This is a genomic window from Nonomuraea sp. NPDC052265 (assembly GCF_044547985.1).
Classification (GTDB): Bacteria; Actinomycetota; Actinomycetes; order Streptosporangiales; family Streptosporangiaceae; genus Nonomuraea.
Genome location: NZ_JBIUBJ010000024.1, coordinates 56,977 through 113,968, shown reverse-complemented (window position 1 = coordinate 113,968; position 56,992 = coordinate 56,977). Strand labels below are relative to the sequence as shown.

Sequence of the window (56,992 nt, the reverse complement as noted above, 5' to 3'; positions counted from 1 at the left end):
GGCGTCGAGCGCGGACGACACGTCGTCCACCACGAGCAGGTCGGGGGCGCGGACCAGGGCTCGGGCGGCGGTGGCGCGCTGCACCTGGCCGCCGGACAGGCGCACGCCCCGGGGGCCGACGACGGTCTCCGGGCCGTCCGGCATGGCGGCCAGGTCGTCCTCGAAGGCGGCCAGCTCCAGGGCGCGGGCCAGCTCGGCGTCGCCGGCGGGCATGCCGAGGAGCAGGTTCTCGCGCAGGGTCCCCGAGAACAGGCGGGGGATCTGGCTCGCGTAGGCCGCCCGGCCGGGCACCAGGAACGAGCCGGGGTCGGGCACCGGGCGGCCGTTCCAGGTGATCGTACCGGCGTCGAGGGGCAGCAGGCCGAGCAGGGCGCGCACGAGCGTGGTCTTGCCCGCGCCGACGGCCCCGGTGACGACGGTGAACGTGCCGCGCGGGAGCGTCAGGTCCACGCCGCGCACGCCGCGCCCGCCGGGGTGGCGCACGGTCAGCCCGCGCGCCTCCAGCACCTCCAGCGCCTCGCCGCCCGATGGCGTCTCCGCCGGAGCCGGAGGCGGGGTTCGGCGGAGGTGGAGGGTGCGGTCGCGGGTCAGGTCGGCGGTGTCCTGGTGGGGGGCGAGCAGCGCGGTCAGCCGCTCGGCCGAGACCTCCGCCCTGGGCAGGCGGTACAGGACGGACCCGATCGTGCGCGGCAGCGCGGTCAGCCAGCCGACGTAGCTGGTGAACAGCGCGAGGTCGCCCACGGTGAACTCGCCCCGCCGCATCGCCCCGGCGGCCAGCAGCAGCACGATGCCGACGCCCAGCTCGACCGTGGTGCCCGTGGCGGCCTCCAGCAGGTCGGTGGCAAGGCGGCTGCGTACGGCGGCGTCGCGGCGGCCCGCGTTGAGCGCGCGCAGCCGTTCCAGCGCCGCCCGCTCGGCCCCGGCCGACTTGATCGCGAGCACGCCGCCGAACAGCTCGCCGACGAAGGCCGTCACGCCCGCGCCCAGCTCCGCGGCCCGCTGGTGCCGCCGCCTGATCAGCCGTCCCATGAGCCTGCTCAGCACGCCGATCGCGAGCATCGGCACGACCAGCGTCACGGTGACGACGGGGTCGATCGAGACCATGACCGCCAGCGCCGCCCCGCCGAACAGCACGCCTCCGGCCAGGGGGACGGACTCGTCGGCGAGCTCCACCAGCTCGGCCACGTCGTCGCGCAGCCGGGCCAGCGACTCGCCCGAGGAGCGCGGCAGGCGGGCGGCGACCGGGCCGGGCGCGGTCAGCACCGAGCCCAGCACGTTGGCGCGCAGCAGGGTGGCCGCCGCGTCCCACCAGTAGGAGCCGTAGGACCAGGCGAAGGCCAGGACGAGGCCGCGGAGCAGCTCGACGCCCGCGAACGCCGCGCACAGCCACAACGACTGCGCAAGCGTCGCCGGGCTGTGCCCGCTGATCTGGTCGAAGAGCTGCCGCAGCACGAGCCCGCCGCCGAGCGGGATCAGGTGGACCGGCAGCCACAGCAGGATCTGCAGCACGTACAGGCGCACGTCGAAGCCGATCAGGCGGGCCGTCACGCCCAGGGCCCGGCGCGGGCTCACCGGCTCACCCCCGCGGCGTCCAGGAGCCTGCCGAACCTGCTGCCGGGGTCGGCGGCCAGGTCGGCGCGGCGGCCGTACTCGACGAGCTTGCCGCGTTCCAGCACGGCGATCTTGTCCACGTGGGCCAGGGAGGAGAGCCGGTGGGCGATGAGCACGGCGGTCCGGCCGTCCAGCAGCCGCCGTACGCCGTCCTCGACGTGCCGTTCGGTGGCCGGGTCGAGCCTGCTGGACGCCTCGTCCAGGACGACCAGGCCGGGGTCGGCGAGGAAGGCCCGGGCGAGCGCGAGCAGCTGGGCCTCGCCCGCGGACAGGCCGCCCGGCTCGCCGTCGAGCCCGCCGGGCAGCTCGGCCAGCCGATCGCCCAGGCCCACGCCGGCCAGCACGGCGCGCAGGCGGTCGTCGTCGTGGGGGGCGTTCTCTGTGCCGCCCAGGGCGCCGAACAGGGTGAGGTTGTCGCGGACGCTGCCGGCGAACAGCCGTACGTCCTGGGTGACCACGCCGACCCGGCGGCGCAGCGACTCCGGGCCGGCCTCGCGCAGGTCGAGGCCGCCGATCTCGACCGTGCCGCCGGTCGGGTCGTACAGGCGCAGCAGCAGCTTGGCCAGGGTGGTCTTGCCGCTGCCGGTGCGCCCCACCAGGCCCAGGCGTTCGCCGGGGGCCAGGGTGAGGGTGATGCCCGACAGCGCGGTCTCGCCGTCGTCGGGGTAGGCGAAGCTCACGTCGTCCAGGCGCAGGCCGAGCGCGCCGGAGGCGGGCAGCGGCCGGGGCGCGGCGGGCGCGGGCAGCGCGGGCCGCTCGGCCAGCAGGGAGCCGATGCGGGCGAACCCGGCCAGCGCCCCCTGGAACTGCCTGAGCTGGTCGATGAGCCGCTCGAACGGCGTGCGGATCATCATCGTGTACTGGAAGAGCAGCACGGCGGTGCCGACCGTGAGCGCTCCGGCGTCCAGGAGCCAGGCGGCCAGCGCGAGCATCAGCGCGGTCCCGGCCGCGAACGCCACGTTCGTGGCCGCGAGCAGGACGCCCGCGACGCGGGAGCCGTGCCACTCGGCGCGGAACCAGGCCCCGGCGACCTGGTGGAAGCGGCCGAGCGCGTACCGGCCGGCGCCGTTGGCCCGCAGGTCCTCGGCCCCGGCCAGCCGCTCTTCGAGGTGGCCGTAGAGCGCGGCGCTCGCCTCCCGCGACCGGGTCGCCGACGGTACGGCGAGCCGCTGCGCCCCGGCCATCCCGAGCCCGGCCGCCAGGCAGTACGCCAGCAGCGCAGCGCCCAGCCGCCGGTCGACGGTGAACACGACGGCGAGCACGCCGGCCAGCAGCAGCAGCCCGGCCACGACGTCGAGCACGAAGGCGACGACGAAGTCGGCCACGGCGGACACGTCGCCGTCCACGCGTTCGATCAGCTCGCCGGGCGAGTGGCGGGCGTGGAAGGCCAGGTCGAGGCCGAGCGCGTGGCCGGCCAGGTGTTCGCGCAAGCGGTTGGTGCCGTCCCAGGCCAGGCGGCCGGCGAGCCAAGCGGTGGCCATGCGGGCGGCCTGACCGGCGGCGGCCAGGCCGAGGTAGCCGAGCGCGACGAGGATCAGGTGGCGTGGCCCGGCGCCGCCGACGGCGTCGTCGACGAAGCGGCGGGTGATCTGGGGCGCGGCCAGCGGCAGCGCCGTGGCCGCGGCGGTGGCGGTGGCCAGCGCGAGCGCGGTGCGCGGGGCGGGGCGCAGGTGGCGCAGCGCCTGCCGGGCGGGTCTATCTACATGCGGAAACGTTCTGGTGAGCGGGGATCTCAAGAAGCGTCATGCCCTCTGGGTAGGTGGGGTTCCTGTGCTGGGAGGTCATGAACGTTGTCCTCATCGGTCCGCTCCTTCGGCCGGCGACTGGTGCCGCCGGGAAGTACAACAGCCGCCCGCGCCGCGCCGCAACGGGTTTTCGGCCGCCTACGGGATCTATACGCCGCCTATACAGCCGCTGCTCACGCTGAGCACCGAACAGCCTTACACCCCCCGCGGAGGTTGGACGGTGTTGAAGAAACCCAGGCGGCTGACTCCCTTACCGCCGATCCTCGTCCTGTTGCTGACGTCCACGGCCCTCGCGCCGCTCCCCGCGCGGGCCGCCCCGCCCGCGCCCGCCAAGGCCCAGGCGGCCGTGGCCTGCCCGGACGAGATGCCCACCGAGATCTCCGCCCGGCTGGCCGCCGCGGTCTGCGGCAAGCGGATCAAGGCGGCCTCGCTGACCACCGAGACCGACGAGTTCTTCGTCAACCCGGCCGGCACGGTCACCCGGGAACACCGCTACCGCCCGGTCCGGGTCAGGCAGGGCGAGGCGTGGGTCCCCGCCGACCCGACGCTCTCCCTGGACCAGGACGGCACGGTGGCGCCGAAGGCCGCCGCGGTCTCCTACCGCTTCTCCGGCGGCGGCGACGGCCCGCTGGTGACGGCCACCGAGCGGGGCACGCGGCTGAGCCTCGGCACGCCGCTCGGCGCGCTGCCCAAGCCGGTGCTCGACGGCGCCACCGCCACCTACCCCGAGGTGCTGCCGGGCGTGGACCTGGTGCTGACCGCGGACGTGGACGGCTTCGCCGAGAAGCTCGTCGTCAAGACCCGGCAGGCCGCGGCGAACCCGGCGCTGAAGGAGCTGACGTTCGCCACGTCGGTGCGGAAGGGCGAGGCCAGGACCGACAGGCACGGCAACGTCTCGATCCTCGACGCCAAGGGCGAGCCGGTGTTCGGCTCGGCCGCCCCGGAGATGTGGGACGCCGCCACCGAGTCGGCCATGACCCGCAACCCGGCCACCCCGGCGCTGGCCGCCCAGCCGGGCCGGCGGGCCAGGATGGGCGTGCGGCTGTCGGGCCGCGAGCTGCGCGTCACCCCCGACGCCGCCCTGCTGGCCGACCCCGCCACGGTCTTCCCGGTGACGATCGACCCGAGCTTCACCTCGGCCAGGTCCGGCTGGACGTACGTGGACTCGGCCTATCCCACCAGCGCGTACTGGAACTCGACGAACGACGCGACGGCCGGCACCAGCAACGGCGGCGGCTACAAGCGGCGCTCGTTCTTCAACATGGGCCTGTCGGGCCTGGCCGGCAAGCACATCACGGCGGCCACGTTCAACATCAAGGAGACGTGGGCCTGGTCCTGCTCGGCGCGGAACGTCGAGCTGCACAGGACCGCCGCCGTCGGCTCGGGCACGACGTGGAACAACCAGCCCGCCTCGAACCTGAACATCGGCGCCAAGAACGTCGCCTACGGCTGGTCGTCGGCCGGTCAGGGCGGCGCGTCGAGCTGCCCGGCGGCCTGGGTCGGCTGGGACGTCACCAGCGCCGTCCAGAGCGTGGTGAGCGCGAACGGCACGTCGGTCACCTTCATGGTCAAGGCCGGCAGCGAGACCGACAACTACTACTGGAAGCGCTTCGCCAACAACCCGAACATCGCGATCACCTACAACTCGCTGCCGGGCACGCCGTCGGCCCTGGCCGTCGCGCCCTGCTCGGTGTGCGCCAGCCCGGCCATGGTGGGCGCGGCGCAGCCGACGCTGTCGGCCAAGGTGAGCGACGCCGACGGTCAGGCGCAGCGGGCCGACTTCGAGGTCTGGACGGCCGACCACGCGTCCAAGGTGACCGGCGGCTCGGCCGCGAACGTCGCGAACGGCGCCACCGCGTCCTGGAAGGTCGGCACGGCCCTGGCCGGCACGTCCTACGCCTGGCGGGTGCGCTCCCACGACGGCACCGACTACGGCCCCTGGTCGGCCTGGTTCGCCTTCACGGTGGACGCCGCCCCGCCGCCCGCCCCCGAGGTGTCCTCCGGCGACTACCCCGAGGACGCGTGGGCCAAGGGCGCCGGTCAGACCGGCCAGTTCACCGTCACGCCGGCCTCGTCCGACGTGTCCTCGGTGCTGTGGTCCTTCGACGGCGGCACCCAGCAGTCGGCCGCGAACACCGGCTCCCCGCACACGGTGAGCTGGACGCCGCCCGCCGACGGCCCGCACACGCTCAAGGCGTGGGTCAAGGACAAGGCGGGCAACCTGTCGGAGGCGACGACGTACGCGTTCAACGCGGGCGGCTCGGCGGTCACCTCGCCCAAGGACGGGCAGTCCACCGCCCGCCGGACGGTCCTGGCGGCCACGGGCAGCGCGGGGCTGAGCGCGGTCACCTTCTCCTACCGGCGCGGCGAGGCCGACTCCTGGCACCAGGTGCCGGCGGCCGACGTGCGCAGGAAGGCCGACGGGTCGGCGGTCACCTGGCCGGTGGCGATGAGCGCGGGCGCCTCGCCCGAGCTGGTCTGGGACACCACGCACACGCTGACCGAGGACGGCTCGATCGAGATCAGGGCCGAGTTCACCACCTCCTCGGGCACGGCCGCCTCCCAGCCGGTGGACCTGGTCGTGGACCGGGACGGCGAGGGCGCCTCCACCCAGCCGGTCGGCCCCGGCTCGGTCAACACGCTCACCGGCGACTTCAGGATGGCCGCGACCGACGCCAACGTGTACGGCATCGGCCTGATGCGCTCGTTCTCCTCGCGTGACCCGCGCAAGGGCTCGGCGCTGCCGGGCGTGGCGGCGATCTTCGGCACCGAGTGGACGCCGACCGGGCTCGCCCAGTCGGGTCAGGGCACGTTCGCCCAGCTCCGGGCCACCTCCTCCACCTCGGTGGAGCTGAGCGGCGAGGGCTCGGCGCTGGCCTTCACCAAGAACGCCGACGGCTCCTACGAGCCGCAGCAGGACGCGGCGAGCCTGAAGCTGACCTTCGACGCCGCGGCCGACCGCTACACCCTGTCGGACACGAACTCGGCCGAGCGCACGGTGTTCGCCAAGGTGGACGCCGCGGCGCCGATCTACCTGGTGCGGGCGGTCTACCCGGCCAGCGGCAAGGGCAGCACGGCGTTCGTGTGGCAGTCGGTGACCGGCTCCGACGGCAAGGCGCTGGCCCGGCCGGTCAAGATCATCGCTCCGTCGTACACGCAGGCCGACTGCGACGTGGACACGCTGGCGAGCCTGCCGCAGGGCTGCCGGTTGATCAAGCTGGACTACGCCACGACCACGACCGCGGGCGCGCAGCTCGGCGACGTGGCCGGGCAGGTCAAGGCGATCAGCCTGTGGGAGGGCGGCGCGAGCGCGCCGCTGGGCCTGTCGGAGTACCGCTACGACGACCTGGGCCGCCTGCGCGAGCAGTGGAACCCGGCCGCCCCCGACATCAGGACGCGCTACGACTACGACCTCGGCGGCCGGGTGAACCGCTACACCCCGCCCGGCGAGCTGCCGTGGACGTTCACCTACGGCAAGGCGGGCAACACCGACACCGCCGCGGACGGCATGCTGCTGGCCGTCTCCCGGCCGACGCTGCGGCCCGGCACGCCGGGCGAGACGAACGGCACCGCGGTCACGTCGGTGGTCTACGACGTGCCGATCAGCGGGACCGGGGCGCCGTACGGGCTGGGCGAGACGGCCACGGCCGCCTGGGGGCAGAGCGACTCCCCGGTGGACGCGACCGCGATCTTCCCGGCCGACCAGGTGCCGGCCAACCACACCGGGCGGGGCGGCCTGGCCGCCTCCGACTACGGCCGCGCCACGATCACCTACCTGAACGCCTCCGGCCAGACGGTCAACCGGGTGGAGCCCGGCGGCGCGGTCTCGACCAGCCAGTACGACGCGCAGGGCAACACGGTGCTGTCGCTGTCGGCGGGCAACAGGGCGCTCGCCCTCGGGCAGACGCCGAACGCCGGGACCGAGCTGACCCGGCTCGGGCTGCTCAACGCCTCGACCGCCGACCGGGCGCGGCTGCTGGCCGAGGAGTCCGCCTACAGCTCCGACGGGCAGCGGATGGTCTCCGAGCTGGGCCCGCTGCACCTGGTCACGCTGAACGGCGCGCAGGTCGCGGCCAGGAAGCACACGGTCAACACCTTCGACGAGGGCCGGCCGGCCGACGCCAAGGTGTCGAACCTGGCCACGACGGTCGCGGTGGGCGCGTACGTGCCCGGCGCGGCCTCCGACGCCGACGTGCGGACGAGCCGGACGTTCTACGACTGGGACACCGGCAGGAGCGTCAAGACCGTGGAGGACCCCGGCGGTCTGGCGATCATCAAGACGACCGCGTACGACTCCGACGGCCGGGTGGTCGCCACCACGATGCCGAAGTCGTCGGGCGACGACGCGGGCACCACGACCAGCGAGTACTACACCGCCGACGGCACCGGCGCGTGCGGCGGCAAGGCCGAGTGGGCCGGGCAGCTGTGCCGGACGAAGTCGAAGACGGGCGTCGGCGACAACGGCACCCGTCCGGCCGAGCTGGTCACCAAGGTGTACGCCTACGAGCCCGGCGGGCGCGTGTCGTCGGTGACCGAGACGGCCAACGGGGTGACCAGGACCACGACGACCACGTACAACCCGGCGGGCGACATCGTGAAGACCGTCGTCGTCGGCGGGGCCGGCACGGCGGTGCCCGAGGTGAGCACCACCTACGACGCGGCCGGGCGAGCCGTCAGGACCACGGCCTCCAACGGGACCGTGATCACCCGCGAGTACGACGCGCTGGGCCGCCAGACGGCCTACACCGACGCCGACGGCGGCGTGACCAGGGTCGAGTACGACGCCCTCGACCGCATCACCAAGAAGACCGACGGCGCCCCCTCGACGGTCACCTACGCCTACGACGACGTGCGCGGCGCGCTGGCCACCATGACCGACTCGGTGGCCGGGACGTTCACCGCCACGTACACCGTCGACGGCTCGATCAGCCACGAGAACCTGCCGGGAGGCATCTCCTACGACCTCACCCGCGACCCGTCGGGCGCGCCCGCCTCACGGGTCTACCAGACCGCGGCCGGGGCGCGGCTGCTGGACGACTCGGTGACCTGGTCGATCCACGGCCAGCAGGTCACGCACAACGGGCTGTCCGCGCAGAGGATCGGCTACGACAAGCTGGGCAGGATCGCCTCGGTGGACGACACCGTGAGCGGCGCCTGCTCGCGCCGGGCCTACGGCTACGACGCCAACTCCAACAGGACCGGGCTGACCACGAGCGCCTGCGACGGCTCGGGGGCGGTCACCGAGAACCACGCCTACGACGGCGGCGACCGGCTGGCCGACGCCGGCTACGAGTACGACGCCTACGGCCGCACCACGGCCACGCCGGCCGGGCTGAAGGCGGAGTACTACACCACCGACCTGGTCAGGCAGATGACGTCGGGGGCGGTACGGCAGTCGTACACGCTGGACCCGGAGCTGCGCCGCAACACCACCACGCTGGAGCAGTTGTCCGGCGGCACGTGGAGCGCGGCCGGCAAGCGGGTCGAGCACTTCGACGCCGACGACGACACGCCCGCCTGGGTCGTGGAGGGCGGCGCCGTCACCAGGAACGTGCACTCCATCTCCGGCGGGCTGGCCGCGGTCACCTCGGCGACCGGGGACGTGCGGCTGCAGCTGACGAACCTGCACGACGACATCAACGTGGTCTACGCCGGCGGCGTGCCGCTGGCGCTGGACTTCGACGAGTTCGGCAACCCGCGCGCCGGCCAGCCGGCGATGCGGTACGGCTGGCACGGCGCGGCCGAGCGGGCCGCCGACACCCCCGACGGCACGATCCTCATGGGCGTCCGGCTCTACCAGCCCAAGCTGGGGCGGTTCCTGCAGACCGACCCGGTCGAGGGCGGCAGCGCCAACGCCTACGACTACGCCAACCAGTCGCCGACCTCCAACGCCGACCTGGACGGCAAGAAGTGGTACTGGTGCACCAACTTCTGGCACTTCGCCTTCAACCACTGCGGCGTCAGCTACGCCTACTACCACGGGAGCTGGCGTTACGTGCAGTGGAAGAAGACGCCGGCCGGCTGGTGGGTGCGCGGCGTGTACTACGACTACTGCACCAAGTCCCCCGACAAGCCGCTCGGCTACGACTTCCGCCAGGCGTGCATGATGCACGACTACGGGTACGCCCTGCGCAACATGGGGTACGTCCATAGCAAGTACCAGGTGGATTACATCTTCTACTACGTCCTGTACTGGGGTGTCTGCTCCCACTACTTCTTCAAGGGAGTGTGCCGCCGCCTCGCCTACACCTACTTCCTTTCGGTGCTGGCCTTCGGCCACCCGTGACCTAGGATGACCCACCGGCGGGAGCTACCACGAAAGGCTCCCGCCGGTGCCCTTTTCTCCCGGTCGGCACAGGGTTGACGGGAGTCGGACGTTGATGCACATTGAAGCAGCTTTGATCTTCCTTGTGCACCAACGTCCTTGCCGGGAGCGCGATGGAGTTCGCCGTACTTGGGCCGCTTCACGTCTCGGGTGACCAAGGGCCGCTGCCGCTCGGCGTCGGCAAGCAGCGCACCCTGCTGGCCGAGCTCCTGTGCCGGGCGGGCCGCCCGGTCTCCCCCGCCACGCTCGTCGAGGCCCTGTGGGAGCAGCGCCCGCCGCGTACCGCCGCCGACAACCTCCGCCTGTACGTGCACCAGCTCCGCCGGACGCTCGGCCAGGACCGCATCACCCGCACCGACGCCGGTTTCGTCCTGGCCGTGCGCCCCGGCGAGCTGGACGCCGACCGCTTCGAGACCCTGGCCGGCCAGGGCGGCGCCGCGCTGTCCGGCGGCGACCACGAACGGGCCGCCGCGCTGCTGCGGCAGGCGCTGGAGTTGTGGCGCGGGCCCGCGTACGCGGGGCTGAACCTCACCGCCGGGCTCCGCGACCACGCCCGCCGCCTGGAGGAGGAGCGGCTCGCGGCGCTGGAGCACCGGATCGAGGCGGACCTGGCCCGCGGCCTGCACGCCGCGCTCATCGCGGAGCTGACCGGACTGGTCGCCGAGCACCCGCTGCGCGAACGCCCGCGCCGCCAGCTCATGCTCGCCCTGGCCAGGTCAGGACGGCAGGCCGAGGCGCTGGCCACCTACCGCGAGGCCCGCCGGGTGTTCGCCGCCGAGCTCGGCCTCGACCCCGGCGACGAGCTCAACCGCCTGCACCAGGCCATCCTCACCGGCACCCTCGACCCGGCCCCGGCGGGCGCCGCGGGACCCGCCGCGCGGCCACCCGCCCAGCTCCCGACCGACATCTCCGACTTCACCGGGCGTGACGAACAGCTCGCCCAGCTCACCGCCCAGCTCGGCGACGAACCGCCGCAGGGCCCCGGCCAGGTCCGGGTGTGCGTGATCGCGGGCATGGGCGGCGTGGGCAAGACCACGCTGGCCGTGCACGCCGCGCACCGCATCGCCCGCCACTACCCCGACGGCCAGCTCCACACGAACCTGCACGGCGCCGAGGCCAGCCCCGCCGACCCCGGCCAGGTGCTGGCCGCCTTCCTCACCTCGCTCGGCGTGCCGCGCTCCACCCTGCCCGAGAGCGTGGACGAGCGGGCCGCGCTGTTCCGCAGCAGCCTGGCCGAGCGGCGCATGCTGATCGTGCTCGACAACGCCGCCTCCGAGCAGCAGGTGCGCCCGCTGCTGCCCGGCACGTCCGGCTGTGCCGTCGTCATCACCAGCAGGGCCAGGCTGAGCGGTCTGTCCGGCGCGGCCCTGATCGAGCTGTCGGTGCTGCACCTGCGGCAGGGCGTGCGCCTGCTGGCCAGGATCGCCGGCGCCGGACGGGTGGCGGCCGAGCCGGAGTCGGCGGCGGAGATCGTCCGGCTCTCCGACGGGATCCCGCTGGCCGTGCGGGTGGCCGGGGCCCGGCTGGTGGCCCGGCCGCACTGGCCGCTGACCCGGCTGGCCGGTCAGCTCAAGGACGAGCGGCGGCGGCTCGACCAGTTCGCGACCGGCGACCTGGCGGTCCGGGCGAGCCTGGCGCTCAGCTACGTGGGGCTGGAACCGGCCGCGCGGCGGGCCTTCCGGCTGCTCGGCGCGCTGGAGGTGCCCGACTTCGCCGGATGGGTGGCGGGCGCGCTGCTGGACCTGCCCGTACCGGTGGGCGAGGAACTGGTGGAGTCCCTGGTGGACAGCCAGCTCGTGCTGATCAGCGGCGTCGATCCGGCCGGGCAGCCGCGCTACCGCTTCCATGACCTGGTCCGCCTGTACGCCCGCGAGCGCGCCGAGCTGGAGGACCGGCCCGAGGCGGTCGCGGCGGCGCTCGGCCGGGCCTTCGGCGGCTGGCTCGCGCTGGCCGAGCAGGCGACCGAACGCGTCCAGGGCAGCTCCTCGGCCATCATCCACGGCTCGGCCCCGCGCTGGAGCTCGCCCGACGGCACGCCGTGGGAGATCCGGCAGGACCCGATGGCCTGGTTCGACACCGAGCGCACCGCGCTGGTCGCGGCGATCCGGCAGGCGTGCGCGCTGGGCCTGGCCGAGGTCGCCTGGGACACCGCCTGCTGCGCCGAACGCTACTTCGACGTGAGCGGCCTGTTCGACGACTGGCGGGCGCTGCACGAGCGGGTGCTGGCCGCCTGCCTGGCCGCGGGCGACCGGCTGGGCGAGGCGGTGATCAGGCGCGGCCTCATGCACGCCACCACCTGGACCGAGACCGGCGAGGCCATGGCCGCCCAGTACGACGGCGCCGAACGGCTGATCGCCATGTTCACCGAGCTGGACGAGCGGCGCGGCCTGTCGGACGCGTACGTGCTGCGCGCCTGGGGCGAGGCGGCCAGGGGCGACATGGCGCAGGGCCTGCGCTCGGGCCGCACGGCCCTGGAGCTGGCCGAGCGCAGCGGCCACCAGGGCGGCGAGGCCAGGGCCCACGTGTGCATGGCCGTGGCCTACGGCACCAGGGACATCAAGATGGCCATCGTCCACCTGCTGCGCGGCCTCGACCTGGCCGCCAAGCTGGGCAACCCCCGCTTCGAGGCCACCACCCTGCAGTTCCTCGGCCTCGCCCACGCCCACGCCAAGGAGTTCGAGGCCGGGCTGGAGTACATGGTGCGGGCGCTGGCCATCTACCGGCAGATCCGCGACCCGCTGCTGGAGGCCATGGGCCTGGTCGCGCTGGCCAAGCTGTACGCCGGGCACCACGACCCGCGGGCCAGGGCGGTCGCCGAGGCGGCCGAGCTGCTGAGCCGTTCCCACCGGCTGGCCCACCACCGGGCCGACGCGCTGTGGGTGCTGGGCGGGGTGGACCTGGCCGAGGGCCGGGTGAGCGAGGCGGTCGCGCACCTGGAGGAGTCGGTGCGGCTGTGGCGCACGCGGGGCTGGCGGGAGTTCCTGGCGGGCGCGCTGGGCAGCCTGGCCGAGGCGTACACGGCGGCGGGCGACCACGCGGCGGCGGCCACGGCCCGGCGGGAGGCTCAGAGGCTTGCCGGTTCTCCCCAGGCGGGTTGAGTAGGAGAGCGCTCGTGTCCCGGCGCCCGCCGCGGGCATGCTGGCCGTCAGGACCAGTGTGAGGAGTGAGATGCCGCGTTCATCCCTGTTGTGGGCCGTGATCCTGATCGCCGGGGGCGTCGCCGCCGTGGCCGTGTGCGTGCTCACCGCGCCCGCCGTCGCCCCGGGCGCGTCCAAGGACGTCCTCGACTCGCCCGCGCTGCTTCCGGCCTTCGCCGCGCTGGCGGTCCTGGCCGGGCTCGCCGCGTGGGCCGTCCCGCATCCGCTGTGGGGGGCCGTCGCCGCCGCGCCGTTCTTCGTGCACTTCGCCGCCGGGGTGGTGACCGAGCTGCGGGAGGGCGGGCAGGGGCTGTGGCCGGTCGGGCTGCTGTTCCTGGCCGGCCTGACGCTGCTGCCCCTGGCCGCCTCGCTCGTCACGTCGCTGATCGCCCGGTCCCGCTGATCGCCGGTTCTCCTGGAGCCCACGGCCACCGTATGGCGTACGGTACGATCGCCTACCCTGCTCCCCTTTCATGTGACAAGAAGGGATTCCGTGGCCACCAGCGCCAAGACCGACGCCGTACGCGCCCGCTCCTCCGATCACACCGCCGCCGACAGCCACGACGTCATCCAGGTACGCGGCGCCCGTGAGAACAACCTCACCGGCGTCGACCTCGACCTGCCCAAGCGCCGCCTCACCGTGTTCACCGGCGTGTCCGGGTCCGGGAAGTCCTCGCTCGTCTTCGACACGATCGCCGCGGAGTCCCGGCGGCTGATCGACGAAACGTACACCGCGTTCGTCCAGAACTTCATGCCGAGCCTCGCCCGTCCCGACGTGGACTCGCTGCGCAACCTGAGCGCGGCGATCATCGTGGACCAGGAGCGGATGGGCGCCAACGCCCGCTCGACCGTGGGCACCGCCACCGACACGTACACGATGTTGCGGATCCTGTTCAGCCGGATCGGCTCTCCGCAGGTCGGGCCGCCGTTCGCGTTCAGCTTCAACCGCGCCGAGGGCATGTGCCCCGAGTGCGAGGGGCTCGGCAAGGTCGCCGGGATCGACGTCGACGAGCTGGTCGACCGGGACAAGACGCTGAACGAGGGCGCGATCAAGGTCCCCGGGTTCGCGGTGGACACCTGGTACTGGCAGATCATGGTCGGCTCGGGCCTGTACGACCCCGACACCAAGCTGCGCGACTTCACCCCCGAGCAGTGGGCGGACCTGCTCGACAAGCCCGCCACGAAGATCAAGTACGGCACGAGCAACTTCACCTACGAGGGGCTCGTCACCAAGGTCAAGCGCCAGTACCTGGCCAAGGACCGCGAGTCGATGCAGCCGCAGGCGCGCGCCTTCGCCGACCGGGCGCTCAAGCTGACCGGCTGCACCGCCTGCGGCGGCTCCCGCCTGAACGAGGCCGCCAGGTCCTCCCTCATCGGCGGCCGCAACATCGCCGACTGCTCGGCCATGCAGATCAACGACCTGGCCGAGTTCGTCAAGGGCGTCGACGAGCCGAGCGTCGGCCCGGTGCTCCAGGGCCTGCGCGACACCCTGGACTCGCTGGTCGAGATCGGCCTCGGCTACCTCAGCCTCGACCGCGAGTCCGGCACGCTGTCGGGCGGCGAGGCCCAGCGGGTGAAGATGGTCCGGCACCTCACCTCCAGCCTGACCGACGTCACCTACGTCTTCGACGAGCCGACCGCCGGGCTGCACCCGCACGACATCCAGCGGATGAACAACCTGCTGCTCCAGCTCCGCGACAAGGGCAACACCGTGCTCGTGGTCGAGCACAAGCCGGAGGTGATCGAGATCGCCGACCACGTCGTGGACCTCGGTCCCGGCGCGGGCACCGGGGGCGGCCGCGTCTGCTACGCCGGCGACCTCGGCGGGCTGCGCGACTCCGGCACCCTGACCGGCCGCTACCTCGGCCACCGGGCCGCGCTGCGCGCCGGCGCCCGCCCGGCCAAGGGGCACCTGGAGGTCCGCGGCGCCACCCTGCACAACCTGCGCGGCGTGGACGTGGACATCCCGCTCGGGGTGCTCACCGTCGTCACGGGCGTGGCCGGCTCGGGCAAGAGCTCCCTCATCCACGGGTACGTCTCCGGCCGCGAGGGCGTGGTGGTCGCCGACCAGTCGCCGATCCGCGGGTCGCGGCGCAGCAACCCGGCCACGTACACGGGCGTGCTCGACCCCATCCGCACGGCGTTCGCCAAGGCCAACGGGGTCAAGCCGGCCCTGTTCAGCGCGAACTCCGAGGGCGCCTGCCCGGCCTGCAAGGGCATCGGCCTGATCTACACCGAGCTGGCGATGATGGCCGACGTGGCGTCGGTGTGCGAGGCGTGCGAGGGCCGGCGGTTCACGCCGGAGGTGCTGACGTACCGGCTGCGCGGCAAGAACATCAGCGAGGTGCTGGAGATGCCGGTGGCCGAGGCGCGCGAGTTCTTCACCAGCGGCCAGGCCAGGACGATCCTCGACCGCCTGGACTCGGTCGGCCTGGGCTACCTCGGGCTCGGCCAGCCGCTCACCACGCTGTCGGGCGGCGAGCGCCAGCGGCTCAAGCTGGCCATCCACATGGCCAGGAACGGCACCACGTACGTGCTGGACGAGCCCACCACCGGCCTGCACCTGGCCGACGTGGACCAGTTGCTGGCCCTGCTCGACCGGCTGGTGGACGACGGCAACACGGTCATCGTCATCGAGCACCACCAGGCCGTGATGGCCCACGCCGACTGGATCATCGACCTGGGTCCCGGCGCCGGCCACGACGGCGGCCGGGTGGTGTTCACCGGCACCCCGGCGACGCTCGTGGCGGAGGGCGACTCGCTCACCGCCGTGCACCTGCGCGACTACGTGGCCCAGGCGTAGCCGAACGGCCCCCTGAGCCCACCTGCTCAGGGGGCCTTCGCGTCCCCGGCCACCGCCGGGGTCATGGCGGGCCCTCGCCCCGCGCGGCGTCTCCCGGCCCTCTGAGCGATCGCTCAGCGATTTCTCGATGTCTTCTCAATGCCATCTCGAAGACATGAAAACCGGGAGGAATCGGAATTCCTTGATTAGGCTCGAAGATCATGATGATTCGGTTGCTCGGACCGGTGGAGCTGGAGCGCGCGGATCAGACCGGACCGGTACGGCCCCCGCAGGCCGCGCTCGCGCTCGCCGCGCTGGCCTGGGAGGTGGGCCGGGTCGTTCCCGTCGAGACGCTGCTGGCCCGGATCTGGGGGGAGAGCGTCCCGTCCAGGGCGCGGAACACGCTGTACACGATCATCACCCACCTGCGCCGTGACGTGCTCGGCGACGACGGCCGCGTGCTGCGCCGGGTCGGCGGCTACCTGCTCGACGTCGCGGAGTCCGACGTGGACCTGCCGCGCTTCCGCGGCCTGGCCGAGCGGGCGGCGACGGCGGCCGATCCACGTCCGCCGCTGGAGGAGGCGCTGGCGCTGTGGCGCGGCGACCCGCTGACGGGGCTGCCCGGCGAGTGGGCCGAGCGGGCGCGGCAGCGGCTGCGGGAGGAGCGCAGGGAGGTCGTGCTGCAGTGGGCGCGTACGGTGACCGCCGCCGATCCGGGGGCCGCCGCCGCGGCGCTGTTGCCGCTGGCCGAGGAGTACCCGCTGGACGAGCTGGTGGCCGTCGCGCTGATCGAGGCGCTGCGCGTGTCGGGACGTACGGCCGAGGCGCTGGCCCGCTTCGCCGTCGTCCGCCGTACGCTCGCCGAGGAGCTGGGCGTCGAGCCGGGAGCCGCGTTGCGCCGCCTCCACCACCGGCTCCTCCACGACGACGAGACACCCCCGGACGCCGGGACGGCACCGCCGCAGGCGGGCGAGGGGCCGGCCCGGGCCGGTGAGGCGGCCGGGCGGCCGGTCCCCGCGGAGCTGCCCGCCCGGCTCGGTTGCTTCGTGGGCCGCAAGGCCGAGCTGGAACGGCTGGCCGACGCCGACGCCGTGTGCGTGATCTCGGGGCCGCCCGGCGTGGGCAAGTCCTCGCTGGCGCTGCAATGGGCGCACCAGCACCGCGACCGCTTCCCCGACGGCCAGCTGCACGCCCACCTGGGCCCCCTCCACCCCGGCCCCGCCATGGACCCCGCCATGGACCCCGCCACGGACCCCGCCACCGGCGCGGCGGCCGTCCTGCCGCGTTTCCTCGGGGCGCTCGGCGTCGCCGAGAGCCAGATCCCGCTGGGCGTCGAGGCGCAGACCGGGCTCTACCGCAGCCTGCTGGCCACCCGCCGGGTGCTCGTCCTGCTGGACGACGCCCGCGCCGCCGACCAGGTCACCCCGCTCCTGGCCACCGCGCCCGGCTGCCTGACGTTGATCACCAGCCGGACGGAGCTGCCCGCGCTGTCGGTCACCATGGGCGCGTCCCTGCTGCATCTGGACACCCTGTCCGCCGACGAGTCCCGCCACCTGCTGGCCGCCCGGGTGGGCGAGGCGCGCCTGGCCGCCGCGCCCGAGGCCGCGGAGCTGATCATCGACAGGTGCGGCCGGCTGCCGCTGGCCCTGGCCATCGTGGCCGCCCGGATGGTACGCCGGTCCGACCTGCCGCCGGCCGAGATCGCCGCCGACCTGGAACGCGCGGGAACCGGTCTGGAGCCGTTCGCCGACACCGATCCGGCGATCGACCTGCGGGCCGTGTTCGGCCGGTCCTACCGCGAGCTCCCGGAGGAGGCGGCGCGCCTGTTCCGCCGGCTCGGCCAGGCGGGCCCGCACCTCCCGCCGGCCGCCGTCGCCAGCCTGGCCGGACTGCCCGTGGAGCGCACCCGCGGGCTGGTCGGCCTGCTCGACCGCGCCAACCTCGTCGAGCTGTCGGCCGGCGGCCGCCCGCGCCTGCACGACCTGCTGCGGGCCTACGCCGCCGAGCAGGCCCGCGCCGAAGACCGGCCCGCCACCCGCGAAGCCGCCATCCGCCGCCTGCTGGACCACTACCTGCACTCGGCCTGCGCGGCCAGTGCCGTCTGCTACCCCTACCGCGAGCGCGTCAGGCCGGCGCGGCCCGCCCGCGGCGTCACCGTCGAGCGCTTCACCGCCCAGGAGGAGGCCCTGCGCTGGTACGCCGCCGAGTCGGTGTCACTGCCCGCGCTGGTGACCGAGGCCGCGCGGGCCGGGCTGGACCGGCACGCCTGGCAGCTCGCCTGGGGGTTCGGCGAGTTCCTGCAGCGCCGTGGCCCGTGGGAGGAGATCCTGCACGTCCAGGCGGTGGCGCTGGAGTGCGCCGGACGGCTCGGCGACCGGCTGGCGCAGGCCCGGTGTCACAGCGGCCTGGCCCGCGCGCACGCCAAGCTCGGCCACGACCGGCGGGCGGTCGAGCACTTCGACCAGGCCATCGAGCTGCACCGGGACCTCGGCGAGCCGGTCCTGGAGGCGCACCTGCACCTCGGCCTGGCCGTCGCGGTCAGCCGGGTACGGCCCGGCGAGGAACTGCGCCACGCGCTGCGGGCCCGGGAGTTGTTCGAGGAGGGCGGCGACGCCATCGGCCAGGCCCGCGCGCTGAACAACGCGGGCTGGTGGCGCGCCCAGCTCGGCCAGTACGACCAGGCGTACGCCGACTGCAGCCAGGCGCAGCGCATCCTGGCCGACCTCGGCTACGCCCAGGGCGAGGGCCACGCGTGGGACAGCGTCGCGTACGTGCTGGACGCCAAGGGCGACCACTCGGGCGCGGTGGCCTGCTACGAGCGGGCGGTCGAGCTCCTGCTGTCCTGCGACGACCTGCACCCCGCCGCGCAGACGCTGGTCCGGCTCGGCGAGACGCACGCCGCCGCGGGCGACCGCGCGGGCGCCCTGGACGCCTGGCGGCGGGCCGTGGAGTGCTTCGAGACGCTCGGCGACGCCCAGGCGGAAACGGTCCGCACCCGCTGCGCGGTCCTGCGCCGCCGCTGAAGCCGCTGGAGGGGCCCTCAGACGGCCAGGCGGGCGATGATGCGGGCGAACTCCGGCGGCGGGGCCACCACGAGCCTCGTCTGTCCCTGCTGCAACACGATGTCGGCCCTGATCAGCGTCAAGCGGCCCTGATGCCACCAGTAGACCTGCGAGCTCAGCCCGCCCGTACGCGCGGCGTGCACCCGCAGCCGCTCGATGGCCCGCACCACCCCGATGCCGTCCACCGGGTGCACCAGCACCGTGTACGGGTCGGGCAGCACCACCAGCACCCCGTCTGCGGGCACCGGGAGGTGGTCGCCGAGCCAGCGCAGATGCGTGGCGGCCGACGGCCTCACGCCGGTCAGCCGGGTCACCGGCGTGCCGCCCAGCTCGATGTTCTCGACCTCCAGCCGCTCGTCCCGCCGGACGTTCGCGACGGCCAGGTCGAGCGCCTGCGCGGTCGGGACGGGCCAGCAGCCGGCCTCCTCGGGCCGCACCAGGCGGGAGCCGACGGTCAGCAGCTCCACCAGGTCGGCGTTGAGGTGCCGCCCCACCACCCGGGTCAGGTCGGCGACCTCGTCGACCGCCTCCACCCGGGTGCGCAGCAGGGACGCGACCTGGTCAAGGTCGCAGGCGTCGTAACGCTCGTGGGCGGTGGCGAGGGCGTGCGCGAGGTGCTCGGAGACGAGCACCGGCCAGTCCTCCCTGGCCCGGCGCCCGGCCTCGCGGCGCAGCCCGGTCAGCTTCACGACCAGCTCGGCGACGCCGTCGCCGCGCAGGGTCAGCGACGCGCCGTCGCGGGCGAACTCGCACACGAACCCCAGGGACTCCGCGACGAGGCCGAGCAGGGAGTCGAGGTCGACGTCCTCGATCGGCCGGCGGGAGGGCTCCCGGTCACGCCTGAAGAAGCTCACACACCGTCCCCTCTGTCGGATTCGTCCCTTTAGGTGTCTTCCTACCTTGCCTGCTCCCCGTCGCGGAACGGACCAGCCAGGGAGCACGATTCGGTATCGATAACCCCAAGCTCCCCCAGCCACACGCTCATCTGTGGTGACCCGTGTCCCACCGGAAGCCCGGCCACCACGGGCACCCCGAGCCCCGCCAGCCGGTCCAGCAGCACCGGGTACGGATCGCCGCAGTCCACCCACGACCCCAGCGCGATCCCCCGCACCCCGTCGAAGGCCCCCGCCTGGAGCAGTTGCGTCAGCATCCGGTCGATCCGGTACGGCTCCTCCCCGATGTCCTCCAGCAGCACCAGCCTGCCGTCGAACGAGGGCTGGTACCGGGTGCCGCACATCGAGGCGAGCAGCGACAGGTTGCCGCCGGTGAGCACGCCCTCGGCCCGTCCGGGCACCAGCACCCGGTCACCGAGCACGGTCGCGCGCTCCCCGGCCAGCGCCGCCCACAGGCTGTCCCACGAGCGCGGCTCGGGGCCCTGCTCGGCGGCGATCGTGTCGCAGGCCGTCATCGGCCCGTGCAACGTGGGCACGCCCAGCTCGATCGCGAAGGCGTTGTGCAGGGCCGTGATGTCGCTCGACCCGACGAGCACCTTCGGCCCGGCCGCGCGCATGGCGTCCCAGTCGAGCAGGTCGAGCAGCCTGGCCGCGCCGTAGCCGCCCCTGCCGCAGAACACCACCGAGACGGCCGGGTCGCACCAGGCGGCCTGGAGGTCGGCGGCGCGGGCGGCGTCCTCGCCGGCCAGATAGTCGAGGCCCTGGCGGTCGAGCGCGTGCGCCCCGGCCACCACCTTCAGGCCGAGGCCCTCCAGCCGCTCGACGCCCCGCCCGAGCAGGGCGGCCGAGGGCGGGCCCGACGGCATGACGATCGCGACGGTGTCACCTTGCTGCATCGATCAACTCCAGGACGCCTGGGAGCGCCGGGGCCCGCGTAAGCACCGAAACGCTGATTGGCTCGTTCACCTGCCAAACGGTGTCACACTTGTGGTCCAGTATGCGACTTCCGCCCCACATCCTCGTGGTCAACGGCATCAAGGTCCGCAGGCCCGTCTTCCTGCTCGGCGCCCCGCACTCAGGCGCGGACCTGCTGGCCCGCGCCCTGAAACGCTCCCCGGGCTTCCACGTCACGACGGGCCGCGCGAACGTCGCGCACGTCGTGTACGCCTTCGCCCGCAAGCCGTCCATCGGCCGCACGTCGGGCGCGGTCCGCGTGCTGCGTGACGCGCTGGCCGAGTCCTGGCAGGTCTCCCCGCGTTCGTGCGGGCAGTGCGCCGAGCCGTGCCGGGAGGCGGGCGGCGTGACCGGCAGCGGCCCGTGCGTGGCGGCGGAGGAGGTGACGCGGTTCGGCGACGGCAGCCCCGACCTGCTCTACAGCGCGCCCGTGCTGCTCCAGGCGTTCCCCGACGCCCGTTTCGTCCAGCTCATCAGGGACGGCAGGGACTCCGTCGCCGGCATGCTCGGCGACCCTGCCTGCCTGGCCTGGTTCAAGCCCGCGATGCTCTCGCAGAGCACCGAGTTCCCCAACGCCTTCCTCGGCGTCAACAAGGACGAGCACCTCGACCGATGGAAGGGCATGCCCGCGGCGGGCAAGGCGGCGCTGCGCTGGCGCAGCGCCGTGCGGCTGAGCGCCGAGCTGCGCCGGGAACTGCCCGAGCGACAACTCCTCACCGTCCGCTACGAGGACCTGGCGCTCAAGCCCGCCGAGACGCTCGCCGCGCTCACCGGCTTCCTGGAGACGCGGGTGTCCAAGATCGCCCTGTACGGCTCCCGCGCCCCCGAGGTCGGCGCCTGGCGCGCCCGGCTGCGGCCGGCCGACCTGGAGCTCGTGGAGAAGGTCGCCCGGCAGGAGCTCACCCGGCTGGGCTACCTCCCGAGCTGAACTGGGTGCGGTAGAGCTCGGCGTAGTGGCCGCCGCGTTCCAGCAGCTCCTCGTGCCGGCCGCGCTCGGCCACGCGCCCGTCGTGCACGACGAGGATCTCGTCGGCCTCCCTGATCGTGGACAGCCGGTGGGCGATGACCAGCGACGTACGGCCCTGCAGAGCCGTCTTGAGCGCGAGCTGCACGGCCGCCTCGGACTCGGAGTCGAGGTGCGCGGTCGCCTCGTCGAGCACGACCACGCGCGGCGCCTTCAGCAGCAGCCTGGCCAGCGCCAGCCGCTGCTTCTCGCCGCCGGACAGCCGGTAGCCGCGGTCGCCGACGACGGTGTCGAGCCCGTCGGGCAGCCCCTCGACGAGGTCGCCGATCTGCGCGGCCCGCAGGGCGTCCCACATCTCCTCGTCGCTCGCGCCGGGACGGGCGTAGCGGAGGTTGGCGCCGATCGTGTCGTGGAAGAGGTGGGCGTCCTGCATGACGACGCCGACGGTGTCGCGCAGCGAGTCGAGGGTGGCCTCGCGCACGTCGAGCCCGTTGATCCGGACGGCCCCCGCGACGACGTCGTACAGGCGGGAGACCAGGGAGGTGATGGTGGTCTTGCCCGCGCCGGAGTGGCCGACCAGGGCGATCATCTGCCCGGGACGCGCGGTGAAGGAGACGCCCTTGAGCACCTCCTGCGACGGCCCCCCGGAGTCCTGCCGGGCCACCGACTCCAGCGAGGCGAGCGAGACCTCCTCGGCCGACGGGTAGCGGAAGCGCACGTCGTCGAACTCGATGGTGACCGGCCCCTCGGGCACCGGCCGCGCGCCGGGCCGCTGGGCGACCATCGGCTTGAGGTCGAGGATCTCGAAGACGCGGTCGAAGCTGACCAGCGCCGTCATCACGTCGACGTGCACGTTCGACAGGGACGTCAGCGGGCCGTACAGGCGCATCAGCAGGGCGGTCAGGGCCACCAGCGTGCCCAGCTCGAAGGCCCCGCCGACGGCGAGCACCCCGCCGATGCCGTAGACCAGCGCCGTGGCCAGGGCGGCGACCAGGCCGAGCGCCACCCGGAACACCGTGCCGTACATGCCGACGGTCACGCCGACGTCGCGGACGCGGGCCGCGCGGCCGGCGAAGGTGGCCGCGTCGTCCTCGGGCCGGCCGTAGAGCTTGGCGACCATGGCGCCGGCCACGTTGAAGCGCTCGGTGGTGACCGAGCTCATCTCGGCGTCGAGTTGCATCTGCTCGCGGGTGAGCGCGGACATGCGCCGGCCGACGTACTTGGCGGGCACGACGAAGATCGGCAGCAGCACCAGCGCGACCAGCGTCACCTGCCACGACAGCGCCAGCATCGCGCCCAGCACCAGCACCAGGCTGACCACGTTGGACACCACGGACGACAGCGTGCTGGTCAGCGCCCGCTGGGCGCCGATCACGTCGCTGTTGAGCCGGCTGACCAGCGCGCCGGTCTGCGCCCGCATGAAGAAGGCCACCGGCATGCGCTGCACATGGTCGAACACCTCGGTGCGCAGGTCGTAGATGAGCCCCTCGCCGATGCGCGCGGAGAACCAGCGCTGCGCCAGCGTCAGCCCGGCGTCGAGGACCGCGAGCGCGGCGATGGCCACGGCCAGGCCGATCACCACGTCGGTGCGCCGGGTCAGGATGCCGTCGTCGATGATCGCCTTCATCAGCAGCGGGTTGGCGACCACGATCACCGCCCCCGCCACCACGAGCAGCAGGAACGCCACGATCTTCCTGGTGTGCGGGCGCGCGTGCCGGCCGATGCGCCGGACCGTGCCCGGCGCGATGCGCTGCTTGGTCACCGAGCCGTCACGGCGCAGCGACGTCCAGACCTGAGGGCCGAAGCCCCCTCCCATCATCGCCATACGGGGGATCCCTCCTCCTCCCCCGGGTTCAGCGTCACGAGGACACCCGGCGATTCCGCAATCCGCTCACGGCGAACCATCACAGCGAACCCTCACGGCGAACCAGAGCCCCCCGACCGGGGGCCCTAACGCGGGCCGAACAGGGCTTTGACGCGCTTGGCCTGTTCCCTGCCCTCGGCCGCGCTCTGCTCCTCCAGGGTGCGCGCCCGCGCCCCCTGGAGGAGGCGCTTCGTCGCCACCGCCGCGTCCCGGTTCGTCGACAGCAGCTCCGCGATCTTGTTCTGTACGGTCCTGTCCAGGTCGCCCCCGGCGACCACCTGCTCCGCGAGGCCGATGCGCATGGCCTCCTCGGCGTACACGTTCCTGGCGGTCAGGCAGATGTCGATCGCCTTGGCCAGTCCGACCAGTTCCACCAGCGGTTTGGTCCCCGTCAGATCCGGGACCAGGCCCAGTGCGGGCTCTTTCATGCAGAAGGTGACGTCGTCGGCCACGATCCGCAGGTCACAGGCGAGCGCGAGCTGGAACCCCGCGCCGATCGCGTGCCCCTGCACGGCGGCGATGGAGACGATCTCCGGGCGGCGCAGCCACAGAAAACCGTCCTGTGCCTGACGTATGCGCTGCTCGAAGGTCTCGCCGTCGGTTGCGGCGGCCGAACTGAACGAGCCCTGTCCGGGCACTCCCTCCGGTGTGAACATCCGCAGGTCGATTCCTGCTGAGAAGGACGGTCCCTCACCTTTCACGACGACGATGCGCACCTGCTCGGGCAGGCTCTCGCCGATGCGAGCCAGCGCCGACCATGTCGCGAACGTCTGTGCGTTGCGCTTTTCCGGCCGGTCCAGCGTGATCGTCGCTATCTCACCGTCCACCTCATGACGAAGCCCGATCTCCGCCGGCCTTTCGGCAGAGACGTCCTCCGCGTTCCCCCCGCGCTGTCGCGCCTGTGCTTCCGCCATCGCTGCTCCCTCTGTCCGGTCGCGCACGGGGTGCGAGACCAAGGCTGACCGTCGCGCCCGAGCTTACAGAATATGATTCTGGCTCGGGCGCGACAGCGGCTGACTAGGGACGGGCGGCTGCGGTCGCACGTTCCGAGGCGGCCGTCAGCGCTTGGACTTGCCTCGAGTCGCCCCGCCGCGCCCGCGCAGAGTCACGCCGGACTCGCTAAGGATGCGGTGGATGAACCCGTAGGACCGACCGGTCGAAGCGGCCAGGGCGCGAATGCTCTCGCCCTGTGCGTAGCGCTTCTTGAGATCGCCGGCCAGTTTTTCCCGGTCGGCCCCGGTGACCCGGGTGCCCTTCTTCAGTGTCTCGGCCACGAGTACCTCCTGTAGTGCCGGACTTCCGCAGCGTTACTCCGCCATGATCAGTCATTTCAGCGGGATCGGCTACCTACTCCACGGGAAAAGATCCGTACCCACTCAAATTAAGATCAGGCAAGTGCCACAAGATCGGAAAATTCGGCGCTCCACGCGTCTTCAGTTCCGTCAGGTAGCAAGATCACCCTATCCGGTGACAAGGCGTCAACGGCACCCTCGTCATGGGTGACGAGGACGATTGCTCCTGAATACGACCTCAGAGCGTTGAGAACCTGCTCTCGGCTGACCGGATCGAGGTTGTTCGTGGGCTCGTCGAGCAGCAGGACATTGGCGCTCGACAGCACCAGGATGGCCAGCGCGAGCCGGGTCTTCTCGCCGCCGGACAGGACACCGGCGGGCTTGTCGACGTCGTCGCCGGAGAACAGGAACGAGCCGAGGACCTTGCGCAACTCGGTGTCGGTGAACTCGCCGCCCGCCGAGCGCATGTTCTCCAGCAGCGTCCGGTCGGGGTCGAGGGTCTCGTGCTCCTGGGCGTAGTAGCCGACCTTCAGGCCGTGGCCGGGCCGCAGGCCGCCGGTGTCGGGAGACTCGATGCCGCCGAGTATGCGCAGCAGCGTGGTCTTGCCGGCGCCGTTGAGGCCGAGGATGACGACCCTGTGACCTCGGTCGATGGCCACGTCGACGTCGGTGAACACCTCCAGGGAGCCGTAGGACTTCGACAGGCCCTCGGCCATGAGCGGCGTGCGGCCGCACGGCTGGGGCTCGGGGAAGCGCAGACGGGCGACCTTGTCGCTCTGACGCTCCTCCTCGGTGCCGGCCAGCAGGCGGTGGGCGCGGCGCATCATGTCCTGGGCCGCCTTGGCCTTGGTGGCCTTGGCGCGCATCTTGTCGGCCTGGGCGAGCAGCGCGCCCGCCTGCTTCTCGGCGTTGGCCCGCTCGCGCTTCCTGCGCTTCTCGTCGGTCTCGCGCTGGGCCAGATAGGACTTCCAGCCGACGTTGTAGTGGTCGATCACCGAACGGTTGGCGTCGAGGTGGAGGACCTTGTTGACCGTGGCTTCAAGAAGGCCGACGTCGTGACTGATGATCACCAAGCCACCTTGATGAGACCGCAAAAAATCACGAAGCCACCCGATTGAGTCCGCATCTAGGTGGTTTGTCGGCTCGTCGAGAAGGAGAGTTTCCGCTCCGCTGAAAAGAATTCGCGCCAATTCCACGCGGCGCCGCTGACCGCCGGAAAGCGTTTGCAACGTCTGGCCGAGGACCCGGTCGGGCAGACCGAGGCTGGAGGCGATGGAGGCGGCCTCGGACTCGGCCGCGTAGCCCCCGAGCACGTGCATCTGGTCCTCGAGCCGGCCGTACCGCTTGACGGCCTTCTCGCGGGTGCGCTCGTCGGCGGAGGACATGCCGACCTCGGCCTCGCGCAGCTTGCGCAGGACCTCGTCGAGGCCGCGCGCGGACAGGATGCGGTCGCGGGCCAGCACCTGAAGGTCGCCCTGGCGGGGGTCCTGGGGCAGGTAGCCGATGCTGCCGGAGGAGGTGACCGCGCCCGCGGCGGGCAGCGCCTCGCCCGCGAGCACCTTGGTCAGCGTGGTCTTGCCCGCGCCGTTGCGGCCGACCAGACCTATCTTGTCGCCGGGGTTGACCCGGAAGGAGGCGTTCTCGATGAGCAGGCGCGCGCCCGCGCGCAGCTCGATGTCATTGGCGATGATCATATTGGCGGACACTCCCGAGCTAGGAAACGAGGATTGGGCGTGCGACCGCCGGTCAATCGGGAGTATGCATACAGATCAGTGTAGGGCCCCCGTGCCAGGCACTACCTCTGCTTATAGGGGCTCCAGGTGCTCTCCGGTACGCCTGTGGCGGGCGTTCTCAGCCGGGCAGCGGGGTCGCGGCGCCGGCGGCCATGCCGTCGAGCACGATGTGCAGGTACCTCTCCGGACGGGCGGCCACCGGGGCGGGCAGCCCGTCCGGGTGGCAGGTGAAGACGTTGAGCAGGCTGACGACGTCCTCCCAGGTCACGTCGGGACGCATGCCGCCCTCGGCCTGGGCCCGGCGTACGAGCCCCTGGAGCAGGCCGAGCCAGCGCTCCTTGCTCTCGGCGAACTCCGCCGTGCCCGCGATCGCCTCCTGCGGCAGGTGGGCCAGGGCGGCGGCCAGGGCGACGCGTCCGGGGGCGGCGGCCCACAGCACGAAGCCGCGCAGCGCGCTCCAGGCGTCCCGCTCGCCGTCCGTGGCGTCCTCCAGGGCCTGCGCCAGCGACTGGACGTAATGCTCGCCGAGCGCGGCGATGAGCGCCTCGCGGTCGGGGAAGCGGCGGTAGAGGGTGCCCACGCCGACGCCCGCGTGGCGCGCTATGAGCTCCATGGGCGCGTTGACGCCGCGCTCGGCCATCACCCGGGCGGCCGCGTCGAGGATCTTGACCAGGTTCCTTCTGGCGTCCGCGCGCACGGGCCGACCTCCTAAGTGGACGAACTGTTTCCGCTTAGTGTACCGTCCGGACAAGCGGACGAAGAGATTCCACTTAGGAGGCCATCATGATCGTGATCACCGGTGCGACCGGTTCCATCGGCCGGGCCCTGGTCGCCCAGCTCGCCGGCCAGGACGTGCTCGCGGTGTCGCGTACGCCCGCCGACCTGGGCGTACGGCACGCCGTCGGCGACTTCACCCGCCCGGAGACGATCGGCGGGCTGCTGTCCCCGGGCGACCGGCTGTTCCTCAACAGCTCGCCGTTCCCCGGGTTCGCCGAGCGGCTCAACGAGGTCATCGACCTGGCCGCCGAGGCGGGCGTGGCGCAGATCGTCGAGGTCTCCGTACGCGACGCCGCCCCCGGGGCCGCGCTCAGCGCCGGACCCCACGGCGAGGTCGACGAGCACCTGCGGGCCTCGGGCGTGCCGCACGCGATCCTCCAGCCGACCGGGTTCATGCAGAACCTCATCGGCGAGGTGCGCGGCGACCGCTTCCACGGCTCGTGGGGCGCCGGCGGGATGAACTACATCGACGCCGGGGACATCGCCGCGGTGGCCGCCGCGCTGCTGACCCGGCCGGTGGGCGCGTCGGGGTCCTACCTGCTGACCGGGCCCGAGTCGCCCACCCACGAGGAGATCGCCGCGACGATGACCGCCGTGCTCGGGCGTCCCGTCTCCTACGTGGACCTGCCGGTGCCCGAGATGGCCGCGCGCCTGGCCGGGCAAGGGATCCCGGAGCCGTTCGCCACCGAGCTGGCCACCACGCAGGCCACGTTGAGCCGGACCGGCTGGGCGGAGATCACCACGACCGTCGAGGAGGTCACCGGCCGGCCGCCCCGGACCCTGGCCGACTTCCTCGCCGACCACGCCGACGCCTTCCTCCCGACCCCCTGACCGTTCTCCCTGGCCGCTCCCCCTGCCCTTTCCCCCCGACCGTGCCTCCGGCCCTCCGACCGCGCCCCCGACTCAGGACGGGTCGACCACGCGGATCCGCACGGCCCGGAACTGGGCGGGCGTCTCGCGCAGGACCGCGAGCCTCGGGTCGGGCACCGCCAGGAACGGCTCGCTCTCCAGCGCGAACACCGGCGCCAGCCGCCGGTCGCCGCGCAGCGCGTCGACCGCCCGCCGGTCGCCGCCCAGCACCACCGCCTCCAGCTCCCCCAGCCGCGGCACGAGCACCCGCACGGCCGTCTCGGCCGCGCTGTCGAACGCCTGGGCCGCCTGCTTCTGCCGCCTCCTGGCGAAGCGCTGCTGCGACCACCCGCCGGCCGCCGTCCGCCCCTGCACCAGCCGGGAGCCGACCTTGGAGTCCACCAGCTCGGTGCCGTGGAACACCCCTGCCGCGTAACCGCCGAGCCGGACCAGCAGGACGCCCACCCGCCGCGCGGCCTGCGCGTGCGCGGCCAGCCTGGTCACGTGCGGCGGGCCGGGGGTCATGGGCGGGAACGGCACGTGCAGCTCGGCCAGCGCGCCGTCGGCGGCGGTCAGGCGGACCACGCGGTCGTCGCCGGCGGCCTCGAAGGGCCCGTGGCGGCCGGCGAACCCGTCGATCCAGGGGTGCACACGCTCGGGCGGCACCGTGACCCACCGGCCGCCGCCTCTCGCCGGACGCGTGCTCATGCGGGAAGGGTAACCGAACGACATTCCCGTCACGAGAAGGGGGGAACTATAGCGGAAATGTCGGTGAATTTCGTTTCGGGGGACTTCTGCCGTACCCGTGCCGGCCGGATCATCTGAACGTGTCCTCCCTGCTCACCAGCCCCATGGTGGATCTTGACACCGGGGCCGTCATCGCCCAGCCCGCGGTCGTCGACCCGACGGGCGTTCTCCGGGCGGCCCCGCTGCCCATGGTGCTGGAACTGCCCCTGCACGTGGTGCTCGCGGGCGCCGGGGCGCTGGCCCCCCTCCACGAGGCCCTCCGGCGGGCGGGCAGGCACCCGCGGGAGGCGATCCTGATGCTCACTGGAGCGTGCCAGGAGCCGGACCGGCGGCTGCTGAAGGTCGGCCTCGACGGGCTGCGGACGATCGGCTACCTGCTGGGCTTCGCCGACGTCGGCGCGGGCGGCCCGGCGCTGGACGTCGTCACCGACTCCGCGCCGTACCTGCTGGCGCTGGACGAAGAGCTGGTGACCAGGTTGCCCGGCGACCACCGGGCGGCGGCGGTGGCGCGCGCGGTGGTGACGCTGGCCCGCGGGATCGGCGCGCACGTGCTGGCCCCGGGAGTCGAACGCGAGGGGCAGGTGGCGGTGGCCCGCGGCATGGGCGTGCGCCTGGCCCACGGCCCGCTGCTGGCCCCCGGCCCGGACGGCAAGATCCGGGTGCCGCTGCCCGTGGCCGACGAGTCGCCGGACACGCTGATGCTCGGGCCGCGCGTGCAGGAACTGCTGCTCCCGGCGGTGACGCTGCCGGCCGGAGCCAGGGCGGATGAGGCCGTGGCGGCGTTCGGGCACGAGCCCACGATCACCAGCGTGATCCTGGTGGACGAGTACCAGCGCCCCAAGGGCAGCCTCGACCGCTCCCGCTTCCTGCTGTCGTTCGCCGCCCGTTACGGGCACGCCCTGCACGGCTCCAAGCCCGCCCAGCGCCTGGCCGACCCGCCCCGCACGGTCCCGAGGACGACCCCGGCCATCGCCGCCATGCAGGCGGCCGGCCGGGACGCGGCCCGCGTCTACGACGACCTGGTGGTGACCGACGAGCTCAACCGCTGCCTGGGCATCGTCCGGGTGGCGGACCTGATCCGGCAGATCGCCGCGATGCGGACGTGAGCCCCGGCTATACCCAGCCCTGCGCCCTGGCCCGCCGCACGGCCTCGATGCGGTTGCGCGCGTGCGTCTTCTGGATGGCCGAGGACAGGTAGTTGCGCACGGTGCCCTCCGACAGGTGCAGGCGCAGGGCGATGTCCCCGATCGTGGAGCCGTCGGCGGCGGCGGCCAGCACGTCGCGTTCGCGCGCCGACAGCGGGTTCGGCCCCGCGCTCAGCGCAGCCGCGGCCAGCCCCGGGTCGATGACCCGCTCCCCCGCCTGCACCCGGCGGATGGCCGCCGCCAGATCCTTGGCCGGGCTGTCCTTGACCAGGAACGCCACCGCCCCGGCCTCCATCGCGGTACGCAGGTAGCCGGGCCGCCCGAACGTGGTCAGGATCATCACCCGGCAGCCCGGCACCCGGCCGGCGATCTCGGCGGCGGCGGTGAGCCCGTCCTTGCCGGGCATCTCGATGTCCAGCAGCGCGATGTCGGGAGTGACGGCGAGCGCGACGGCGACGGCCTCGTTCCCGTCGGCGGCCTCGCCGACGACCTCGATGTCGGGTTCCAGGCCGAGCAGCGAGGCCAGCGCGCCGCGGATCATGCCCTGGTCCTCGGCCAGCATCACCCGGATCACGCGGCCGTCCCCACCTTGGCCGGGACGAGCACCCGCAGCCGGAACCCGCCCTTGGGCGCGCTGCCGGCCTCCATGGTGCCGCCCGCGCCCGTCACCCGTTCGCGCAGGCCGCTGAGCCCGCTGCCGTTACCCTGTGGCTCGCCGCCGCGTCCGTCGTCCATGATCTCCAGGGTGGCGCTTTCGCCGTCGTACGTCACCTGGATCTCGCAACGGGCGGCCCGCGCGTGCCGCACGACGTTGGTGACGCCCTCGCGCACCCCCCAGCCGAACAGCCCGTCGAGCAGGTCGGGCAGCGGCGTGCCGGACACCCGCACCTCGGCCCGCACGCCCGCCGCCCGCAGCACCGACCGCGCACCGTCGAGCTCCTCCGACAGGCTGCGCTGCCGGTAGCCGGTGACCGCCTCGCGCACCTCCACCAGCGCCTGCCTGGCGACGGACTCGATGTCGGCGATCTCCTGCCGCACCTGCGGCGACTCCTCGGCCAGCCGCCCGGCCAGCTCGCTCTTGAGCACGATCAGCGACAGGCTGTGGCCGAGCAGGTCGTGCAGGTCGCGGGCGATGCGCAGGCGTTCCTCGGTGGCCGCCAGCCTGGCCACCTCGCCCTGCGCCTCGTGCAGCCTCATCGTCAGCAACCGGCTGTTGCGGATGCTGATGAACAACACCCCCAGCGTGACGACCTGAAGCCCGAGGACGACGACGCCGGCGAACTCGTCGCCGGTCAGCAGCCCGGCCGCGACGACCACCGCCAGGTTCAGGCCCACCCCGGCCAGCGCCCAGGCGGGCGGCAGGATGAACCCGTAGAGCACGACCGTGTAGACCGGCAGGGTCAGCCAGGCGCCGCCGAAGGCGAACGCGCTGACCACCGCGATCATCGCGGTCACCGCGAGCAGGGGGAAGGTGGCGCGCGAGCGCTCGTGGAAGCTCTTCGCGCTGACCACCGTGCCGGCGAAGCAGCCGACGAAGGCGACCAGCGCGAGGGCTCCCCAGATCGCGCGGGCGCCCGTGACGCCGCCCGCGACGATCTCCGCGATCGGGAAGACGAGGTAGACCATGCCGACGGACATGCCGAGCAGCCGCCGCCTGGGCGAGGCCCGCCCGTCCCCGAAGTGCAGCTTGTCGGCGAAACTCATGCCCGAACGGTAGCCCGGCGGTAGAGGTAGGCGGCAGCCCCGCCCAGGACGACCGCCCATCCGGCCACGACCAGCACGTCCGTCATCTCCACGCCCTTGCCGGCGACGATGCTCCAGCCGAGGCTGGCGTAGTGGTAGGACGGCATGACGTCGGCCACGGTCCGCATGGTGTCGCCGAACACCTCCGGCGGGAACCACAGGCCGCCCGCGATCGCCAGGACGAACATGCAGATCATCGAGGCCGGCTGCGCGGCGTCGGCCGTCAGCAGCGACCCGATCGCCAGGCCCAGCGCGATGAACGGGATGGTCCCCAGCCACATGGCCAGCATCAGCGGCACCCACTGGCCGACCGGCATCGACACACCCTGCTGGACGACCCCGACGACGGCCACCAGCAGCAGCGAGGGCAGCACGAGCAGCATGGCGGTGCCGAGCTTGGTGGCGATGATCATCCAGTTCGGCAGCGGGGTGATCTGGAGCTGGCGCAGCCAGCCGGACTGGCGCTCGGTCGCCCACGGCACCGCCGAGCTCATCATCGACGAGGCCAGCGCCCCGTACGCGGCCATGGAGACCATCAGCACGACGCTGTAGCGCACGCCGGCGCCGTCGGTCTGCTTGCCGTAGATGTTGGCGTTGATCAGGTACAGCACTACCGGGAAGACCACGACGAAGATGATGTAGCGCCGGTTGCGCAGCATGCGCATGGCCTCGGTCTTGGCGTAGAACAGCATCAGGACTCCCTGGTGAGCGCGAGGAAGGCGTCTTCGAGGTCGGCGCCGGTGAGCTGGATGCCGCGGATGTCGAGCTCGGTGCCCCGGTACAGGGCGGCCACGGTCGCGTCGGGGTCGGAGGTGTGCAGCGTGGCGGTGCCGGCGGCGACCTCGACGGCGGTGACGCCGGGCAGCCGGTCGAGCCCGGCCGCGGGCTGGTCGCCCAGGGTGAAGCGGACGACCTGCCCGCCCACGCCCGCCTTGATCTCGGCGGCGGTGCCGTCGGCGGCCAGCCGGCCGCGGGCGATGACGATCACCCGGTCGGAGTGCTCGTCGGCCTCCTCCAGGTAGTGGGTGGCGAACAGCACGGTCCTGCCGCCGGCGGCGTAGTCGTGCATGCTGGCCCAGAAGCGCAGCCTGGACTCCACGTCCATGGCCGCGGTCGGCTCGTCGAGCAGCAGGATCTTCGGCGCGCCCGCGATGGCCAGGGCGAACCTGACGCGCTGCGTCTGGCCGCCGGACAGCTTGTTCGCGCGCCGCTTGACCAGGTCCGTCAGGTCGGCCAGCTTGAGGATCTCCTCCAGCGGCAGCGGGTCGGGGTAGAGCCTGCGGACCAGGTCGATGAGCTCCTTGACCGACAGCTCGGGAATGAGGGCGCCGTTCTGGAGCATCGCGCCCAGCTCGCCGGCCCGCACCGCGTGCTCGGGCGTGCGGCCGTGGATGGTGATCGTGCCGCTGCTGGGACGCAGCAGGCCGAGCAGCATGTTGATCGAGGTGGACTTGCCCGCTCCGTTGGGGCCGAGCAGGGCCACGGTCTTGCCCGGCTCGATGGCGAGCGAGAGGTCGTCGACGGCAAGCACGTCCCCGTAGCGCTTGCTGACCTGGTCGAACACGATGGCGTTCATGTCAGCAAACGCTACGGGCGCGGCTTTTCCCCCGTTAGTGTGATCCTTCCGGGGTTGGCCGTGACATTTGTCAGAGGCGGCAGGCGTAGATGTCGGTGACCAGGATGGCCCGCGCGCCGATGTCCCAGAGCTGGTCCATCACCTGCTGGTGGCCCTTGCGCCGGACCATGGCCCGGACGGCGACCCAGCCCTCGCGGTGCAGCGGTGAGACCGTGGGCCCCTCCATGCCGGGCGTGAGGGCGATGGCCTCCTCGATGCGCTCGGCGCGGATGTCGTAGTCCATCATGACGAAGTCGCGGGCGTGCACGACGCCCTGGAGGCGGCGGACGAGCTGGCCCATGCCCGGCGTCTCCGGCGCGCTCTGCCGCTTGATCAGCACGCCCTCGGAGCGCATGATCGGGTCGCCGAACACCTCCAGGCCGACGTTGCGCAGCGTGGTGCCGGTCTCCACGACGTCGGCGACCGCGTCGGCCACGCCGAGCCGGATCGCGGTCTCGACGGCGCCGTCGAGCTTGATCACGCGGGCGTCGACGCCCTGGTCGGACAGGTACTTGTCGAGCAGCCCCGCGTAGGAGGTGGCGATGCGCTGCCCGTCGAGGTCTTTGACCGACGACATCGTGCCCGCCTTGGCGGCCAGCCGGAAGGTGGAGCCGCCGAAGCCGAGCGGCATGATCTCCTCGACCGGCGCGCCCGAGTCGATCAACATGTCGCGGCCGGTGATGCCGAGGTCGAGGGTGCCCTCCCCGACGTAGACGGCGATGTCGCGGGGGCGCAGGAAGAACAGCTCGCAGCCGTTGTCCTCGTCGACGACGACGAGTTCCTTGCTGTCCCTGCGGGACCGGTAGCCGGCCTCCTTGAGCATGTGCTGGGCGGCTTCGCTGAGCGCGCCCTTGTTCGGTACGGCCAGACGCAGCATGTTCGGGTCTTCTTCCTCACTCATGGTCGACGGGACTCCGGGGCGGGCGCGGGGCGCCCTAGAGATGCTTGTACACCTCGTCGAGCCCGATGCCCTTGGCGATCATGAGCACCTGCACGTGGTAGAGGAGCTGGGAGATCTCCTCCGCCGCCCTGTCGTTCGACTCGTGCTCGGCGGCCATCCAGCTCTCGGCGGCCTCCTCGACGACCTTCTTGCCGATGGCATGCACGCCGGCGTCGAGCGCGGCCACGGTGCCCGAGCCCGCGGGCCTGGTACGCGCCTTGTCTGACAGCTCGGCGAACAGCTCTTCGAAGGTCTTCATGGTCTCTCTCGTCGGTCGGTTGGCGTGCCTGACAAGCCTAGTCTGCGCACGGCGATGACGCCGCCCGGAGTCCGCCACGCGAGACGGCCTCTTCCTGCCCGCCGTACGGGGGCCGCTTGGTCCGCGGAGGGCCGTTCTAGGCTGGTGGTCATGGACATCGCGACCGTGGGCAAGCTCTGGGACGCCGATCCCGGCTGGCTGAACACCCCTTCGTACGGCCTTCCGCCGCGTCCGGCCTTCGAGGAGCTGCAGGCGGTGCTGACCGAGTGGCGGCACGGCAGCGGCGACTGGGCGCCCTGGGACGCCTCCGTCGGCCGGGCCCGCACGGCCTTCGCCCACCTGGTCGACGCCGACGCCGCCGACGTGACGATCGGCTCGACGGTGTCGCAGATCATGTCCACGGTGGCGACCGCGCTGCCGCCGGGGGCCCGGGTGCTGGTGCCGGAGATCGAGTTCACCAGCAACCTGTTCCCGTGGGCGGTGGCGGCCGAGGTCGAGACCGTGCCGGCCGACCGCCTGGCCGACGCCGTCACGAGCCGGATCGACGCCGTCGCCTTCAGCCTCGTGCAGTCGGCCACCGGGTACGTCACGCCGCTGCACGACGTCGTCGCCGCCGCCCGCGCCCATGACGCGCTGGTCATCGCCGACGGCTCCCAGGCGTGCGGATGGCTGCCGGTGTCGGTGGCCGACGGGATCGACGTGCTGGCGTGCGCGGCCTACAAGTGGCTCATGGCGCCGCGCGGGGCCGCGTTCGGCTACCTGTCTCCCCGGGTGCGCTCCCGGATGCGCCCGCTGGCGGCCAACTGGTACGCCGGCGAGGATCCGGGCGGCTCCTACTACGGGCCTCCGCTGCGGCTGGCCACCGACGCCCGCGCCTTCGACCTGTCACCGGCCTGGTTCTGCTACGTGGGCGCGGCGCCCGCGCTCGAACTGCTCAACGAGATCGGCGTTCAACGGGTCCACGAGCACGATGTCGCGCTGGCCAACCGCTTCCGGGCCGGGCTCGGGCTGGAACCGTCGGACTCGGCGATCGTGTCGGTGGAGGCGCCGGGCGAGCGGCTGGCGGCGGCCGGGATCCGCGCCGCCGTACGGGCCGGCCGTGTCCGCGCGGGTTTCCACGTCTACAACACCCCCGACGACGTGGACCGCGCCCTGGACGTCCTGACCTCGTGACACCCCCGGGAACGACGAAGCCCGCCGCCCCTCCCCTGCGGGAGGCGCGACGGGCAGTCGGTCGTTCAGCCGGGGTCAGCGCTCGAAGCGGCGGCCGCCGTTGTTGCTGCGGAACCCGCTGTTGCCGCGCTCCTCGGAACGGTAGCCGCCGGGGCGGTAGCCGTCGCGGGGGGCGCGCTCGTCGGAGCGGGCGGGCCGGTCACGGTCGCCCGAGAACGGGCGGCCACGGTCGGCGCCGAGGCGGCCACGGTCGTCGGACCGGAAAGCGCCGCCGCCGCCGCGCTGGCCGTCGCGGAACCCGCCACCACGCGGCCCCTCGGACCGGTAGCCGCGGTCGTCCTGACGGAACGGCCGGTCGTCGGAGCGGAACCCACCACGGTCGTCCTGACGGGCGGGACGGTCGTCGGAGGAACGGAACCCACCACGGTCGTCCTGACGGGCGGGACGGTCGTCGGAGGAGCGGAAGCCGCCACGCGGCCGGTCACCGCGCGGCCGGTCGCCGCCGAACGTGCGCGGCTCGGCGGAGCGCTGCCCGCCGCCGAACGGCCGCTCGCCCTCGGCGTGCCGGCGCGGACGACGGTCCTCGCCACCGGCGAAGGAGCCCTCCTCGTGCCGGCGCGGACGGCGCTCGCCGTCGAACTCGCGGCGCGGACGACGCCCGCCCCGGCGCTCGGCGCCGCCGTGACCGCCCTCACGGCGCGGGCGCAGCGGCTTGCGCACGTCGGGCTCCCACACGGGGATGGCCTCGCCGCTCGGGATCCTGGCCCCGGCCACCTCGGCCAGCCGGGGGTGCCCCGGGGTGGCCTTGAGCCGGAACGGGTGGATCCCGGCGCGCCTGGTCAGCGCGTCGGTCGAGCGGCGCTCGTTGGGCAGCACCAGGGTGACGACGGTGCCCTTCTCGCCCGCGCGGGCGGTACGGCCACCGCGGTGCAGGTAGCTCTTGTGGTCCTGCGGCGGGTCGACGTGCAGCACCAGGCTGATGTTGTCGACGTGGATGCCGCGGGCCGCGACGTCGGTGCAGACCAGCACGTTGATCGAGCCCTCGCGGAACTCGGCCAGGATGCGGGTGCGCTGGTTCTGGCGCTTGCCGCCGTGCAGGCCGCCGGACTTGATGCCGACCCGGGCGAGCTGCTTGCACAGCCGGTCGACGCCGTGCTGGGTGCGGACGAAGATGATCGTACGGCCCTCGCGGTTGGCGATCTCGGCCGTGACGTCGAACTTGTCGTCACGCGTGACCTGCAACACGTGGTGCTCCATGGTGTCGACCGGAGAGGTCGCCGGGGCCACGGAGTGGGTGATCGGGTCCTTGAGGAAGCGGCGCACCAGCTTGTCGACGTCGCCGTCGAGGGTGGCCGAGAACAGCAGTCGCTGCCCGTCGGTCGGGGTCTGGGCCAGCAGCTCGGTGACGACCGGGAAGAAGCCGAGGTCGCACATGTGGTCGGCCTCGTCGAGGACGGAGACATCGACCTGCGACAGCGAGCACTCGCCCTGCCGGATCAGGTCGCCCAGGCGGCCCGGGGTGGCGATCACGATGTCGACGCCGCGGCGCAGCGCCTCGATCTGCTTGCCCATGGACATGCCGCCCACGATGACCTTCATCCGCAACCCGAGACCGCGTCCGAGCGGTTCGAGCGCGTCGTGCACCTGAAGCGCGAGCTCACGGGTGGGCACAAGGATCATCGCGCGCGGGTGCCCGGCGGCGGGCCGCACCCCCGCGATGCGCGCCATGGTCGGCAAACCGAAGGCCAGGGTCTTGCCCGAGCCGGTCTGGCCGCGGCCAAGGACGTCATGGCCGGCCAGCACGTCGGGGATCGTCGCACTCTGGATGGGGAACGGGCTGTCGATGCCCTGCTTGGCCAGACCGCTGATGAGCGGCTTGGGAAGGCCGAGCAGTTCGAACTCCGACGGGCCCGCCTCGGGGGCGGTCTCGTCGAACGCGGGCATGACAGCGTCAAGCATGGTCACGAAATTCGTGCCTTTCAGTCGAAGTGGCGCGTCACTTCTGCGAAAGGACGAGCCGGGACATACGGCCTGATGCCGTACACGTTGCAGTACGCCCGCCATCGTGGCGGGACTTCCCAGGGGGGATACACCGGGGCACCGGCCGCAGGCGGCGCGATGACGCGAGATGAGGCGTCTGGTGTATACCTGGTGCCAACGCCGGGGATGTTATCGGATATTCCCAGGCTGGGTACGGGCCTTCCGAAACCCCTCGTTGGCACGCTGAAACGGCTGACGCCGAAGGTCAGCCGTGACAGCTAAAGATCAGACGTTGAAGCCTAGCATACGGAGCTGCTCACGCCCCTCGTCGGTGATTTTGTCCGGGCCCCACGGCGGCAGCCAGACCCAGTTGATCTTCACGTCGGAGACCATGCCCTCAAGGGCCGAGTGGGCCTGATCCTCGATGACGTCGGTCAGCGGGCAGGCCGCGCTGGTCAGCGTCATGTCGATGGTGGCCACCGGCTGACCGGTCTCGGACGGGTCGAGGTTGAGCCCGTAGATCAGCCCCAGGTCCACGACGTTGATGCCGAGCTCGGGGTCGACGACGTCCTTGAGCGCCTCCATGACCTCCTCGACGGTGGTGTCACCGTCGAAACCGGTCGGAGTCTCCACAGGCTTGCTCATCGGGCACTCCTCACAACAGCGTCCTTGTAGGCCATCCACGACAGCAGCGCGCACTTGACGCGCGCCGGGAACTTGGCCACGCCCGCGAACGCCACCGCGTCCCCGAGCACCTCCTCGTCGGCCTCGACCTGCCCCCGGCCCTGCATGAGCCGGGTGAACTCGTCGACCACCGACAGCGACTCCTCGACCGTCGAGCCGGTGGTCAGCTCGTGCAGCACGGAGGCGGCCGCCTGGCTGATCGAGCAGCCCTGGCCGTCGTAGGAGACGTCTTCGATCTTACCGGCGTCGCCCACCCTGACCCGCAGCGTGATCTCGTCGCCGCACGTCGGGTTCACGTGGTGAACCTCGGCGTCGTACGGCTCGCGCAGCCCCCGCCCCTGCGGGTGCTTGTAGTGTTCCAGGATCAGCTCCTGGTACATCGACTCGCCGATCATGGCTATGCGAACACCTTCTGAACGTGGTGGAGGCCGCGCACCAGGGCGTCGATCTCGCCCGTGGTGTTGTACAGGTAGAACGACGCCCGGGTGGTCGCCGGTATTCCGAACCGCAGGTGCAGCGGGCGCGCGCAATGGTGCCCGACGCGTACGGCGACCCCGAACTGGTCGTCCAGGATCTGCCCCACGTCGTGGGGGTGTATGCCTTCCAGCGTGAACGACAGTGTGCTGCCGCGCTGGTCGAGCGAGTCGGGCCCGATGAGGCGCAGGGACGGCACCTCGCGCAGGGCGTCGAGGGCGTAGGCCGTCAGCGAGCGCTCGTGCGCCTCGATGGCGTCCATGCCGACCGCGGTGAGGTAGTCGACCGCCGCGCCCAGGCCGATGGCCTCGACGATGGGCGGCGTGCCCGCCTCGAACTTGTGCGGGATCGGCGCGTAGGTCGAGCGGTCCATCCAGACCGCCTCGATCATCTCGCCGCCGCCCAGGAACGGGGGCATGGCCTCCAGCAGCTCGGTACGGCCCCACAACACGCCGATGCCCGAGGGGCCGACCATCTTGTGACCGGTGAAGGCCACGAAGTCGGCGCCCAGCGCGGCCATGTCCACCGGGTGGTGCGGCACGGACTGCGAGGCGTCGAGCATGATCAGCGCGCCGACCTCGTGCGCCCGCGCGGCCACCGCGGTGACCGGGTTGACCGTGCCGAGCACGTTCGACTGGTGGGCGATCGAGACGATCTTCGTCCGCTCGGTGACGACGGCCGGGTCGAAGTCGAGCCGCCCGTCGTCGGTGACGCCGAACCACTTCAGCGTCGCGCCGGTGCGCTGCGCGAGCATCTGCCACGGCACGATGTTGGAGTGGTGCTCCATCTCGGAGATGACGATCTCGTCGCCGGGGCCGAGGGTGAAGCGGGGGTCGGTGTTGGCGGGGTTGCCGAAGGAGTAGGCCACGAGGTTGAGGGCCTCGGAGGCGTTCTTGGTGAAGATCACCTCATCGCGCGAGCCCGCCCCGACGAACGCCGCCACCTTGTCGCGCGCGCCCTCGTACGCCTCGGTCGACTCCGCGCCGAGCACGTGCATGGCCCGCCCGACGTTGCTGTAGTGCAGCGCCAGGTGGTCGCGCATGGTGTCGATGACCTGGTTGGGCTTCTGCGAGGAGTTGCCCGAGTCGAGGTAGACGAGCGGTCGCCCGTCGGGCAGCTCGCGGGAGAAGACCGGGAAGTCCTTCCTGATCTTCTCCACGTCCAAGCTGGTGGAAGTCATGCAGACGCCTTCGTGTACTGCTCGTAGCCCTCGGCCTCAAGCTTGTCGGCCAGCTCCGGCCCACCCTCCTCGACGATCCGGCCGCCGGCGAAGACGTGCACGAAGTCGGGCTTCACGTACCGCAGGATGCGGGTGTAGTGGGTGATCAGCAGCACGCCGGTCTCGCCCGAGGAGCGGAAGCGGTTGATGCCCTCGGAGACCACGCGCAGCGCGTCGACGTCGAGGCCGGAGTCGGTCTCGTCGAGCACGGCGATCTTCGGCTTGAGCAGTTCGAGCTGGAGGATCTCGTGGCGCTTCTTCTCGCCGCCGGAGAAGCCCTCGTTGAGGTTGCGCTGGGCGAAGGCGGCGTCGATGGACAGCGCGTCCATGCCGGCCTTGAGGTCCTTGGCGAACTCGCGCAGCTTGGGCGCCTCGCCGCGGACCGAGGTGACGGCCGAGCGCAGGAAGTTCGACACCGACACGCCGGGGACCTCGACCGGGTACTGCATGGCGAGGAACAGGCCGGCGCGGGCGCGCTCGTCGACCGACAGCTCCAGCAGGTCGACACCGTCGAGCAGCACCTGGCCGCCGGTGATCGTGTACTTGGGGTGACCGGCGATCGCGTAGGCGAGCGTGGACTTGCCCGAGCCGTTGGGGCCCATGATGGCGTGCGTCTCGCCGGACTTCACCGTCAGGTTGACGCCGCGCAGGATTTCTTTGTCCTCGACGGCGACCTTGAGGTCACGGATCTCTAGGGTGGACATGTTGTTATGACTCCTTCGAGAGCGAGACGAGGACGTCATCGCCGTCGATCTTGACTGTGTAGACGTTCACGGGCTTGGTGGCGGGCGGGCCGGTCGGCTTGCCGGTGCGCACGTCGAAGCACGAGCCGTGCAGCCAGCACTCCAGCGTGCCGTCGTAGACCTCGCCCTCGCTGAGCTTCACCTCGGCGTGGGAGCAGACGTCGTGCAGGGCGAAGACGTCCTCGCCCTTGCGCACCAGCGCCACCGGGGTCTCCCCGACCTCGACGCCGATGACGCCGCCGTCGGGGATGTCGGCGACCTGGCAGACCTTCTCGAAACTCATCGCGCGAGCTCCGCCTCCACCGCGGCCAGCACCCGGTCGCGGATCTCCTCGATCTGGATCTTCTCGATGAGCTGGCCGAGGAAGCCCCTGATGACCAGGCGGCGGGCCTCGTCGTAGGGGATGCCGCGGGCCTGGAGGTAGAAGATGTGCTCGTCGTCGAGGCGGCCCGAGGCCGAGGCGTGCCCGGCTCCGGCGACCTCGCCGGTGAGGATCTCCAGGTTGGGCACCGAGTCGGCGCGGGCGCCGTCGGTGAGGATGAGGTTGCGGTTGAGCTCGTAGGTGTCGGTGCCCTCGGCCTCGACCCTGATGATCACGTCGCCGATCCAGACGGCGTGCGCGTCCTGCCCCTGCAGCGCGCCGCGGTAGTCGACGTTGCTCTTGCAGTTGGGCTGGGAGTGGTCGACCAGGAGGCGGTGCTCCAGGTGCTGGCCGGCGTCGACGAAGTAGACGCCCGACATGTCGGCGTCGCCGCCGGGCGCGGTGTAGGCCACGTTGGGCGAGAGCCGCACCAGGTCGCCGCCGAGGGTCACCACGAAGCTGCGGAAGGTGGCGTCCTTGGCGAGCTGGGCGTGGTGGTGGGAGACGTGGACGGCGTCGTCCTCCCAGTCCTGGAGGCTGACGACCTTGAGGTTGGCGCCGTCGCCGACGACGAACTCGATGTTGTCGGCGTAGACGGCGCTGCCCTTGTGGTCGAGCACGACCACGGCCTCGGCCATCGGCTCCACCTTGACCACGATGTGGCCGTAGGCGGCGCCGTCGCCCTCACCGGTCAGGGTGAGCACGGTCGGCCTCGACGTGACGGCCTCGCGCGGCACCGTGATCACGGTCGCCTTCTCGAAGCTGTTCCACGCCTGCGCGCTGACCCGGTCGGTGGGCGTGAACGCCTTGCCGACGCGGGCGTCGTCGCGCCCGACCGTCTCCACGACGACCTCGGGCGCGGCCTCGACGTCGAGGCGCACGTGACCCACGGGGTCGGCCTTGCCGCTGTGCAGGCCCTTCAGGCGGGAGAGCGGCGTGAAGCGCCACGACTCCTCGCGCCCGGTCGGGACCTCGAAGTCGCCCAGGTCGTAGGACGCCTTCTCGTGCAGGGTCGACAGGGGCTTCTCGTTCAGGCCCATCAGCCGACGGCTCCTTCCATCTGCAGCTCGATCAGCCGGTTGAGCTCGAGCGCGTATTCCATGGGCAGCTCGCGGGCGATCGGCTCGACGAAGCCGCGCACGATCATCGCCATCGCCTCGTCCTCGCCGAGCCCGCGGCTCATGAGGTAGAAGAGCTGGTCCTCGCTGACCTTGGAGACCGTGGCCTCGTGGCCCATCGAGACGTCGTCCTCGCGCACGTCGACGTACGGATAGGTGTCGGAGCGGCTGATCTGGTCGACCAGGAGCGCGTCGCACTTGACGGTGCTGGCGCTGCCGTGGGCGCCCTCCTCGATCTGCACGAGACCGCGGTAGGAGGTGCGGCCGCCGCCGCGCGCCACCGACTTGGAGATGACGCTGGAGCTGGTGTTGGGCGCCAGGTGCACCATCTTGGAACCGGCGTCCTGGTGCTGGCCCTCGCCGGCGAAGGCGACGCTCAGCGTCTCGCCCTTGGCGTGCTCGCCCATCAGGTAGACGGCCGGGTACTTCATCGTGACCTTGGAGCCGATGTTGCCGTCGATCCACTCCATGGTCGCGCCCTCGTAGGCGACGGCGCGCTTGGTGACCAGGTTGTAGACGTTGTTCGACCAGTTCTGGATGGTCGTGTAACGGCAGCGGGCGTTCTTCTTCACGATGATCTCGACGACCGCGCTGTGCAGCGAGTCGGAGGAGTAGATCGGCGCGGTGCAGCCCTCGACGTAGTGGACGTAGGAGTTCTCGTCCACGATGATCAGGGTCCGCTCGAACTGGCCCATGTTCTCGGTGTTGATCCGGAAGTAGGCCTGCAGCGGGATCTCGACCTCGACGTTCGGCGGCACGTAGATGAACGAGCCACCGGACCACACGGAGGTGTTGAGCGCGGCGAACTTGTTGTCGCCGACCGGGATCACCGAGCCGAAGTACTCCTTGAAGAGCTCCTCGTGCTCCTTCAGGCCCGTGTCGGTGTCGACGAAGATGACGCCCTTCTCCTCAAGGTCCTCACGGATCTTGTGGTAGACGACCTCCGACTCGTACTGGGCCGCGACGCCGGCGATGAGGCGCTGCTTCTCCGCCTCGGGGATGCCGAGCTTGTCGTAGGTGTTCTTGATGTCGGCGGGCAGCTCGTCCCAGGAAGCGGCCTGCTTCTCGGTCGAGCGCACGAAGTACTTGATGTTGTCGAAGTCGATGCCGGTGAGGTCGGAGCCCCAGGTGGGCAGCGGCTTCTTGCCGAACAGGCGGAGGCCCTTCAGGCGAAGGTCGAGCATCCACTCCGGCTCGTTCTTGAGCGCGGAGATGTTGCGGACGACCTCCTCGGACAGGCCACGCTTGGCCGCCGCGCCCGCGGCATCCGGGTCGGCCCAGCCGAACTTGTAATTCCCGAGGCCTTCCAGCTCCGGGCGGTCGGTGACAGTCACCTTCCGGTCTCCTTGCTCTTGTCTCTATGTGCGGATTCAGCCAGCGACTTGGGGCTCACGTGGGTCGTGCAGACCCCGTCGCCATGCGCGATCGTGGCCAGGCGCTGCACCGGGGTGCCGAGCAGTTGCGCGAACGCCTCCGTCTCGGCCTCGCAGAGCTGCGGGAACTCCGCGGCCGCGTGAGCCACCGGGCAGTGGTGCTGGCAGAGCTGGTCGCCGCCCGACTTGGCCTTGCTGGCCGAGGCGGCGTACCCCTCTGCCGACAGCGCCTGCGCCAGCACCTGTACGCGCTGATCCGCCGGCACCGTCCGCATGACCGGCTCCAGCCGCGTCAGCAGGCTCGACACCTGCGAGCGGGCGAAGTCGGTCACGGCTTCTCGCCCCATGCGCTCGGCCAGGAAGCGGAGTGCGCTCCCGGCGAGGTCGTCATAGGCGTGCTCGAAAGCACTGCGCCCCGCGTCGGTGATGGCGAACAGCTTGGCGGGCCGTCCGCGACCGCGCTGACCGCGCGGCCTGACCGTGCGAGGCTCTATCATTCCCTCGGCCAGCAACGCGTCGAGGTGCCTGCGCACCGCGGCGGGCGTCAGCCCCAGCCGCTCGCCGAGCGAGGCGGCCGTCACGGGACCATGCTCAAGGATCAGCCTGGCGACACGCGCGCGTGTGCCGCGCTCGCTACCGGGCTCGATCGTGGGCATGTTTTTCACAACATCAGTGTGCCGTAATTCCTTCCCGGTTCACAAACGAATCGGAGCAGGCCACCAATGGAATTCCTCACGCAGGTGAGCCTTACCTAACCTTTCGGCGTCCCAGGATCGCGAACGCGAGCGCCGAGCACACGATGAGCCCGAGCATCACGCAGGCCATCGGCACGGCCGTGCCCTCGCCCGCCAGGCCGACCAGCGGGGCCGCCACGGCGCCCAGCGCGAACTGCAGCACGCCGAGCAGCGCCGAGGCGCTTCCCGCGATCTGGGCGGGCTGCCCGGCCAGGGCCAGCGCGCCGGTGCCGGGCAGGACGAGCCCCTGTCCCAGCATGATCACGAACAGGCCCGCCACGATGCCGGCCAGGCCGAGCCCGGTGAGCGCGGCGGTCATCAGCAGCCCCGCGCCCACCAGGGCGGTGACCAGCCCGGCCACGACCAGGCGGGCGGGCTCCACGCGGCCCGACAGGCGGCCGCCGAGCTGGGCCATCGCGGTCAGGCCGAGCGCGTTGAGGCCGAAGATGAGCGAGTACTGCTGGGGGGTGGCGCCGTACACCTGCTGGAGCACGAACGGAGAGCCGGAGATGTAGCCGAACATCGCCGCGAAGGCCAGCCCGGCGGTGAGCGCGCAGCCCATGAACGAGCGGTCGCGCAGGAGCTGCCAGAAGGTTCGCACGGTGTGCGCGAGCCCGCCGCTCTCGCGCTGGGCGGCGGGCAGCGTCTCGCGCACCCCCGGCAGCACGGCCAGCAGCAGCACGAGCCCGGCGACGCTGAGCGCCACGAACACGCCGCGCCAGGAGGTGAAGGCGAGCAGCTGGGCCCCCGCGATGGGGGCCAGGATCGGGGCCAGGCCGCTGACCAGCATGAGGGTGGCGAAGATGCGGGCGATGGCGGCGCCGTCGTACAGGTCGCGGACGACCGCGCGCACGATGACCAGCGCCGCCCCGCCCAGGACGCCCTGGAGCAGCCGCAGCACGATCAGCACGGGCACCGAGGGCGCGAACGCGCACAGCAGCGAGGCCACCATGAACCCGGACACGCCCACGATCAGCGGGACGCGCCGCCCGCGCACGTCGCTGACCGGGCCGGCCACGATCTGGCCGACGGAGACGCCGATGAGGCAGGCGGTGAGGGTGAGCTGGACCTGCGCCGGAGCGCTGAGCATCTCCTCGGTGATGGCGGGCAGCGCGGGCAGGTACATGTCGATGGACAGCGGGCCGATCGCCGACAGCGCGCCCAGGATGACCAGCAGCAGCCCCCGCCTCCCGCCCTTGGTCTCGCCCTTGCTCCCAATGGCGGCGGACGCGGCTTCTGCCACGGACATGCGTGAACCCCTCTCCCTCGCAGGCCGATGACCCACGAGGGCCGAGGGATCAAACCGGGATTCAGTCCTCCTAATTCCCGGTTATCAGATATTTCACGCTGTTTCGTTGAGCTGGATGACCCCGAAGGCCGCGCCCTGCGGATCGATCAGCTGCGCGAACCGGCCGGGCGGCGCCTCGGTCACGCCGGTGAGCACGTCCGCGCCCGCGTCGGCGGCGGTGTGCAGGGCCACGTCGAGGTCGGCGACCGCGAAGTACGTCAGCCAGAACGACGGCAGCTCCGCCGGGGCCTCGTCGGGCATCGGCATCAAGCCCGCCACGCTGGTCTCCCCCGCCATCCACTCGGTGTACGCCATGCCGCCCATGTCGGACGTGCGCGACGTCCAGCCGAAGACCGCCGCGTAGAAGCGCTCGGCCGCCGGCACGTCGCGCGTGTACAGCTCGTTCCAGCAGAACGCGCCCGGCTCGTTGACCAGCTCGGCCCCCGCGTGGGCGGCCGCCTGCCAGGCCCCGGCGAAGGAGCCGTCGGGGGCCCGCAGGACGGTCATGGTGCCCTCGTCGAAGATCGCCATGGGCTCGGCCACCACGGTGCCGCCGGCGTCCCTGACCCGGCCGGCCAGCGCGGCGGCGTCGTCGGTGGCGACGTAGGTGTTCCACAACGGGCCGCCGTCGCGGGCGGGGCCGACCCCGGCGACCTTGCTGCCCTCGTGGACGAACATCCCGTAGCCGCCGGCCGCCGGGTCGTCGACCATGTCGGCCCGCCAGCCGAACAGGTCCCCGTAGAACCGGGCCGAGCCGGGGACGTCGGTGCTGGCCAGGTCCACCCAGCACGGGACTCCTGGGTCGTATCCACTGCGTCGCGACATGCAACCTCCTCAGACGTGGAGCTCATCGCCACACTTGCCCCCGTTCTCACGCCTTTCCGGGGAACGGTCCGGTCAAGAGCCGTCCATTTCCGGGCAGGGGGGCTCACCGCCCGTTCGCCGGGCGCGTACCTGGGGGCCGGACCGCCCGGGGCAGTCCCTAAACTCGTGGCCATGGATTCCCCAGCCGTCGAGATCGTCGACCTGGTCAAACGCTACGGCGGCAGGACCGCCCTCGACGGCCTCACGCTGCGGGCCGGCCGCGGCGCGGTCACCGCCGTCCTCGGCCCCAACGGCGCGGGCAAGACGTCCACGGTCGAGATCTGCGAGGGGTTCCGCAAGGCCGACTCCGGCACGGTGCGGGTGCTCGGCCTGTCGCCCACGCTGCCCGAGCTGCGCCCGCGCGTCGGGGTGATGCTCCAGGCCGGCGGCGTGCCGCCGGCGATGCGCTGCGCCGAGTGGCTGCGTCTGGTCTCGCGCTTCTACGCCCGTCCCCACGACCCGGGCGCGCTGCTGACCCGGCTGGGGCTGGCCGAGCACGCGCGCACCGCCTACCGGCGGTTGTCGGGCGGGCAGCAGCAGCGGCTCTCGCTGGCCGCGGCCGTGATCGGCAGGCCGGAGCTGGTCTTCCTCGACGAGCCGACCGCCGGTCTCGACCCGCAGGCCAGGCACGCCTGCTGGGAGCTGGTCGGCGAGCTGCGCGGCGCCGGGGTGTCGGTGGTGCTGACCACCCACCACATGGAGGAGGCCGAGCGGCTGGCCGACCACGTCGTGATCATCGACAGGGGGCGCGTGGTGGCCGAGGGCAGCCCGGCCTCGCTGACCGGGGCCGAGCGGCAGCTCAGGTTCAGGGCCAGGCCGGGGCTCACGCTGGAGGAGCTGCTCAACGCGCTCCCCGTGGGCAGCGCGGCCAAGGAGTCGCCCGCCGGCCACTACATCATCGAGGGCCAGGTCGGGCCCGAGCTGCTGGCCACGGTCACGGCCTGGTGCGCGGCCGAGGGCGTCACGGCCGACGACCTGCGCATCGAGCGCCGTACCCTCGAAGACGTCTTCCTCGAACTGACCGGCAGGGAGCTGCGATGACCCCCGCGCTCGACCTCACGCCCGCGCCGGGCGCCGCGCCCTTCCCGCGCATGGTGCTCGCGCAGGCCGGTTCCGAGGTCCGCACGATGCTCCGCAACGGCGAGCAGCTCCTGCTCACGCTGATCATCCCGGTGCTGCTGCTGGTCGGCTTCTCGCTGGCGCCGCTGGTCGACGTCGGCGCCGGCCGGCGGGTCGACTTCCTGGTCCCGGGCGTGCTGGCGCTGGCCGTCATGTCCACGGCGTTCACCGGCCAGGCCATCGGCACCGGCTTCGAGCGCCGCTACGGCGTGCTGAAGCGGCTGGGCGCGACCCCGCTGTCCAGGGCCGGTCTCATGCTGGCCAAGACGGGCGCGGTGGTGGCCGTGGAGGTCATCCAGGCCGCCGTGATCGTGGCCGTGGGGCTGGCGCTGGGCTGGCGGCCCCACGGGTCGTTCCTGGCCGCCGCGGTCCTGGTCGTGCTGGGCACGGCGGCCTTCAGCGGCCTCGGGCTGCTCATGGCGGGCACGCTGCGGGCCGAGGCGACGCTGGCCGCGGCCAACCTGGTCTACCTGGTGCTGCTGGGGGCGGGCGGGGTGGTGTTCCCGCTGTCGAAGTTCCCCGAGGGCGCGCGGCCGGTCCTGGAGCTGCTGCCGATCTCGGCGCTGACCGGCGGCCTGCGCGCGGTGCTCGCCCAGGGGGCGGCGCTGCCGCTGGGGCCGGTGCTCGTCCTGGCCGGCTGGGCCGTGCTGACCCTGGCCCTGGTCTCGCGCGTGTTCCGCTGGGAGTGAGGGGCGCGCCACCCCCGGTGCGGAGATGTCGTACGAGGTCAGTACTCTCTGACGACTGCCCCAGCGTCCTGCGAGGAGCTCCGTGACCGACTTCGCCCTCGACGATCCCTTCGATCGCCGCCCGGCGCTGCCCCGGCCCGGTCGCCTGCTGCGTCAGGCCGCGGACTCGATCCCGCCCTCGTCGCTCGTCCTGCTGTCCATCGTCTCGGTGCAGCTCGGCGCGGCGTTCGCCAAGGAGCTGTTCGCCGTCCTGCCGCCGAGCGCCGTGGTGTTCCTGCGCATCGCGGCCGGCGGCCTGATCATGGCCGCGGTGGCCCGTCCGAAGCTCAAGGGGCTGAGCCGGCGTGACTGGGCGGTCGGGGTCGGCTTCGGCCTGACGCTCGCCCTGATGAACCTGTCGTACTACGAGGCCCTGTCGCGGCTGCCGATGGGCGTCGCGGTGGCGATCGAGTTCCTCGGCCCGCTGGGCGTGGCCGTGGCGGCCTCGCGGCGCAGGCTCGACCTGGCCTGGATCGGCCTGGCGGGGCTCGGCGTGGCGCTGCTGGCGCCCTGGGGGCAGCAGGCGTCGGCGAGCTGGTGGCTCGGCATCGGGTTCGCCCTGGTGGCGGGGGCGTGCTGGGCGGGCTACATCCTGCTGTCGGCCGCGGCCGGGGGGCGGTTCCCCGGCACCACCGGGCTGTCGTTCGCGATGATCGTCTCGGCTCTGGTGATCGCGCCGGTGGGCGTCACGACCGGCGGCGCCGACCTGTTGCAGCCGTCCCTGCTGCTGATCGGGCTGGGCGTGGGGCTGCTGTCGTCGGTGATCCCGTACTCGCTGGAGCTCCACGCGCTGCGGAGCATGCCCAAGCACGTGTTCGGCATCCTGATGAGCCTCGAACCGGCGGTGGCGGCGATGGCGGGCGTGCTGGTGCTGGGCGAGGTCCTGCACGTGCAGCAGTGGGCGGCGATCGTGTGCGTCGTGGCCGCCAGCCTGGGCTCGACCCGGATGAGCGGGCGGTAGGTGCCGCCGCGCGCCCGCGGGGATGGGGATCTCTCGGGCGCGCGGCGGAGGGCTCGGCTTCAGGTGGGCGGGTCGCCGAGCCCGGTGAAGGTCAGCGGAGCGGGCTTCCGCGTGACCGGGCTTGTGAAGCTCCACGCAGATCAGTTCGTGAAAGCTTTCACAAACACGCTACCGCAAAACAGACAAACCTTCTAAATTCAGACGGTAAAGAATCGCGAGCGGCGTCAGTGCTCGGCCCAGATGCCCCGGACGTGGCCGATGTGCTCGGCCATGAGGTGGCCGACCGCCGCGCCGTCGCCGCTCTTGAGCGCGTCGAGCAGGGCCAGGTGCTCCCTGGCCGAGTCGGTCAGCGAGCCGCGCTCGGCGAGCTGGGACAGCCCGTAGAGCCTGGCCCGGTTGCGCAGGTCGCGCACCACCTCCACCAGGTGGACGTTGCCGGACAGGGCCAGCAGCTCCAGGTGGAAGCGCAGGTCGGCGTCGACGTAGGCGAGCAGGTCGCCCCGGTCGGCGGCCGAGACGATCTCCTCGGCGACCGGGCGCAGCCGTTCGAACTCCTCGGCGCGGGCGCTGTCGGCCAGCCGCGACACGGTGGGCACCTCGATCAGCTCGCGGATCTGGGTCAGCTCGTCGAGGTCGCGGTCGGACAGCTCGGTCACCCGGAAGCCCTTGTTCCGCACGGCCTCGACCAGGCCCTCCTTGGCCAGGTCGAGCATGGCCTCGCGGACCGGCGTGGCCGAGACGCCGAACTGCGCGGCGAGCACGGGCGCGGAGTAGACCACCCCGGGCCGCATCTCACCGGTGATCAGCGCGGCCCTCAGCGCGTGCGCCACCTGCTCGCGCAGGCTCTGCCGCTCCCCCACCATGGGCAGGTCGAGCCGGTCCTCGGCAGCCATCCGCCGTCCCTTCTACTTCCACGCCTCGTACGCGGCCGCGGCCACCACCAGGTCCTCCCACGCCATGCCCGTGCTCTTGAACACCCGCGGGCCGGGACCGGCCACCACCCTTCCGGCGATCAGCTCGGCGAGGTTCCCGGCGAGATGACCAGAGGTGATCGTACCGTGGCGGATCGGGATGATCACGTCGCCGGCTTCCTCCAGGGCGGCCGTCCTGGCCTCGACGACCAGGGTCGCGCGGGCGACGAGGTCGCCGTCGAGCTCGCGGACGCCGGGCTCGTGCGACCCGACCGCGACCACGGTGACGCCGTCGCGGGCGAGCTTACCGGGGAACAGCGGCTGCGCGGCCGTGGTGCAGCAGGCGACGAGGTCGGCGGCCCGGACCGCGTCCGCCACCGCCGGGGCGCCCGCGGCCAGGGCCTCGGCGGTCAGGCCCAGGTCGCGGCAGCGGCCGGCCAGGGCGGCGGCGCGGGCGGGGTCGCGGCCGACGACCGTGACGTGCTCGACGGGCCGTACCTCGCGCAGGGCCAGGACGTGGCCGTGCGCCTGCGGCCCGCTGCCGAACACCACCAGGCGCCGGGCGTCCGGCTCGGCCAGGTGCGCGACGGCCAGCGCGGAGACGGCGGGCGTGCGCAGGGACGTGAGCGCGATGCCGTCCAGGGCGGCCAGCGGCGCCAGGGTGTCGCCGTCGAGCAGCAGGTACGTCCCCTGGATGCGGGGCAGGCCGCGCCCGGGGTTGGCGGGCGTGACGGTGACGGCCTTGAGCCCGGCGTAACGTCCGGCGGCGGCGGGCATGAGCAGGAGCTGTCCGGCCGGCAGGTCCACGGCCGGACGCCGGGGCGTCAGCTCGGGGTCGAGCCCGGCGCGCAGGGCCTGTTCGAGGACGGCCACCGCGCGGCCGACCGGCACCAGCCGCTCCAGCACGTCCCCGTCGATGTAGGGCAGCTCGCTCATCGCAGCGTGAACCCCGTTCCGATCGGGTCGGCGGGATCGAGCTCGAAGACGTGCCTGCCGGTGCGGTAGGCCATGCCCTCGATCTCCGGCACGATCCCCTCGGGCGTCACCCCGGCCACGCGCGCCCGGAAGACGGATCCGACGATGCTCTCGTGGACCAGCGTGCCGCGCAGGCCCGCCTCGTGCAGCAGCGCCATCCTGGCGGCGGTGCCCGAGCCGCACGGCGACCGGTCCACCTCGCCGTCGGCGAAGACGGTGACGTTGCGCTGGCGGACGCTCCCGCCGACGCCCGGCGGCTCGCCGTTCGGCAGTTCGCCGTCCGGCAGTTCGCCGTTCGCCAGGTGGTCGTTCGCCAGGTCGTCGTTCGCCAGGTCGTCGTTCGCCAGGTCGCCGTTCGCCAGGTCGTCGTTCGGCAGGTCGTCCGGCAGTTCGTCGTAGAAGATCACGCCGTAGACGCCGGAGAGCCGGTCGTCGCGCGGGTGGCGGGTGGCGGGGTGGCCGGCCAGGGCGGCCTTGATGCGGCGGGCGTGCCCGACGAGGTCGGTCAGGTGGCGGGGCTCGACGGACAGGCCCAGCGACCCAGCCGAAATAGACGCATAAATCGCCCCGCCGTACGAAATATCAACCTTGGTCCCGGCGGCACCCACGTCGCGCGCCATCACGTACGACGGGACGCTCACGAACGTCACCCCCTCCACCCGCCCGCCCGAGCACCGCACCCGGGCCCTGACCCGCCCCGACGGCACGTCCACCACCACGTCGGTCTCCCCGTCGGGATCGGCCTCGACCAGCCCCTCGTGCACCGCGTAGGCCCCGAGGGCGATCGTGCCGTGCCCGCAGGCGGTGGAGAAGCCGTCCTTGTGCCAGAACAGCACGCCGAGGTGCGCCCCGGCGTCGTCGGGCGGGACCAGGAAGCAGCCGTACATGTCGGCGTGCCCGCGCGGCTCGTGGCACAGCAGCCGCCTGACGTGGTCGGCGTGGCCGGGCGCGTTCTCCCGCCGGGTGAGCACGTCGGCCCCGGGGATCTCGGGCACGCCGCCGGTGACGATCCGGAACGGCTCCCCGCCCGTGTGGTAGTCGACAGTAGTGATCACAGTTTGGAACCCCTCCGGGACCGGGTCGAGGAAGCCGCCAGGAGTAACATGTCACATTGCGGCGCTGGGGAGAAGCCCCTGACGGGACCGTCCCCCCCGGCCCGTACCATCGTTGACGTGAAGGAATCCGCCGGCCGGCCCAACGTCCTCGTCCGCGCCCTGCTCTCGTTCTGGGCGCCGACCGCGCGCTCGATGCGCGGCTGGGCGCTGGCCTCCGTGGTGGCCAACGCGGGCATCGCGGTGACCGGCGCGGGGGTGCGGGTGACCGGTTCCGGGCTCGGCTGCCCGACCTGGCCGAGGTGCACTCCCGACAGCTTCGTGCCGATCGCCCATCCCGAGATGTCGATGCTCACGATGCTCATCGAGTTCGGCAACCGGCTGCTGACGTTCCTGGTGCTCGCGGTGGGCGCGGCGTGCGTGCTCGCGGCGCTGCGCCTGGCCCCGCGCAGGCGGGTGCTGGTGCGCCTGGCGCTGCTGCAGCCCGCGGGCGTGCTGGCCCAGGCCCTGTGGGGCGGGCTGGTGGTCAGGAGCGCGCTCAGCCCGTTCACGGTCGGCATGCACTTCCTGATCTCCATGGCCCTGATCGCCGCCTGCTGGATGCTCTACGCCCGCGCCGGCGAGGGCGACGGCCCGGCCGCCGGGGTCGCCCACCGCGACGTCCGGCGGCTCGGCTACGCGCTGCTCGCGGCCACGGCCGTGCTGCTGGTGGCGGGCGTGGTGGTCAGCGGCACGGGCCCGCACTCGGGCGACGTCATCGCCTCCCGGTTCGGCTTCGACATCGAGACCGTGGCCCGGCTGCACGCCGACATCGTCTACGTCGTCGTCGGCCTGACGTTCGCGCTGCTGTTCGCGCTGCGCGTGACCGGCGCGCCGCGGGCGGCCAGGCGGGCCGTGCTCGGGCTGTTCGTGGTGGAGCTGGGCCAGGGCGTGATCGGGTACACCCAGTACTTCCTGGCCGTGCCGGCCGCGCTGGTGCTGCTGCACGTGCTCGGCGCCTCGCTGGTGTGGATCGCGGCGCTGCGGGCGGTCACCTCGCTGCGCACCCGAGGCCCGCTGGAGGCCCCGGCCGCCGCCGCTCCCACGGAAGCGCCCGCCACGGTCTGACCTCTTGTGCGAGGGTATGGGGTGTGCTGCGACTTCCCACGATCTCGCGCAGGCTGCTGCGCCGCACGTACCAGGGGCTGGTGCTGGTCAGCGTGCTCGCGCTGGCGCCCATGACCTGGGCCTGGCTCGACAGCTCGCCGCACCGCGTGGTGGCCGACACGGGCGGCTGGCTGGGCCGGGTGCCGCCCGCCCAGGCCGCGCTGGTGCTCGGCGCGGGCCTGTGGGGCACGCAGCCCACGCCCATGCTGGCCCGCCGGCTCGACGTCGCCGCCGAGCTCTACCGGGCGGGCAAGGTACGGGCGCTGCTGCTGTCGGGCGACAACAGCCGCAAGGAGTACGACGAGCCCACCGCCATGCGCGACTACCTGGTACGCCGGGGCGTGCCGGCGGGCGTGATCGTGCTCGACTACGCCGGGTTCGACACCTGGGACTCCTGCTTACGGGCCCGTGAGGTGTTCGGCGCCGACCGCGTCACCGTCGTCACCCAGCTCTTCCACCTGCCGCGGGCCGTGGCGCTGTGCCGGACGGCCGGGCTGGAGACGTTCGGCGTGGGCGACGACTCCACCCGCCGGTGGGCGGCCACCACGTACGTCTACGCCACCCGCGAACTGCTGGCCACGGGCAAGGCCGTCGTGGACGCGCTGCTGCTGCACTCCGACCCGGTCTACCCCGGGCCGCGCGAGGTCTCGCTGACCCGGATCCTGGCTCAGCGGGGCGCGCCGGGCGCGTAGCCGGGCGGCGGGGTGCCCCTGGCCACGCGGCGGGCGTGCACGGGCGGCACCGGGAAGTCGGCGCGGGCGGTGCTCATGCACTCCAGCAGGGCGCGCTGCTCCTCGTGGAAGGCCTGCTCGTCGACGATGTGGCGGGCCGCCCGCTCGTGCAGCAGGCCCAGCTCGGTGGCGGCGAGCTGGTAGTCGCGCATCGCGCGCACGCCCTTCTTGCCGCCGTAGGCCCTGGCCCACTGCCTGGCCTGGCGGCGCCTGGCGAACGTGGACAGCATGTAGATGTCGGCGACCCCGACCAGCTTGGTCGGCTCGTACGGCGGCAGGTAGGTCTGGATGAGCGCGACGATGCGCCGCCGGTCCCTGAACACCACGCCGATCAGCACGACGAGCACCACCAGCAGCGCCAGGTAGGCCACCACGAGCCCGGGGAAGCCGCCGTAGGAGGCCAGGCCGTTCCACAGGCCGTGCAGGATCATCGCCCCCGACCAGCCGGCCAGCACCAGGAAGACCCGCTCGGGCCCCTCGCGCTGGGCCGCGTACGCGACGGCCACCCCGATCATCGAGCTGAACAGCGGATGGGCGAACGGCGACAGGATGCCGCGCAGCACCACGGTGACCGCCAGGCTGCTGACGCCGTTGCCGTTGAGCGCCGACAGGTAGTAGCTGACGTTCTCGCTCATGGCGAAGCCGAGGCCGACCATGCTGGCGTAGATGATGCCGTCGGTGGGCCCGTCGAGCTCGGCCCTGCGGAACTTGAGCAGGCCGAGCAGCACCAGCCCCTTCATCGTCTCCTCGACCACCGGCGCGCCGAAGGTGGCCGCCAGGTTGCGGGCGCTGGTCGGCGAGAGCTTGGCGGTGTCGATGAAGTAGTGGAGGTTGAGCGAGTTGATCGCGCCGGCGACCAGTACGGCGATGCCCGCGCCCCAGGCGAAGGCGAAGATCAGGTTGCTGCGCGGCTCGGGCTCCATGCGGTCGAGCGCCAGCACGGCGGCCAGCAACAGCGGCACCGGCGCCAGGGCGAGCACGAGCGCGATGAAGAACTGCACCGGCTCGCCGTTGATCACGTCGAAGGAGAACGAGACCAGGGCGCAGATGCCGGTGAGGACCAGCCCGGTGATCAACGCGAACGACGGGCGGTCCCTCAACACCCAGCGTGGATCACGGGTCGCCATACCGTGACTTTAACGGATCGAAGGGCCGGTGCCCGTGTGGGCCGCCCGCGCGGGACAGGCACTCCTCACCCTCCGGACATGCGCTCCGGCGGCGTCGGCGGTCACGGGGATCAGGCCAGCAGCGGGTCGATCGCGACGGCGAGGAAGAGCAGCGCGAGGTAGGCGTTGGACCAGTGGAAGAACCGCATCGGACGCAGGTCGACGCCGCTCCTGCCGGCGTTGAGCCGGGCCAGCAGGCGGTGGACCTCCCACAGGCAGACCACGCCGAGCACGGTCGCGACGACCGGGTAGAACAGCGTGGTATGGGCCACCGGCCACAGCGCCAGCGAGCACAGCACGGTCGCCCAGGTGTAGGCCACGGACTCCAGGACGACCCGCCGCTCGGTGGCCACCACCGGCAACATCGGCACGTTGGCCGCCGCGTAGTCCTCCTTGTAGCGCATGGCGAGGGTCCAGGTGTGGGGCGGCGTCCAGAAGAACACCACGCCGAACAGCACCAGGGGCGCCCAGTCGAGCCGCTCGGTGATGCCCGCCCAGCCGATCATGACCGGCATGCAGCCCGCGATGCCGCCCCAGACGATGTTCTGGGCGGTGCGGCGCTTGAGCAGCATCGAGTAGACGACGACGTAGAACAGGATCGCGCCGGTGGACAGCAGGGCGGCCAGCCAATTGGCGGTGACCCACATGCCCACGGCGGACAAGATCCCGAGGACGATCCCGAAAACCAGCGCGCCGCGCGGCGACACCTGATGCCTGGCCAGCGGCCGGCGGCGGGTGCGCCGCATCTTCTGGTCGATGTCGCGGTCGACGTAGCAGTTGAGCGCGTTGGCGCTGCCCGCCGACAGGGTGCCGAACACCATGACGGCGACCGACTTCCACAGCGGCGGCAGGCCGCCGGCCGCGAGGAACATCACCGGGAGGGTCGTGATCAGCAGCAGCTCGATGATCCGCGGCTTGGTGAGCGCGACGTAGGCCTTCACGATCATGCCGAACGTGCGCGGCGCCCCGGGCTCGGTCGAGGGGGCCGTGGCCTGCCTGTTGGTCAGCACCGTCAAGGCGCTTCCAGCCTGTGCGGAGTCAACGCGTAACCTCTGATTAGAGCGGATCGATGAGTGGCGCCGTGACGCCTCTGCGAACAAACAAACTGTAGTCGCAGGGTCGGACGGTCCGGCCAATGGGGGGCTTGAGCCATTCGTGGACACGCGAGGGTGGAAGGGGAATCGATCGCCAGCTCCACTCGGTTAGGGTCCCGTGTGGGCGGGATAGCCAACAGGTACTGCCAAATGACAACTAGATTCCGGAGATCGAGCACTTGAGCACCGAACTCGTGCCAGCCCTTGAATGGACCGACCTCGACAAGAAGGCCGTCGACGTCGTCCGGGCCCTGGCGATGGACGCAGTGGAGAAGGCGGGCTCGGGTCACCCCGGCACCGCCATGAGCCTGGCCCCCGCCGCATACCTGCTGTTCCAGCGCGTGATGCGCCACGACCCGAGCGACCCCAACTGGGCGGGCCGCGACCGGTTCGTGCTGTCGTGCGGCCACACCAGCCTGACGCTCTACATCCAGCTCTACCTCTCTGGCTACGGCCTCACGCTCGACGACCTGCGGCGGCTGCGCCAGTGGGACAGCCTGACGCCGGGTCACCCCGAGCACGGGCACACCGCCGGCGTCGAGACCACCACCGGCCCGCTCGGCCAGGGCCTGGGCAACGCGGTCGGCATGGCGATGGCGGCCCGCCGCGAGCGCGGCCTGTTCGATCCCGACGCCGAGCGCGGCTCCTCGCCGCTCGACCA

Annotated in this window: 47 protein-coding genes (2 of these 47 running past the window's edge); 15 read left to right on the top strand and 32 right to left on the bottom strand. The window is 72.4% G+C overall.

Annotated features, from left to right (window positions below):
* Together ACIHAD_RS41780 and ACIHAD_RS41775 are read right to left on the bottom strand one after the other, a co-directional pair.
* A protein-coding gene (locus ACIHAD_RS41780) for an ABC transporter ATP-binding protein (RefSeq protein ID WP_397360353.1) crosses the window boundary here: on the bottom strand, positions 1-1,572 show its 5' portion. The gene continues 222 nt to the left of window position 1, outside the view; 1,572 of the gene's 1,794 nt are visible here — the first part of the coding sequence; it begins with the start codon at positions 1,570-1,572; its stop codon lies off the left edge, out of view.
* Complete coding sequence (locus ACIHAD_RS41775) at positions 1,569-3,347, bottom strand: ABC transporter ATP-binding protein (RefSeq protein ID WP_397360352.1); 1,779 nt, start codon at positions 3,345-3,347, stop codon at positions 1,569-1,571. The genes ACIHAD_RS41780 and ACIHAD_RS41775 overlap by 4 nt, the downstream gene beginning before the upstream one ends.
* Before the next feature lie 280 nt (positions 3,348-3,627).
* Here ACIHAD_RS41775 and ACIHAD_RS41770 point away from each other — a divergent pair, with 280 nt between their 5' ends.
* The 5 genes from ACIHAD_RS41770 (at position 3,628) to ACIHAD_RS41750 (ending at position 18,623) form a co-directional block, all read left to right on the top strand.
* Entirely contained in the window at positions 3,628-9,642 is a 6,015-nt protein-coding gene (locus ACIHAD_RS41770) for a phospholipase A2 (protein ID WP_397360351.1), read from the top strand.
* A gap of 152 nt (positions 9,643-9,794) precedes the next feature.
* Positions 9,795-12,779: a BTAD domain-containing putative transcriptional regulator gene (locus ACIHAD_RS41765; protein ID WP_397360350.1), complete on the top strand. Its 2,985-nt coding sequence runs from the start codon at positions 9,795-9,797 to the stop codon at positions 12,777-12,779.
* Between the two features lie 70 nt (positions 12,780-12,849).
* A complete protein-coding gene (locus ACIHAD_RS41760) occupies positions 12,850-13,221 on the top strand; it encodes a hypothetical protein (RefSeq protein ID WP_397360349.1) in 372 nt (123 codons plus the stop codon).
* 90 nt (positions 13,222-13,311) lie between these two features.
* Positions 13,312-15,621: an ATP-binding cassette domain-containing protein gene (locus ACIHAD_RS41755; protein WP_397360348.1), complete on the top strand. Its 2,310-nt coding sequence runs from the start codon at positions 13,312-13,314 to the stop codon at positions 15,619-15,621.
* 200 nt (positions 15,622-15,821) lie between these two features.
* Positions 15,822-18,623 carry an AfsR/SARP family transcriptional regulator gene (locus ACIHAD_RS41750; RefSeq protein WP_397360347.1) on the top strand — a complete coding sequence of 934 codons (2,802 nt, stop codon included), beginning with the start codon at positions 15,822-15,824 and terminating at the stop codon, positions 18,621-18,623.
* Between the two features lie 17 nt (positions 18,624-18,640).
* Here the strand turns inward: ACIHAD_RS41750 and ACIHAD_RS41745 are convergent, their stop codons facing one another.
* Positions 18,641-19,516: a hypothetical protein gene (locus tag ACIHAD_RS41745; protein WP_397360346.1), complete on the bottom strand. Its 876-nt coding sequence runs from the start codon at positions 19,514-19,516 to the stop codon at positions 18,641-18,643.
* Between the two features lie 41 nt (positions 19,517-19,557).
* Positions 19,558-20,451: an LD-carboxypeptidase gene (locus ACIHAD_RS41740; RefSeq protein ID WP_397360345.1), complete on the bottom strand. Its 894-nt coding sequence runs from the start codon at positions 20,449-20,451 to the stop codon at positions 19,558-19,560.
* 101 nt (positions 20,452-20,552) lie between these two features.
* On the opposite strand from ACIHAD_RS41740, the gene ACIHAD_RS41735 reads away from it, so the two are divergent.
* Positions 20,553-21,437 carry a sulfotransferase family protein gene (locus ACIHAD_RS41735; protein ID WP_397360344.1) on the top strand — a complete coding sequence of 295 codons (885 nt, stop codon included), beginning with the start codon at positions 20,553-20,555 and terminating at the stop codon, positions 21,435-21,437.
* On the opposite strand, the gene ACIHAD_RS41730 is transcribed toward ACIHAD_RS41735, so the two are convergent.
* The 5 genes from ACIHAD_RS41730 to ACIHAD_RS41710 all read right to left on the bottom strand — a co-directional run bounded on the left by ACIHAD_RS41730 (position 21,409) and on the right by ACIHAD_RS41710 (position 27,059).
* Positions 21,409-23,298, bottom strand: coding sequence for an ABC transporter ATP-binding protein (locus ACIHAD_RS41730; RefSeq protein WP_397360343.1), 1,890 nt, complete (start codon positions 23,296-23,298; stop codon positions 21,409-21,411). The genes ACIHAD_RS41735 and ACIHAD_RS41730 overlap by 29 nt on opposite strands.
* 125 nt (positions 23,299-23,423) lie before the next feature.
* Complete coding sequence (locus ACIHAD_RS41725; RefSeq protein ID WP_397360342.1) at positions 23,424-24,251, bottom strand: enoyl-CoA hydratase/isomerase family protein; 828 nt, start codon at positions 24,249-24,251, stop codon at positions 23,424-23,426.
* 144 nt (positions 24,252-24,395) lie between these two features.
* The gene (locus tag ACIHAD_RS41720; protein WP_125642298.1) at positions 24,396-24,611 is read right to left on the bottom strand and encodes a helix-turn-helix domain-containing protein; all 216 of its coding nucleotides are present in this window, start codon (positions 24,609-24,611) and stop codon (positions 24,396-24,398) included.
* A 113-nt stretch (positions 24,612-24,724) separates the two neighbouring features.
* On the bottom strand, positions 24,725-26,323 hold the full coding sequence (locus ACIHAD_RS41715) for an ABC-F family ATP-binding cassette domain-containing protein (protein ID WP_397360341.1): 1,599 nt from the start codon (positions 26,321-26,323) through the stop codon (positions 24,725-24,727).
* Between the two features lie 157 nt (positions 26,324-26,480).
* Positions 26,481-27,059 (bottom strand): TetR/AcrR family transcriptional regulator, encoded by a 579-nt coding sequence (locus tag ACIHAD_RS41710; RefSeq protein WP_397360340.1) that lies wholly within the window; start codon positions 27,057-27,059, stop codon positions 26,481-26,483.
* Between the two features lie 86 nt (positions 27,060-27,145).
* On the opposite strand from ACIHAD_RS41710, the gene ACIHAD_RS41705 reads away from it, so the two are divergent.
* Positions 27,146-27,970 (top strand): NAD(P)H-binding protein, encoded by an 825-nt coding sequence (locus ACIHAD_RS41705; protein WP_397360339.1) that lies wholly within the window; start codon positions 27,146-27,148, stop codon positions 27,968-27,970.
* Between the two features lie 72 nt (positions 27,971-28,042).
* Here the strand turns inward: ACIHAD_RS41705 and ACIHAD_RS41700 are convergent, their stop codons facing one another.
* Positions 28,043-28,696, bottom strand: coding sequence for an acVLRF1 family peptidyl-tRNA hydrolase (locus tag ACIHAD_RS41700; RefSeq protein ID WP_397360338.1), 654 nt, complete (start codon positions 28,694-28,696; stop codon positions 28,043-28,045).
* Between the two features lie 119 nt (positions 28,697-28,815).
* Between ACIHAD_RS41700 and ACIHAD_RS41695 the strand changes: the two genes are divergently transcribed.
* On the top strand, positions 28,816-29,841 hold the full coding sequence (locus tag ACIHAD_RS41695) for an EAL domain-containing protein (protein WP_397360337.1): 1,026 nt from the start codon (positions 28,816-28,818) through the stop codon (positions 29,839-29,841).
* Between the two features lie 7 nt (positions 29,842-29,848).
* Here ACIHAD_RS41695 and ACIHAD_RS41690 read toward each other — a convergent pair whose 3' ends face one another.
* The 6 genes from ACIHAD_RS41690 to ACIHAD_RS41665 form a co-directional block, all read right to left on the bottom strand.
* Positions 29,849-30,454 carry a response regulator transcription factor gene (locus ACIHAD_RS41690; protein WP_397360336.1) on the bottom strand — a complete coding sequence of 202 codons (606 nt, stop codon included), beginning with the start codon at positions 30,452-30,454 and terminating at the stop codon, positions 29,849-29,851.
* Positions 30,451-31,584, bottom strand: a complete 1,134-nt coding sequence (locus tag ACIHAD_RS41685; RefSeq protein ID WP_397360335.1) for a sensor histidine kinase — start codon at positions 31,582-31,584, stop codon at positions 30,451-30,453. The genes ACIHAD_RS41690 and ACIHAD_RS41685 overlap by 4 nt, the downstream gene beginning before the upstream one ends.
* Positions 31,581-32,315 (bottom strand): ABC transporter permease, encoded by a 735-nt coding sequence (locus ACIHAD_RS41680; protein ID WP_397360334.1) that lies wholly within the window; start codon positions 32,313-32,315, stop codon positions 31,581-31,583. The genes ACIHAD_RS41685 and ACIHAD_RS41680 overlap by 4 nt, the downstream gene beginning before the upstream one ends.
* Entirely contained in the window at positions 32,315-33,199 is an 885-nt protein-coding gene (locus ACIHAD_RS41675; RefSeq protein ID WP_397360333.1) for an ABC transporter ATP-binding protein, read from the bottom strand. Before ACIHAD_RS41675 ends, ACIHAD_RS41680 begins: the two co-directional genes overlap by 1 nt.
* A gap of 70 nt (positions 33,200-33,269) precedes the next feature.
* Positions 33,270-34,115, bottom strand: a complete 846-nt coding sequence (gene hisG, locus ACIHAD_RS41670) for an ATP phosphoribosyltransferase (protein WP_397360367.1) — start codon at positions 34,113-34,115, stop codon at positions 33,270-33,272.
* 58 nt (positions 34,116-34,173) lie between these two features.
* A complete protein-coding gene (locus ACIHAD_RS41665; protein ID WP_189652386.1) occupies positions 34,174-34,437 on the bottom strand; it encodes a phosphoribosyl-ATP diphosphatase in 264 nt (87 codons plus the stop codon).
* Between the two features lie 150 nt (positions 34,438-34,587).
* Here ACIHAD_RS41665 and ACIHAD_RS41660 point away from each other — a divergent pair, with 150 nt between their 5' ends.
* Positions 34,588-35,610 (top strand): aminotransferase class V-fold PLP-dependent enzyme, encoded by a 1,023-nt coding sequence (locus tag ACIHAD_RS41660; RefSeq protein WP_397360332.1) that lies wholly within the window; start codon positions 34,588-34,590, stop codon positions 35,608-35,610.
* A 75-nt stretch (positions 35,611-35,685) separates the two neighbouring features.
* On the opposite strand, the gene ACIHAD_RS41655 is transcribed toward ACIHAD_RS41660, so the two are convergent.
* The 11 genes from ACIHAD_RS41655 to ACIHAD_RS41605 form a co-directional block, all read right to left on the bottom strand.
* Positions 35,686-37,569, bottom strand: coding sequence for a DEAD/DEAH box helicase (locus ACIHAD_RS41655; RefSeq protein ID WP_397360331.1), 1,884 nt, complete (start codon positions 37,567-37,569; stop codon positions 35,686-35,688).
* A 306-nt stretch (positions 37,570-37,875) separates the two neighbouring features.
* Positions 37,876-38,235 (bottom strand): metal-sulfur cluster assembly factor, encoded by a 360-nt coding sequence (locus tag ACIHAD_RS41650; protein ID WP_397360330.1) that lies wholly within the window; start codon positions 38,233-38,235, stop codon positions 37,876-37,878.
* Positions 38,232-38,669, bottom strand: a complete 438-nt coding sequence (gene sufU, locus ACIHAD_RS41645; protein ID WP_357705769.1) for a Fe-S cluster assembly sulfur transfer protein SufU — start codon at positions 38,667-38,669, stop codon at positions 38,232-38,234. Before sufU ends, ACIHAD_RS41650 begins: the two co-directional genes overlap by 4 nt.
* Positions 38,670-38,671: 2 nt before the next feature.
* Complete coding sequence (locus ACIHAD_RS41640; protein WP_397360329.1) at positions 38,672-39,928, bottom strand: cysteine desulfurase; 1,257 nt, start codon at positions 39,926-39,928, stop codon at positions 38,672-38,674.
* Positions 39,925-40,671 carry a Fe-S cluster assembly ATPase SufC gene (gene sufC / locus ACIHAD_RS41635; protein ID WP_397360328.1) on the bottom strand — a complete coding sequence of 249 codons (747 nt, stop codon included), beginning with the start codon at positions 40,669-40,671 and terminating at the stop codon, positions 39,925-39,927. The genes ACIHAD_RS41640 and sufC overlap by 4 nt, the downstream gene beginning before the upstream one ends.
* 4 nt (positions 40,672-40,675) lie before the next feature.
* Entirely contained in the window at positions 40,676-40,993 is a 318-nt protein-coding gene (locus tag ACIHAD_RS41630) for a non-heme iron oxygenase ferredoxin subunit (protein WP_397360326.1), read from the bottom strand.
* Positions 40,990-42,111: a Fe-S cluster assembly protein SufD gene (gene sufD, locus ACIHAD_RS41625; RefSeq protein WP_397360324.1), complete on the bottom strand. Its 1,122-nt coding sequence runs from the start codon at positions 42,109-42,111 to the stop codon at positions 40,990-40,992. Before sufD ends, ACIHAD_RS41630 begins: the two co-directional genes overlap by 4 nt.
* The gene (sufB, locus tag ACIHAD_RS41620; protein ID WP_397360322.1) at positions 42,111-43,523 is read right to left on the bottom strand and encodes a Fe-S cluster assembly protein SufB; all 1,413 of its coding nucleotides are present in this window, start codon (positions 43,521-43,523) and stop codon (positions 42,111-42,113) included. The genes sufD and sufB overlap by 1 nt, the downstream gene beginning before the upstream one ends.
* Positions 43,520-44,218: a metalloregulator ArsR/SmtB family transcription factor gene (locus ACIHAD_RS41615; RefSeq protein ID WP_358300130.1), complete on the bottom strand. Its 699-nt coding sequence runs from the start codon at positions 44,216-44,218 to the stop codon at positions 43,520-43,522. Before ACIHAD_RS41615 ends, sufB begins: the two co-directional genes overlap by 4 nt.
* A gap of 91 nt (positions 44,219-44,309) precedes the next feature.
* On the bottom strand, positions 44,310-45,545 hold the full coding sequence (locus ACIHAD_RS41610; protein ID WP_397360321.1) for a multidrug effflux MFS transporter: 1,236 nt from the start codon (positions 45,543-45,545) through the stop codon (positions 44,310-44,312).
* A 93-nt stretch (positions 45,546-45,638) separates the two neighbouring features.
* Positions 45,639-46,409, bottom strand: coding sequence for a VOC family protein (locus ACIHAD_RS41605; protein ID WP_397360320.1), 771 nt, complete (start codon positions 46,407-46,409; stop codon positions 45,639-45,641).
* A 171-nt stretch (positions 46,410-46,580) separates the two neighbouring features.
* On the opposite strand from ACIHAD_RS41605, the gene ACIHAD_RS41600 reads away from it, so the two are divergent.
* The 3 genes from ACIHAD_RS41600 to ACIHAD_RS41590 all read left to right on the top strand — a co-directional run bounded on the left by ACIHAD_RS41600 (position 46,581) and on the right by ACIHAD_RS41590 (position 49,256).
* Positions 46,581-47,489: an ABC transporter ATP-binding protein gene (locus ACIHAD_RS41600; protein ID WP_397360319.1), complete on the top strand. Its 909-nt coding sequence runs from the start codon at positions 46,581-46,583 to the stop codon at positions 47,487-47,489.
* Positions 47,486-48,256, top strand: coding sequence for an ABC transporter permease (locus ACIHAD_RS41595; protein WP_397360318.1), 771 nt, complete (start codon positions 47,486-47,488; stop codon positions 48,254-48,256). Before ACIHAD_RS41600 ends, ACIHAD_RS41595 begins: the two co-directional genes overlap by 4 nt.
* A gap of 82 nt (positions 48,257-48,338) precedes the next feature.
* The gene (locus ACIHAD_RS41590) at positions 48,339-49,256 is read left to right on the top strand and encodes an EamA family transporter (protein ID WP_397360317.1); all 918 of its coding nucleotides are present in this window, start codon (positions 48,339-48,341) and stop codon (positions 49,254-49,256) included.
* 224 nt (positions 49,257-49,480) lie between these two features.
* Here ACIHAD_RS41590 and ACIHAD_RS41585 read toward each other — a convergent pair whose 3' ends face one another.
* The 3 genes from ACIHAD_RS41585 to ACIHAD_RS41575 are packed head-to-tail and all read right to left on the bottom strand — an operon-like array spanning position 49,481 to position 52,197.
* Complete coding sequence (locus ACIHAD_RS41585; RefSeq protein WP_397360316.1) at positions 49,481-50,149, bottom strand: GntR family transcriptional regulator; 669 nt, start codon at positions 50,147-50,149, stop codon at positions 49,481-49,483.
* Between the two features lie 12 nt (positions 50,150-50,161).
* On the bottom strand, positions 50,162-51,103 hold the full coding sequence (locus ACIHAD_RS41580; protein WP_397360315.1) for an ornithine cyclodeaminase family protein: 942 nt from the start codon (positions 51,101-51,103) through the stop codon (positions 50,162-50,164).
* Positions 51,100-52,197, bottom strand: a complete 1,098-nt coding sequence (locus ACIHAD_RS41575) for a proline racemase family protein (RefSeq protein WP_397360313.1) — start codon at positions 52,195-52,197, stop codon at positions 51,100-51,102. The genes ACIHAD_RS41580 and ACIHAD_RS41575 overlap by 4 nt, the downstream gene beginning before the upstream one ends.
* A gap of 117 nt (positions 52,198-52,314) precedes the next feature.
* On the opposite strand from ACIHAD_RS41575, the gene ACIHAD_RS41570 reads away from it, so the two are divergent.
* Positions 52,315-53,301: a heme A synthase gene (locus ACIHAD_RS41570; protein WP_397360312.1), complete on the top strand. Its 987-nt coding sequence runs from the start codon at positions 52,315-52,317 to the stop codon at positions 53,299-53,301.
* Between the two features lie 23 nt (positions 53,302-53,324).
* Positions 53,325-54,032, top strand: coding sequence for a vancomycin high temperature exclusion protein (locus tag ACIHAD_RS41565; RefSeq protein WP_397360311.1), 708 nt, complete (start codon positions 53,325-53,327; stop codon positions 54,030-54,032).
* Here ACIHAD_RS41565 and ACIHAD_RS41560 read toward each other — a convergent pair.
* Positions 54,008-55,198: a PrsW family intramembrane metalloprotease gene (locus tag ACIHAD_RS41560; protein ID WP_397360310.1), complete on the bottom strand. Its 1,191-nt coding sequence runs from the start codon at positions 55,196-55,198 to the stop codon at positions 54,008-54,010. The genes ACIHAD_RS41565 and ACIHAD_RS41560 overlap by 25 nt on opposite strands.
* A gap of 110 nt (positions 55,199-55,308) precedes the next feature.
* On the bottom strand, positions 55,309-56,253 hold the full coding sequence (locus tag ACIHAD_RS41555; protein WP_397360309.1) for a heme o synthase: 945 nt from the start codon (positions 56,251-56,253) through the stop codon (positions 55,309-55,311).
* A 335-nt stretch (positions 56,254-56,588) separates the two neighbouring features.
* Between ACIHAD_RS41555 and tkt the strand changes: the two genes are divergently transcribed.
* A protein-coding gene (tkt, locus tag ACIHAD_RS41550; protein WP_397360366.1) for a transketolase crosses the window boundary here: on the top strand, positions 56,589-56,992 show its start. 1,627 nt of this gene lie beyond the right edge of the window; the window shows 404 of its 2,031 coding nt (coding positions 1-404); the start codon lies at positions 56,589-56,591; the stop codon falls past the right edge of the window.

Coding starts and splice junctions, on each gene's coding strand:
- ACIHAD_RS41730 (WP_397360343.1), bottom strand. CDS start 23,298: ATGGCGATGATGGGAGGGGGCTTCGGCCCTCAGGTCTGGACGTCGCTG.
- ACIHAD_RS41650 (WP_397360330.1), bottom strand. CDS start 38,235: ATGAGCAAGCCTGTGGAGACTCCGACCGGTTTCGACGGTGACACCACC.
- ACIHAD_RS41660 (WP_397360332.1), top strand. CDS start 34,588: ATGGACATCGCGACCGTGGGCAAGCTCTGGGACGCCGATCCCGGCTGG.
- ACIHAD_RS41675 (WP_397360333.1), bottom strand. CDS start 33,199: ATGAACGCCATCGTGTTCGACCAGGTCAGCAAGCGCTACGGGGACGTG.
- ACIHAD_RS41685 (WP_397360335.1), bottom strand. CDS start 31,584: ATGAGTTTCGCCGACAAGCTGCACTTCGGGGACGGGCGGGCCTCGCCC.
- ACIHAD_RS41765 (WP_397360350.1), top strand. CDS start 9,795: ATGGAGTTCGCCGTACTTGGGCCGCTTCACGTCTCGGGTGACCAAGGG.
- ACIHAD_RS41600 (WP_397360319.1), top strand. CDS start 46,581: ATGGATTCCCCAGCCGTCGAGATCGTCGACCTGGTCAAACGCTACGGC.
- ACIHAD_RS41605 (WP_397360320.1), bottom strand. CDS start 46,409: ATGTCGCGACGCAGTGGATACGACCCAGGAGTCCCGTGCTGGGTGGAC.
- ACIHAD_RS41715 (WP_397360341.1), bottom strand. CDS start 26,323: ATGATCATCGCCAATGACATCGAGCTGCGCGCGGGCGCGCGCCTGCTC.
- ACIHAD_RS41655 (WP_397360331.1), bottom strand. CDS start 37,569: ATGCTTGACGCTGTCATGCCCGCGTTCGACGAGACCGCCCCCGAGGCG.
- ACIHAD_RS41680 (WP_397360334.1), bottom strand. CDS start 32,315: ATGCTGTTCTACGCCAAGACCGAGGCCATGCGCATGCTGCGCAACCGG.
- ACIHAD_RS41615 (WP_358300130.1), bottom strand. CDS start 44,218: ATGCCCACGATCGAGCCCGGTAGCGAGCGCGGCACACGCGCGCGTGTC.
- ACIHAD_RS41630 (WP_397360326.1), bottom strand. CDS start 40,993: ATGAGTTTCGAGAAGGTCTGCCAGGTCGCCGACATCCCCGACGGCGGC.
- ACIHAD_RS41665 (WP_189652386.1), bottom strand. CDS start 34,437: ATGAAGACCTTCGAAGAGCTGTTCGCCGAGCTGTCAGACAAGGCGCGT.
- ACIHAD_RS41740 (WP_397360345.1), bottom strand. CDS start 20,451: ATGCAGCAAGGTGACACCGTCGCGATCGTCATGCCGTCGGGCCCGCCC.
- ACIHAD_RS41700 (WP_397360338.1), bottom strand. CDS start 28,696: ATGAGCACGCGTCCGGCGAGAGGCGGCGGCCGGTGGGTCACGGTGCCG.
- ACIHAD_RS41760 (WP_397360349.1), top strand. CDS start 12,850: ATGCCGCGTTCATCCCTGTTGTGGGCCGTGATCCTGATCGCCGGGGGC.
- sufC (WP_397360328.1), bottom strand. CDS start 40,671: ATGTCCACCCTAGAGATCCGTGACCTCAAGGTCGCCGTCGAGGACAAA.
- ACIHAD_RS41585 (WP_397360316.1), bottom strand. CDS start 50,149: ATGGCTGCCGAGGACCGGCTCGACCTGCCCATGGTGGGGGAGCGGCAG.
- ACIHAD_RS41735 (WP_397360344.1), top strand. CDS start 20,553: ATGCGACTTCCGCCCCACATCCTCGTGGTCAACGGCATCAAGGTCCGC.
- ACIHAD_RS41725 (WP_397360342.1), bottom strand. CDS start 24,251: ATGGCGGAAGCACAGGCGCGACAGCGCGGGGGGAACGCGGAGGACGTC.
- hisG (WP_397360367.1), bottom strand. CDS start 34,115: ATGCTGCGTCTGGCCGTACCGAACAAGGGCGCGCTCAGCGAAGCCGCC.
- ACIHAD_RS41705 (WP_397360339.1), top strand. CDS start 27,146: ATGATCGTGATCACCGGTGCGACCGGTTCCATCGGCCGGGCCCTGGTC.
- ACIHAD_RS41640 (WP_397360329.1), bottom strand. CDS start 39,928: ATGACTTCCACCAGCTTGGACGTGGAGAAGATCAGGAAGGACTTCCCG.
- sufU (WP_357705769.1), bottom strand. CDS start 38,669: ATGATCGGCGAGTCGATGTACCAGGAGCTGATCCTGGAACACTACAAG.
- sufD (WP_397360324.1), bottom strand. CDS start 42,111: ATGGGCCTGAACGAGAAGCCCCTGTCGACCCTGCACGAGAAGGCGTCC.
- ACIHAD_RS41560 (WP_397360310.1), bottom strand. CDS start 55,198: ATGGCGACCCGTGATCCACGCTGGGTGTTGAGGGACCGCCCGTCGTTC.
- ACIHAD_RS41610 (WP_397360321.1), bottom strand. CDS start 45,545: ATGTCCGTGGCAGAAGCCGCGTCCGCCGCCATTGGGAGCAAGGGCGAG.
- ACIHAD_RS41595 (WP_397360318.1), top strand. CDS start 47,486: ATGACCCCCGCGCTCGACCTCACGCCCGCGCCGGGCGCCGCGCCCTTC.
- ACIHAD_RS41580 (WP_397360315.1), bottom strand. CDS start 51,103: ATGAGCGAGCTGCCCTACATCGACGGGGACGTGCTGGAGCGGCTGGTG.
- ACIHAD_RS41750 (WP_397360347.1), top strand. CDS start 15,822: ATGATGATTCGGTTGCTCGGACCGGTGGAGCTGGAGCGCGCGGATCAG.